Genomic DNA, 57671 nt, shown 5'->3' with positions numbered 1-57671 from the left:
TCATCATCGAGATCGAGTCGATGTCGAGGTCGTCGGTGAACGACTTCTCCATCGTGACCTCGGACGCGTCGATGCCCGTCTCGTCGGTGACAAGCTCAGCAAGGCCGGCGAGGACCTCGTCGTTGGTGAGAGCCATGGTGTTTCCTACTTTCTCGGAATGGGATGAACCGGTGAACAGTCTAGGGAAGGCGTGGGCCCGATCAGGGGAGCACGACCACCTGCGCGCCGAAGACCAGACCGGCGCCGAACCCGATCTGCAGTGCCAGACCGCCGCTCAGCTCCGGGTGCTCCTCGAGCAGGCGGTGCGTCGCGAGCGGGATCGAGGCGGCCGACGTGTTGCCGGTCGTCTCGATGTCGCGGGCGATGACGGTGGTCTCGGGCAGCTTCAGCTGCTTCGCGAACTCCTCGATGATGCGCAGGTTCGCCTGGTGCGGGATGAATGCCGCGAGGTCGGATGCCTCGATGCCGGCCCGCTCGAGCGCCTGTCGGGCGACCTTGGCCATCTCCCACACCGCCCAGCGGAAGACGCTCGGGCCCTCCTGGCGGAGGGTCGGCCAGGGCGCCTTGCCGTCGCGGAAGTCGGTGAGGGTGTGGTTCATGCCGACGAGGTCGGACTTCGAGCCGTCCGAGCCCCACACGGTCGCCGAGATGCCGGGCGTCTCGCTCGGGCCGATGACGACCGCCCCGGCGCCGTCACCGAGCAGGAAGGAGATGCTGCGGTCGGTCGGGTCGACGACGTCCGAGAGCTTCTCGGCGCCGATGACGACCGCGTGGCGGGCTGCTCCGGCGCGGATGAGCGCGTCTGCCTGCGCGACGGCGTACGCATATCCCGCGCATGCGGCGTTCATGTCGTACGCGGCGGCGGGAGTGGCGCCGATGCTGTCGGCGACGATAGCGGCGACGGACGGGGTCTGCTGCGGATTGCTGATCGTGGCGACGATGACGAGATCGATCTCGGCCGGATCGATGCCCGAACGCTCGACGGCCTCCTTCGCGGCGGCGGTGGAGAGGTCGACGGCGCTGGTCTCGGGAACCGCGCGGGTGCGGGTGATGATGCCGGTGCGCTGCCGGATCCACTCGTCGCTGGAGTCGATCGGGCCGATCAGGTCGTCGTTGGGGACGGCGTTCTCGCCGCGCGACGCGCCGACCGAGTAGATGCGCGTGTGCGCGGGGCCGGTGGCCTGCTTGAGGGTGCTCACGAGACTGCTCCGTTCTTCGATGACCCGCTCAGCAGCTCCACGGCTGCGTCGAGGTCGTCGGGGGTCTTCACTGCGACATTGGGGACGCCTCGCAGTCCGCGCTTCGCGAGACCGCTGAGCGCGCCGGCGGGGGCGACCTCGATGAACCCGGTGATGCCTGCAGCGGCGAAGGCCTCCATGCAGAGGTCCCAGCGCACCGGGGACGACACCTGGGTCACGATGCGGTCGAGGGCGTCCTGCCCGTCGCCCACGACGGCGCCATCCCGGTTCGACCAGAGCGTCACGGTCGGGTCGGTCGTCGAGATGTCCGACACGGCAGCACGCAGCGCATCGACGGCAGGAGCCATGTACGAGGTGTGGAACGCGCCGGCGACCTGCAGCGGCATGACCCGCACGCCTCGCGGAGCCCGCTCGGCGAGCTGCGCGAGCGCGGGCAGCGCACCTGCGGCGACGATCTGGCCGGCGACGTTGTAGTTCGCGGGGGTGAGCTCCAGCTCGTCGAGCAGCGCGAGCACCTCTTCGGCGTCGCCGCCGAGCACCGCGCTCATGCCCGTGGGCGTGTGAGCTGCGGCATCCGCCATCGCGCGTCCGCGCACACCGACCAGGCGCATCGCGTCGTCGGCAACGAGCACCTCGGCGCCGACCAGGGCGGCGAGCTCACCAACCGAGTGGCCGGCGACGCCGTCGGGGCGGCGTCCAGCGCGCCGGGTCAGCTGCTCGGCGGCGATCAGCGAGGCCGCGACGATGAGCGGCTGCGCGATGCGCGTGTCGCGGATGGTGTCGGCATCCGATTCGGTGCCGTGCGCGATCAGATCCACTTCGGCCGCCTCGGAGTACGCGGCGAGCTGCTCGGCGACGCCGTCCAGCTCGAGCCAGGGGGCGAGGAAGCCAGGAGTCTGAGAGCCCTGTCCGGGCGAGGCGACGACGATCACCACACTAGTCTGCCAACGATCGGCCGAGGGTGGTGGATGAAACATCACAACAATCGGCGAATCGATTGTGCGTGGCGCACATCTTCGGCGCCGGAGGGGCCGTGGCGTTGGCGCGACGGGTCAGCGACGGCGGGTCACGGCGCGTCGCCGTGCAGGCTCCGCGGTCCCGATCGATCCGAGGATCAGCGCCGTCTGCAGGATGAGCGCCTCCCGGGGGCCCGTCGCGTCCCAGCCGATCACCTCGGTCACGCGCTTGAGCCGGTATCGCACCGTGTTCGGATGCACGAACAGCTCGCGCGCCGTCGCCTCGAGTGATCGGCCGTTGTCGAGGTAGCTCCACAGCGTGGTCACCAGGTCGGTGGAATGCGCCTCGAGGGGGCGGAAGATGCGTTCGATCAGCGTCTGCTTCGCCAGAGTGTCGCCCGCCAGGGCGCGCTCCGGCAGCAGGTCGTCGGCCTCGACCGGCCGCGGTGCGCTTCGCCAGGCGCGGGCGACGGCGAAGCCCGCGAGCGCCGCGCGGGCACTCTGGCCGGCGTCGACGAGTGCGGTCACGGGCGGGCCGAGCACGACGTACCCGGGGCCGAAGGACGGCTCCAGGCGCTGTGCGATCTCGCTGAACGGCAGCTCCTCTGGTTCGTCATCCTTGCCTGCCACGCGGGCGCGCCCGATCACGAGCACGAGTCTCGATCCCTGTACGCCGATCAGCACGTCGACCGACATGCGCCGGGCGGTGCGTCTGACGAGGTCGACGTCGAACTGCGGGGGAGTGGTGCCGACGATGACGCTGACCTCGCCGTGGCCGTGCCACCCGAGGGCGGCGATCCGGCTGGGCAGCTCCTCGTCGGCCTCGCCCGTGAGGATCGAGTCCACGACGAGGGCTTCGAGCCGGGCATCCCACAGTCCCCGAGCCTCGGCGGCACGGGCGTACACGTCGGCCGACGCGAACGCGACGTCGCGCGAGTAGAGCAGGATCGCCTCGCGGAGATCCTCGCCGCGCCCCGCGACGCGCTCCTCGGTGACCTCGACCGTGACGCGGATCAGCTGGAGGGTCTGCTGCAGGCTGACGCTGCGCAGCAGCTCACGAGGGGCGGCCGCGAAGATGTCGGCGGCGATCCAGGGGGTCGACGTCGGATCCTCGTACCACTGGATGAACGACGTGATCCCGGCCTGGGCCACCAGCCCGACGGCGGAGCGTCGGGCCGGTGGCATGTCGGCGTACCAGGGCAGGGTGTCCTCGAGCCGCTTGATCGTCACCGTCGCGATGTCACCGGAGATCCGGCGCAGCCAGGCGAGCGTCGCGGCCTTGTCCATGGCCTGCTGGGAGGTACTGCTCACAGGTTCAGCTCTCGCCGCCTGCGTTCCCGCTGGTGCCGGCGTTCACATCGAACAGGCGGTACTTCTCGATCGCCTGGCCGATGACCGAGCGGTCGATCTTGCCCTCGTCCGCCAGCGCCTGCAGAGTGCGCACGACCATCGAGGGGCCGTCGATCTTGAAGAAGCGACGCGCGGCGGCACGGGTGTCCGAGAAGCCGAAGCCGTCTGCGCCCAGCGTGTAGTACGGGTTGGGCACCCACGGACGGATCTGGTCCTGCACGGCGTGCATGAAGTCGCTGACCGCGACGACCGGGCCCTCTGCTCCCTGCAGCTTCTGCGTGAGGTAGGCGGTCTGCGGCTCCTCCTCGGGGTGCAGGAAGTTGTGCTCGTCGACCGCGAGACCGTCGTGGCGCAGCTCGCTCCACGAGGTGACCGACCACACATCCGCGCTGACGCCCCAGTCCTGCTGGAGCAGCTCCTGGGCCTCCAGGGCCCACGGCACACCGACGCCGGAGGCGAACAGCTGCGCCTTGTGGCCCTCGCCCGTGCCGGGCTTGATGCGGTGGATGCCGCGGACGATGCCGTCGATGTCCGCATCCTCCGGCTCGGCCGGCTGCACGAGCGGCTCGTTGTAGACCGTGATGTAGTACATGACATCGGGGTGGGGGTGCGATCCGCCGTACATCCGCTCCAGACCCGAGCGCACGATGTGCGCGATCTCGTAGCCGTACGCGGGGTCGTACGAGACCGTCGCCGGGTTGGTGGATGCCAGCAGCGGCGAGTGTCCGTCGGCGTGCTGCAGGCCTTCGCCCGTGAGCGTCGTGCGTCCGGCCGTGGCGCCGATGATGAAGCCGCGTGCCATCTGGTCGCCGGCCGCCCACAGCGCATCTCCCGTGCGCTGGTACCCGAACATCGAGTAGAAGATGTAGATCGGGATGAGCGGCTCGCCCTGGGTGGAGTACGACGTGCCGGCGGCGGTGAACGCCGCCACGGCGCCGGCCTCGTTGATGCCGACGTGCACGATCTGGCCCTGCGGGCTCTCCTTGTAGGCGAGCAGCAGCTGCCGGTCGACGGAGGTGTAGTGCTGGCCGTTCGGGTTGTAGATCTTCGCCGTGGGGAAGTACGCGTCGATGCCGAACGTGCGCGCCTCGTCGGGGATGATCGGCACGATGCGGTTGCCGAAGTCCTTCGCCCGCAGCAGATCCTTGAGCAGGCGGACGAACGCCATCGTCGTGGCGATCTCCTGAGTGCCGGAGCCCTTGCGCGGCAGCGCGTAGGTCGACTCCTCGGGCAGCGTGATCGCGGTGTGCGCGGTGCGGCGCTCGGGGATCATGCCGCCCAGGTTGCGACGACGCTCCAGCATGTACTGGATGGTCTCGTCGTCCTTCCCAGGGTGGTAGTACGGAGGCAGGTACGGGTTCTCTTCCAGCTGGGCGTCCGTGATCGGGATCTGCATGGTGTCGCGGAACGTCTTGAGGTTGTCCAGCGTCATCTTCTTCATCTGGTGGGTTGCGTTGCGGCCCTCGAAGTGCGGTCCGAGACCGTAGCCCTTGACGGTCTTGGCGAGGATGACGGTCGGCTGGCCCTTGTGCTCCATCGCCGACTTGTAGGCCGCGTAGACCTTGCGGTAGTCGTGACCACCGCGGCGCAGGTGCCAGATCTCGTCGTCCGAGAGGTCCTTCACCAGGGCGGCGGCGCGCTCGTCGCGGCCGAAGAAGTTCTCCCGGATGTACGCGCCCGACTCGGCCTTGTACGTCTGGTAGTCGCCGTCCGGGGTGGCGTTCATGATGTTCAGCAGGGCGCCGTCGTCGTCGCGGGCGAGCAGGTCGTCCCACTCCCGGCCCCAGATGACCTTGATGACGTTCCATCCGGCGCCGCGGAAGAACGACTCGAGCTCCTGGATGATCTTGCCGTTGCCGCGCACCGGACCGTCGAGACGCTGCAGGTTGCAGTTGATCACGAAGGTGAGGTTGTCGAGGCCGTCGTTGGCGGCCACCTGCAGCTGCCCGCGGCTCTCGACCTCGTCCATCTCGCCGTCGCCCAGGAAGGCCCAGACGTGCTGGTCGCCGGTGTCCTTGATGCCGCGGTTGGTGAGGTACTTGTTCGACTGCGCCTGGTAGATGGCGTTGATCGGGCCGAGGCCCATCGAGACGGTCGGGAACTGCCAGTACTCGGGCATCGACCGCGGGTGCGGGTACGACGGAAGGGCGTGACCGGCGTGCGACTTCTCCTGCCGGAAGCCGTCCATGTCGGCCTCGCTCAGGCGCCCCTCGAGGAAGGAGCGGGCGTAGATGCCGGGGGAGGCGTGGCCCTGGATGAAGATCTGGTCGCCGCCGCTCGGGTGGTCCTGGCCACGGAAGAAGTGGTTGAAGCCGACCTCGTACAGCGACGCGGCGCCGGCGTAGGTGGAGATGTGCCCGCCGACCCCGATGCCGGGGCGCTGCGCGCGGTGCACCGTGATCGCCGCGTTCCAGCGGATCCAGTGGCGGTAGCGGCGCTCGATCTCCTCGTCGCCGGGGAACTCCGGCTCATTCGACGCGGCGATCGTGTTGATGTAGTCGGTGGTCGGCACCATCGGCACGCCGAGGTGACGCTCCTTCGAGCGCTTGAGGAGGCTGAGCATGATCTCCCGGCCGCGGCCGGGACCCTTCGCATCCACCAGCTCGTCGAGTGACTGCTGCCACTCGCCGGTCTCCTCTGGGTCGCTGTCCAGAGGTGCCTGGGAGTACGGATCCTGATCGTGGACGGTCACGTGGAGCCTTTCGTCAAGCTGGCAGGTCGTGCCAAGGAACGGGATGCGGCGCGGGCAGACCTTGTCGGCACCGCACAACGCGCGCTGTGCTCAGCCTATATCCGTTCCGAAGACCGGTTCCGCAAATTCCGCACCGTAGAATAGGGGTACCAGGGCCTTTAGCTCAGCTGGTAGAGCGCCACGTTTACACCGTGGATGTCGTCGGTTCGATCCCGGCAGGGCCCACCGTCACCCGTCGCAGCTCATTCGTCGTCACCGCCGTCCGCGGGCGCGCCGCGTCACTGCTCCGATCAGCACCACTGCTGCCACCCACGGACCCGCGACGATGAGCGGATCCATCCACGTGTGCCGCACATCCAGGCGTCCCGTTCCGAACCGCGAGCTCAGGGGATGACGGCGCCGCTCGGCGAGCACTCCGGTCTGGGTCACCGGATTGTCGGGATGCGCGCTCACGAAAGAGCGCAGATGCGCCCCCCACGCCTCCGCCCGATCGCCCAGCACGAGCAGCAGCCACCGCGTGTTCTTCGTCTCGCCCAGCCGGTCGTACGCGAAGCGCCGGATCCGCCCGGATATGCCGTGCAGCGGCTGCGCGGTGCCGAACACCGGCGGCAGCATCATGTGCTCTATCGAGCGCTCACGCCGCTCGCCGCCCGGCTGGCGCTCGGGAAGGCGCCAATGCGCGCCGGTGTCGCCGATGTCGTCTCTCTGCTGCCAGGTGCGACGATGCTCCGGATCGGAGTCGGCGCCCCAGCCGGGGATCCTTTCGCGCAGCTCTTCGGCGCTCGGGCTGCGGTTCGGCTTCGCGGCTTCGTACGGCATGGTCATTCCTCTCCGACGACGATGATGGGCTTGATGCAGCCGTCGAGCTTCGATGAGAAGACGTGATACGCCTCACCGATGTCCTCGAGGGGGAAGCGATGCGTCAGCAGCTCGCCGGGACGCAGGTGTCCGGAGCGGATGTGCTCCAGCAGCCGCGGCCATTGACGTGCCACGGGGGCCTGGTTGGCTCGCAGGGTGAGGCCCTTGTTGACCACGTCTCCGAATCGCACCGCAGACACCAGCGGCCCGTAGGCGCCGATCACCGATACCGTGCCGCCCTTGCGTGCTGAATCGATGGCCCAGTTCAGCGCGACGGGCGAGCCGCCCTGCAGCTTCAGCTTGGTGCCGGTGACGTGCTGCAGCACGCTCCCGTCGGCCTCTGCTCCGACGGCGTCGATGACGACGTCCGCACCGAGGCCGTCGGTGGCCCTCTTCAGCGCCAGCACGATGTCCTTGTGCTCGGCGAGGTGCATCGTCTCCGCATAGGCGAAGTCGCGCGCCTTCTCGAGGCGATGCTGGATGTGGTCGATGACGATCACCCGTCCGGCACCCAGGAACCACGCCGAGCGCGCTGCGGAGAGACCGACCGGCCCTGCGCCGAACACGACGACCGTGTCGCGCTCGGCGATGTCGCCGAGCTGCGCCCCGAAGTATCCGGTCGAGAACGCATCGGTGAGCATGAGGGCATCCTCGGCCGAGAGCCAGTCCGGGACCGGCTTGGGACCCACGTCCGCGAAGGGAACGCGGACGTACTCCGCCTGGCCGCCGTCGTATCCGCCGGCGGTGTGCGAGTAGCCGTAGATCCCGCCGACAGCGGTCGCGTTCGGGTTGACGTTGTGGCAGTTGGAGAACAGGCCGCGCGAGCAGAAGTAGCAGGACCCGCAGTAGATGTTGAACGGCACCATGACGCGGTCTCCCGGTGCGAGGTTCTGCACGCCGGAACCGACCTCGTGGACCACCCCGACGATCTCGTGACCGAACGTGTGACCGATGCGGGTGTCGGGGATCATGCCGTGGTAGAGGTGCAGATCCGAGCCGCAGACGCCGGCATGCGTGACCCGCACGATGGCGTCACCGGGATGCTCGAGCGCCGGAATCGGCTTGTCGGCGACCTGGATCTTGTACGGGCCTCGGTAGGTCATCGCGCGCATCGGTTCTCCTCCGTGCCCGAGGTGCCACCGAACCCTGTCGCGCCCGTATGTCGGACCCGATGCGGCGGCGACGAGCACGGGCAACGCTAGGCGGCTGGTTCACCACCCGGTGAGGGCGTTGACCGTGGCGTGCTGACGTTCTATGGTGCGGCGGCTGAGGTCAGTCCTTGAACGTCTGGCCGGGATATGCGTCGCGCAGCAGAGCGAGTGCGTCATCCTGCAGGGCCTGCGTGTCCGTACGCAGACGGGCCGCTTCCGCCTCGGCGAGCTCGAGCTCGGCCCGGCGGGCGTGGTGTTCGCCCCGGATGCGGTTCAGATCGTCATCGCGATATGCGATCGACTCCTCCCACGACATCGTGAGCGGTTCGCCGTTCGTCGGTGTGAGAGTGACCCGCCACCGCGCTCTCTCTTCCGGCGGCGTCGCATCGAACTCCGCCTGATCATCGGCGAATCGTGCGGCGGCTTCGGAGAGGGCACGGGTGTCGGCCTCCAGCTGAGCACGCGTCTGCGCGTTCGCCTGCTCGGCTGCCGCCAGCTCCTCCCACGCGCGGGCAACCGCCGCCCGCACGTCATCGAGCACAGCCACAGCTCGCCGGTGCGTTTCGACGAGTGCGGCGCGATCGGCGATCGTGCGCGCGTAGATCTCCTCCAGCTCGGTGGGGAACCCGGCGTTGGGGTGCACCTGCGAGCCGAGGTAGGCGAACTGCTCGGCCGCCCTCTTCTCCTCGTCGCCGTCCATGGAGGCGGCGATCTGGTCGTGAACGAGGTCGTCCGACGGGACGCGAGCTGTCGCGGACGCCACCAGCTCGGCGACGTGCGCCTTCTCCTCTGTGGACATGCGCGCGTGCACGGCGTGCAGCAGCTCATGGGCAGCCGTCGTGACCACCGATTGGGCGAGGCGCTCGTCGGCCGGGCGGTAGATGAAGATCCGATCCTGCGCGCGAGACTGCGCGAGACCGCTGAAACAGCCGAGTGTGGATTCCTCGCCGCGGTCGTGGGAATCGTCTCCGCAGAGCTCGGCGATCTCGTCGGCGTCGGCGTATCGCGGCTGCGTGAAGGCGAAGATCTCCCGACCCTCCGCTGTCAGCATCATGCGATCGGCGAGGTCGGCGAACTCGGCGGTCAACGGGGGAGCGGGGGCGGCGAGCGCCGGGAAGATCCGCGTGAGCAGCGGCTCGTCGGCGTTAGAGTCCTCCGACATCAGCCACAGGCCGCCCACGGTGACCAGCGCCAGCACGACGAGCACCGCTGCGGTGCTGATCAGCCCGACGACGGACCGCCGTCTGCCGAGCGCGCTGCCACGCACGGGCGGCTGCTCGAAGAACGTCATGTCCGCTTCGCCGAGGCGACTCGGCGCGGCAGCTCGAAGAGCGGGCTCACGGGCATCCCGATCTCACATCTCCTCGTGCGTGGCCGGGTCGGCGTCGAAGAGGCGACCGTCGGCACGACCGAGCCCGGTGATCGCGTCAACTTCGGCGGCGTCGAGCACGACCGATGCCGCCTCGAGGTTGGTGCGCTGATGCTCGGGCGAGGATGCCTTCGGAATCGACACGGTGCCGCGAGCGACATGCCAGGCGATGATGGTCTGCACGGGGGAGATGCCGTGTCGCTCGGCGATCTCGACGATGACCGGCTCGTCGAGAACCTGCTGCGCACGCCCGAGCGGCGACCACGCCTCGGTCAGGATGCCGCGGTCGGCATGGAACGCGAGCGCCTCCTCCTGAGGGAAGTACGGGTGCACCTCGATCTGATTCACGACCGGGCGGACGCCTGACGCCGACTCGATCCGCTCGAGGTGCTCGGGAAGGAAGTTGGACACGCCGATCTGGCGCACGGTTCCGCGCTGCTGCGCGTCGACAAGGCCCTGCCAGGCCTGCTCGTACCGGCCGGTGATCGGATTGGGCCAGTGGATGAGGTGCAGGTCGGTCACGTCCAGTCCGAGACGGAACCGGCTCTCCTCGATGCTGGTGCGCGCCTTGCCGGATTCGTGGTGCCTGCCGGGCAGCTTGGTGGTGACGATGAGATCGGAACGGTCGACTCCGGATGCGCGAACTCCGGCGCCCACGGCGCCCTCGTTCTCGTAGTTGAAGGCCGAGTCGATCAGGCGGTAGCCGAGCCCGATCGCCGAGGCGACCGACTGCGCACCGGCTTCCCCGTTCAGCCGGTAGGTGCCCAGCCCCACTGCGGGCAGCTGGAATCCGTTGTGGGCGGTGAAGACGGGAACAGTGGTCATGGTGGTCCTCCGGGTCGTCGGTCACGCCCAGCCTAGGGAAGAACACCTAGGGCCGGGCCTGCGCCGTGCTCGCGTGTCAGCATGGAGGCATGTCGACACCCGCGAGCGATCAGCGATGCCCCTGCACCAGCGGAGACGTGTTCGGCTCGTGCTGCGGCCCGGTGCTGGCATCCGGTTCGGCGCCGACCGCCGTGCGGCTGATGCGCTCCCGGTTCACGGCGTTCGCGATCGGCGACGACGCGCATCTGCTGCGCACCTGGCATCCGTCCACGCGTCCCGACCGGCTCGACCTCGATGACGGCATCCGGTGGCAGCGCCTCGACATCCTCGATCAGGAGGACGGCGGTCCGTTCGACGATCGCGGTGTGGTCGAGTTCGAGGCGTTCTACCGTGACGACAAGGGGCGCGGCACGCTGCACGAGCGCAGCCGCTTCGTGCGCGAGAACCGGCTCTGGCTCTACATCGACGGTGTCACCGGCAACGGCTAGATTTGAGGAGTGAAAGCCAGCCCCGAGCACCAGCGCCGCCTCCTCGACATCGCCGACCTCGATCGGAAGATCGCGCAGGCCGAGCGCGCCCGCACCACCCCCGCGCAGGGTGCCCGCATCAATGAGCTCGCGGCCCTGCGCCAGCAGCAGCTGGGCGAGCTGACCGGGCTCACCGGGGCGCTCGACGATGCGAACGCCGAGCTCGCGCGCCTGGAATCCGATGTCGCCCTCGCCGCGCACCGGCGCGACAGGGATGCGGAGCGGCTTGCCGCGGCGACCGATCCGAAGCAGGCGCAGGCGCTCGAGAACGAGATCGAGAGCCTCGGTCGGCGCATCAGCATGCTCGAGGATTCCGAGCTCGAGGTGATGGCGCGCGTCGAAGAGGCACAGGCGTCCGTCGACGCGCAGCAGGCGCTGCTCGACCAGACCCAGTCCGAGGGGGCGCAGCTGACCGCTGCCGCCAAGGCCGACATGGCTGCCGCAGCGACCGAGGGCGAGCACCTCGCCCGCGATCGTGCGGCTCTTGCCGCGAGCATCCCCGCGGAGCTGCTCGCCGAGTACACCCGCCGCGCCGCACGCGGTGGCATCGGCGTGGGTCTGCTGCGCCGCGGCATCTGCGAGGGCTGCCAGATGGTGCTGGCCGGCATCGAGCTGAATGCGGTGCGCAACGCCCCCGCCGATGAGGTGCTCTCGTGCCCCGAGTGCGGCGGCATCCTCGTGCGCACCGAGGAGTCCGGTCTGTGATGATCCTTCCCGGCCTCGGCGACGGAGCCGATGTCGGACGCGGGTGATAGACCGGATGCTGTGACTTCAGCTGCCGGGCCGCCGCATGCCCTGGTGGCGCGAGCACCGAGCGGCCGATGGGTCATCGCGCTGCACGCGGACGTCGATGCCGCTGCGGTGATCACCGAGGTCTCGGAGCGCGATCTCGTCCCGCAGATGCGCGAGCTCGAGCAGCGCCTCTCGCCGCGCTGGACGGTGCGGAGCCTGCGCACCTTCTACCCTCCGCTGCTCGCCGCAGGGGTGCGGGTGCGACGGGCGCACGACCTGCTGCTCTGTCATGCGATCCTGCGGGACACCGCATCGCTGTCGCATCCGCTGCCCCCATCGGGCCGCTGGCTGCGGGCCGATGGCATCGAGGACGCCTCCGCGCAGCCGAGTCTGTTCGACGCGAGCGCGGTGAGCGCCGAACGCGACGATGGCATCGATGAGGTGCGCGCGCAGTGGCGAGGCCAGCTGACCGCCTTGGCCTCCGCACCCGACTCCCGCCTCGCGCTGCTGTGCGCCGCTGAATCGACCGGAGCCCTCATCGCGGAGGAGATGACGGCCGCCGGTCTGCCCTGGAGCACGGCCAAGCACCACGGCATCCTCGAGCAGCAGCTCGGGCCCCGTCCGCTGCGCGGCGCGCGACCCGCGCGCATGGCGGTGCTCGCCGCCGAGATCGGGCGCTGTCTTGAGGACCCGACCCTGAACCCCGACAGCCCGCCCCGTCTGCTGCGGGCGCTGCACCGTGCCGGCGTGTTCGTCGACTCCACGTCGCGCTGGGAGCTGTCGCGCGTCGAGCATCCGGTGGTCGCACCGCTGCTGGAGTACAAGAAGCTCGCGCGGCTGTTCGCCGCGAACGGCTGGGCGTGGCTGGATGAATGGGTGCACGACGAGCGGTTCCGCCCGATCTACCTGACCGGCGGCGTGGTGACCGGGCGCTGGGCCTCGTCCGGTGGCGGAGCGCTGCAGATACCTCGCCAGCTGCGCGGCGCCGTCCGGGCCGACGCCGGCTGGACCCTCGTCGACGCGGACGTTGCTCAGCTCGAGCCGCGCATGCTCGCGGCCATGTCCCGCGACAGCGCGATGGTCGAGGCCGCGCGAGGGCGCGACCTGTACGAGGGCGTCGTGCGCTCCGGAGCGGTCGCAACGCGCGACGAGGCCAAGTACGCGGTTCTGGGAGCCATGTACGGCGCGACCACGGGCAAGAGCGGACAGCTCGTGCCGAGGCTGCGCACCGTGTATCCGCGTGCGATGGGGCTCGTCGACGCCGCCGCCCGAACCGGTGAGCAGGGCGGGGTGGTGAGCACGCTGCTCGGCCGCAGCTCGCCCCGGCCGGACGACGCGTGGCGCCTCGCCCAGACACGGGCCAGCGGACCCGACGCCGCGGGCGCCGAGGAGAGCCGGGCACGCAGCCGGGCACGAGATCGCGGCCGCTTCACCCGCAACTTCATCGTGCAGGGCACGGCCGCCGAGTGGGCGCTGCTGTGGCTCGCCGAGATCCGCCACCGCCTCATGGCGCTGCCACCGGCATCTGTGCCGGCGGCGGCATCCGGTCCGGTCTTCCGTGACCGCGCGCATCTCGCGTTCTTCCTGCACGATGAGGTGATCGTGCACGCCCCGATTGAACAGGCGGAGGCGGTCGCGGGCATCCTGCGAGATGCCGCGGATGCCGCCACCGCGCGGCTCTTCCCCGGATTCGCCATCGACGTCCCGCTCGACGTGCACATCGCGGAGGACGCGGCAAAGGGCGCGTAGAATCAAGGGGCGAGTGGGTCGGCCGGACGGCCGCGTGGCGCGTGAGCGCACCGAGGAACGTCCGGGCTCCACAGGGCAGGGCGGTGGGTAACACCCACCCGGAGTGATCCGCGAGACAGTGCCACAGAGAGAAGACCGCCCGTCCGACACCTGGGTCCCTGAGCTTGCCGAAGGGTCGCAGGGCGGATGGGTAAGGGTGAAAGGGTGGTGTAAGAGACCACCGGGGAGCGCGGTGACGCGCTCCGCCAGGTAAACCTCGCCCGGAGCAAGACCAGACAGAGGACGTCGACGCGGCTCGCCGAGTCCTCGGGTAGGTCGCTGGAACGGCACGGCAACGTGTCGTCGAGAGAGATGGCCGTCAAGGGAGCGAAGAACTCCTGAACAGAACCCGGCGTACAGGCCGGCCCACTCGCCCCGAACACGCAGGAAGGCCCGGTCGATGACCGGGCCTTCCTGGCATGTGCTGGTCAGCCTGCGGCGAGTGCGGCAGCGCCGATGATGCCGGACGCGTTGCGGTGCACGGCCGACACGATCGGGGTCCTCAGATCGAGCAGCGGCAGGAACTTCTCGGGGTGCTTCGACACGCCGCCGCCGACGACGAACAGGTCGGGGCTGAAGAGGAACTCGACGTGCGAGTAGAACTCCTGCAGACGCGCCGACCACTCCTCCCACGACAGGTTCTCGCGCTCCATCGCCGAGTACGCGGTCCAGCGCTCGATCGACTCGCCGTCACGGTTGAGATGCCCGAGCTCGGTGTTCGGGATCAGCTCGCCGTCGTAGAGGAATGCCGATCCGATGCCGGTGCCGAGGGTCGTCATGATCGTGAGACCGCGGGCATCGCGCGCCGCGCCGTGACGGACCTCTGCGACGCCGGCTGCGTCAGCATCGTTGACGAACGTGATGCTGCGGCCCAGTCCCTCTTCGAAGAACTTCTCGGCCTCGAAGCCGACCCACTCCTTCGAGACGTTGGCGGCCGAGAGCGTCCTGCCGTACTTGACGATGGCGGGGAACGCGACGCCGAGCGGCAGCGTGGAATCGGCGACGCCCAGGGTGCCGAGCACCTCGCGCACCGTCTCGACGACGTCGGCGGGGTGGGCGCCCTCGGGCGTGGGGACACGCACCCGGTCCGATTCCAGAGTGCCTGTTTCGAGGTTGACGATGCCCGCCTTGATGCCCGTTCCGCCGATGTCGACGCCGATTGCCTGTGCCATGGCGAATAGCCTAGCCATGCGCGACCCAGCGATTAGGATCGTGACGAGATCCCGACGAAGGAGCTGACATGTCCGACGGCGACGAGAAGTACTGGTACAACCTCAGCACGGGCGAGGTCGAGTTCGGCATGCAGTCCGCATCCGTCGACCGGGTGGGTCCGTTCGACACCAGGGAGGACGCGGCCCGTGCCCCCGAGACCATGCGCGAGCGCTCTCGTGCCTGGGCGGAGGAGGATGCGGCCGACGACGGGTGGGGCTCCAGCTCTCTCGAGTCGGACCGGTGAGGGTGGACAAGCAGCGCGACTTCGTGCTGCGCACCATCGAGGAGCGCGGCGTCAAGTTCGTGCGCCTCTGGTTCACCGATGTCATCGGCACGCTCAAGTCGGTGGCCATCGCCCCCGCTGAGGTCGAGGGCGCATTCGCCGAGGGCATCGGCTTCGACGGCTCGGCCATCGAGGGGCTGACCCGCACCTACGAGTCCGACCTGCTCGCGCAGCCGGATCCGACGACATTCCAGATCCTGCCCTGGCGCGGCGAGGTCGACCCGACGGCCCGCATGTTCTGCGACCTCACGACGCCGGACGGCCGTCCCGCGGTCTCCGACCCGCGCAACGTGCTGCGACGCGCGCTCGCGAAGGCGGCAGACGCCGGGTTCACGTTCTACACGCATCCCGAGATCGAGTTCTACCTGCTGAAGTCCTCGCAGCTCGGCCCGGAGGGGCCGGTTCCCGCCGACAGCGCCGGCTACTTCGACAACGTCCCCGGCGGCACCGCGCACGACTTCCGCCGCAGTGCCGTGCGGATGCTCGAGGACCTGGGCATCTCGGTGGAGTACAGCCATCACGAGGGCGGGCCGGGCCAGAACGAGATCGATCTGCGATACGCCGATGCGCTCACGACGGCGGACAACATCATGACCTTCCGCACCGTGGTCAAGGAGGTCGCGATCGAGCAGGGCGTCTACGCGACGTTCATGCCGAAGCCCCTGAACGACCACCCCGGCAGCGGCATGCACACGCACATGTCGCTGTTCGAAGGCGACGTCAACGCGTTCTACGAGGCCGGCGCCGAGTACCAGCTCTCGCTCACCGGTCGCCGGTTCATCGCGGGTCTGCTGCGCCACGCGAACGAGATCGCCGCGGTCACCAACCAGTTCGTGAACTCGTACAAGCGCCTGTGGGGCGGCGACGAGGCACCGAGCTTCGTCACCTGGGGCCACGCCAACCGCTCTGCCCTGATCCGCGTGCCGATGTACAAGCCCAACAAGGGCCAGTCCACGCGCATCGAGTACCGCGCGCTCGATTCGGCGGCGAACCCGTATCTCGCGTATGCGCTGATGCTCGCCGCCGGCCTCAAGGGCATCGAGGAGGAGTACGACCTGCCGCCCGAGGCGGAGGACAACGTATGGTCGCTCAGCGACTCCGAGCGCCGGGCTCTCGGGTACGCGCCGCTGCCGGCGAGTCTCGACCACGCCCTGGAGTACATGCGCGACTCCGAGCTCGTCGCCGAGACGCTCGGCGAGCAGGTGTTCAACTACGTTCTGCTGAACAAGCAGAAGGAGTGGGAGGCCTACCGCGGACAGGTGACGCCGTTCGAGCTCAAGAACAACCTCGGGCTGCTCTGAGGCGGCGATGGCGCGTCCTGATGCGTCCGTATCGCTGTCGGCACTGGCGCGGCTCGGCTTCGTCGAGCTGACCTCGGCGTCAGCCGACCTCAGCGAGCTCGCCGAGCTCACCGGCCTCGAGCGGGTCGAGCTCGCCGACGGCATGGTCGCCGCTGATCCGGATGCCGCGGTGCGCGGCCTCGTCGCCGTGGCGCGACGCGACGCCGCGCAGGTCGCCGCGGTGCTCTCCGACCCCATGGCGCGGAAGGCGGCATGGCGGCTGTTCGGGGTGTCGCGGGCACTCGGCGCGTTCTTCGAAAGGCATCCCGGGCGCCTGCACGCCGACGTGCTGCTGCGCCCCGACCTCCCGGATGCCGCGGAGCTGACCGCGCGGATGCTCGCGGCCGTCGACGCGGACGAGGGCTTCGCCTGCGCCGCCGACCCGGTGACGGCGCTGCGGGTCGAGTATCGGAGCTGTCTGAGCGAGATCGCGGCCGTCGACCTGGCCGCGGAGTCGGCGACCGCCGCGATCGCCGGCGTCTCGGCCGCACTCGCAGATGCCGCCGCGGCGGCGCTGGAGGCAGGGCTGGCGGTGGCGCGCACGGTGGTCGAGCGCTCGGGTCGCGCGGGCACCCGCGACGAGATCGCGGCGACACGGCTGGCGATCATCGGCATGGGCAAGGCGGGTGCACGCGAGCTGAACTACCTCAGCGATGTCGACGTCATCTTCGTCGCGGGAACGGTCGACGACAGCGTCGTCAGCGAGGCGAGGGCGATCGACATCGCCACGCGCCTGGCACGCGAGACCATGACCGCGCTGAACGGCCTCGAGATCGAGCCGCCGCTGTGGGAGGTCGATGCCGCCCTTCGCCCGGAGGGGAAACAGGGTGCGCTGGTGCGCTCGCTGGCATCCCACCTCGCCTACTACGACCGCTGGGCGAAGAGCTGGGAGTTCCAGGCGCTGCTCAAGGCGCGCCCGCTCGCGGGCGACGCCGAGCTCGGCGCGGAGTACATCGCCGCGGTCCAGCCGAAGGTCTGGACGAGCGCGGAACGCGAGGACTTCGTCGAGAGCGTGCAGCGCATGCGCGAGCGCGTCACCGACCACATCCCTGCCGAGGACATGCCGTACCAGATCAAGCTCGGCCCTGGCGGTCTGCGCGACATCGAGTTCACCGTGCAGCTGCTGCAGCTCGTGCACGGACTCAGCGACGAGGGCATCCGCACGCGCGGCACGCTGGAGTCGCTCGACGCGCTCGTCGAGGGCGGCTACATCGGGCGCGCGGAGGCGAGCGCCTTCGGCGAGCAGTACCGCATCCTGCGGCTGCTCGAGCACCGGCTGCAGCTGCACGACCTCACGCGGACGCACCTCATGCCGCGCGACGACGAGGGCATGCGACGCCTTGCCCGAGCGACCGCTCTGGCCGACAGCGCGTCCGGGCTGCAGACGATATGGGACGAGGTGCGGCGGGCGGTGCGCGATCAGCACGTCCGCCTCTTCTACCGGCCGCTGCTCTCGGCTGTCGCCTCGCTGCCCGCCGAGGAACGCGCGCTCTCCACCGCGCAGGCGGGCTCGCGTCTCGCGGCGATCGGGTTCCGCGATCCGGCCGGCGCCCTGCGGCACATCGCCGCTCTCACATCGGGGCTGAGCCGCAAGGCCACGATCCAGAAGCACCTCATGCCGGTGATGCTGCGCTGGTTCGCCGACGGCACCGACCCGGACTACGGACTCCTCGCGTTCCGGCGCATCAGCGAGCGACTCGGTGACACGCACTGGTTCCTGCGCATGCTGCGCGACTCGTCCGGCGCGGCCGAGCGGCTGACGCGGCTGCTCTCGAGCTCTCGCTACGTCGGCGAGCTGATGGAGTGGATCCCCGAGTCGGTGGCCTGGCTCGACACGCCTGCCGCCCTGCGTCCGCGCGGTGGGCCCGCGCTCGATGACGAGGCTCGAGCGATCCAGACCCGGCATGCGACGACGCAGGCCGCGCTGCGGGCCGTGCGAGCGCTCCGCCGACGCGAGCTGCTGCGCACAGCCATGGGGGCGGTGCTCGATCAGGTCGGCGTCGATGAGATGGCGAGGGCGCTCACCGAGATCACCGAGGCCGCGATCCAGGCGGCGCTGCGCGCCGTGCGGCGCGAGATCGTGCCGCCGGAAGACGACGCGATGGACTTCTCGATCATCGCGATGGGTCGGTTCGGGGGCGCTGAACTCGGCTTCGGCTCCGACGCCGACGTGCTGTTCATCTACGACCCGAACGGCGTGGATCCGCAGCGTGCCCAGCAGCACGCCGCCAAGATCGTGGCAGGTCTGCGCGAGCATCTGGCCGACCAGCGCGTGCCGCTGGAGCTCGACGCCGACCTGCGCCCCGAGGGCCGCAACGGGCCCATCGTCCGCACCATCGAGGCGTACACGCAGTACTACCGCCGCTGGTCGCTGTCCTGGGAGGCGCAGGCGCTGCTGCGCGCGCGGGGGATCGCCGGCAGCATGAAGCTGATCGCGCGGTTCACCGAGCTCGCCGACAGCATCCGGTACCCGGAGAGCGTGTCGCTGCAGGACGTGCGCGAGATCAAGCGCATCAAGGCGCGTGTGGAGGGGGAGCGCCTGCCGCAGGGAGCCGACCCTCGACGGCATCTCAAGCTCGGGCCCGGCACGCTGAGCGACGTCGAGTGGATGGTGCAGGTGCTGCAGCTGCAGCACGGTCACCGGGTCCCCGACCTGCGCACGACGTCCACCCTGCAGGCGCTGGATGCGGCGGTGCTCGCCGATCTCCTTCCCGCCGACGATGCCGAGCGACTGCGAGAGGCATGGGTTCTCGCCAGTCGGCTGCGTTCGGCCATGACGCTGCTCACCGGCCAGACGAAGGACGTGCTGCCGGTCGAGATCCGCGAGCTCGACGGGGTAGGCCGTCTTCTGGGATATCCTGACCGCGCCGCCACCGTGCTTGAGGAGGACTACCTCCGGGTCACGCGCCGGGCGCGGCGAGTCTTCGAGAAGCAGTTCTACGGCTGACACTCAGCCGTGATGAAGGGGGAGCGGATGGCACAGCGTTTCGGGATCATCTGGAATCCGACCAAGATCGAGGGTGACGCGCTTCGGGATGCCGTGGCGGCTGCCGTCCCGGCGGACACCGAGCTCATGTGGTGGGAGACCGCCGCCGACGACCCCGGTCGCGCGATGACGGCCGAGGCCGTGCACGCCGGCTGCGACGTCGTCATCGCCGTGGGCGGCGACGGCACGGTGCGCACGGTCGCCGAGGTCCTCGCCTCGGTGGAAGACGCTCCGGCGCTCGGGATCGTGCCGCAGGGCACCGGAAACCTGCTGGCCCGCAACCTCGGCATCCCGGTCGGCAGCATCCCCAAGGCGATGGACGTCATCGCGACCGGCAACGAGCGTCGCATCGACATGGGCTGGACCAGGACCGACGACGCCGAGGTCGAGACCGGGTTCCTGGTGATGGTCGGCTTCGGTCTCGACGCGCACATGCTCGCCGAGACCGATGACGACCTGAAGGGCAAGGCCGGCTGGCTCGCCTACGTGGCGGCGATGGGACGCGCGGTGACCGCCTCCGAGACCGTCGACTTCCAGATCACCCTCGACAGCGGCGAGAAGCAGACGTTCAGCGGTCACACGCTGCTCATCGGCAACTGCGGCGACATCCAGGGAGGGTTCACCCTGCTGCCGGACGCGGTGGTCGATGACGGACGCCTCGACCTGCTGGTGATCAGCGCTGAGAACGTCGTGCAGTGGCTGCAGACCTTGCGCACGGTGGTCTGGGACAACGGCATCCGGCGCCTGCTCGGCGGTGGCGAGGAGACCGTGAGCACCGACGTCACGCAGCACCTGACCGGCGAGGCGATCGCCGTCGCGCTGTCGGGACCGGTGCCCTTCGAGATCGACGGCGAAGAGGCGGGCGACATCTCCAAGCTCGCCGTGCGCGTGCAGCCCGGTGCGCTGCGCGTGCTCTGCTGAGCGCCCTGCGCGGTGCGGATGGTCTGCCGACCTCCCCTAAGCTCGGGGGGAAAGGACGGTGCATGACCACCCTCGACTCACCGCTTCCCGCCGCTCGCATCGTGATCCCGTGGCGTCCCGCACCCTCGCGCATGGACGCCTACCAGCGCGTGATCGCGTGGTACCGCCAGACGCTGCCGGAGGTTCCGCTCGAGACCGTCGACACGGGGGATGTGCCGTTCGTCCTCGCCGCATGCCGGAACAGCGCCATGCGCGACGCGGCCCAGGATGAGGTCGTCGTCGTGGGCGATGCCGACACCATCCCCGAGCGCGAGCCGCTGATCGCCGCGATCCGAGCGGCCGCTGAAAGCCGCTTCGTCCACCTGCCCTATGACGAGTACCGCTGGCTCGGACGCACCGGCTCGGTCGATCACGCCGCCGGTGTGCCGCTGGCGGACTGCGCCGTCGAGCAGTACGTCGAGGGCGCCTGCTCGGGCGTGTACGTGGCGACGCCGCGGACCTGGGAGAGTCACGGGGGACAGGACGAGGGATTCCGCGGGTGGGGCTTCGAGGATGCGGCGTGGTTCCTCGCGCACTCGACGATCCTCGGGGCACCGCCCGTACGGCATCCGGGCCGGGTGTACGCGCTGCACCACGTCGGCGAGGTGCGCGCGGGCGCCGCGTACGATGCGAACGCGGCGCGCATGGAGCAGTACCGTGCGGCTGCCGGCGACCCGCCGGCGATGGCGCGGCTGGTAGGCGCGGTGCGCCTTCCCGGCGCCGTCATCTGACCTGCCCGCCGCCTCCCGCTCACGGGGCCGGCGACGCCGCGGCGACCTGCGGTGGAGCGGAGGATCCCGACACCGTCGCGTAGGCGATCGACGGACCCGGATGCGTCGCCTGCGCTGCAGCGGCCGCCTGGAGCATCGAGCGTCCGGCGAACGCCGGATCCGCGATCTCCCGCAGTGCCGTGGCGAGCTCGTCGACCGATGCCGCGTTCGGATCGAGCGCTCGGCCCGTCCCGGTGCGCTCGATGGCGGCTGCGCCCGCGAACTGGTCCGTCGAGAAGGGCAGCACGAGCAACGGCACCCCGTGCCCGACGGCCTCCGTCACGGAGTTGTTGCCCCCGTGCGTCACGGCCGCCGCGGCCGACGTGAGCAGTCGCACCTGCGGTAGGTACTCCGCGACGAGCCAGTCGTCGGGGATCGGGCCGAGCGCAGCGGCATCCGTCGTACCCGTCGCGATCGCCGCGCGCAGGCCGGTCGCGCGCAGCGCGGCGGCGACCCGGGCGAGCACGTCTCCGCGAACGGACAGGAAGCTGCCGAAGCTCACGTACACGTAGGGCTCGCCCGCCGCGATCCAGCCGTCGACGTCCGACGCCGCGGCCTCCTCGCGCGGCGTCGATCCGAGGAACCGGTGCGCTGGAAGCACTCTCCCGTCGCCGGTGGCGAGCTCGGCAGGATAGTTGTAGAGCACGGTGTCGCCGTGCAGCGCGAAGGCGTCTTCGACGGGCTGGGCCTGCGCGTCGAGCGCGGCGGCCGCCTCATTCCACTGGGCCGTGAAGCGCCGCGACACCTCCTCGCACAGCCTCCGCAGCTGGCTCAGCTCCGTCTGCCCCGGGCTGAAGGCGGCCGGCCATGCCGGCGGGTAGCCGTAGACCTCACCCGAGACCGGCAGCGCACTCGGATGGCCGAGCACGACGTCGCCGTACCGGATGCGGCAGGTGTGCAGTGCCAGACGGGCGCTGTAGGCGAGATGGTCGACGAGGATCGCGTCGGGCGCGACCTCGTCGATCACCCGCAGCGTCGCTCGGGCCCGGTCGACCGGCTCCCACATCAGGTCTGTGAGGCGCTCGCGCGCCTGATAGGCGAGGGTCGGGACCATGCCCGTGCGCGTTGAGGCGAAGAATCCCTCGAGCGATGCGGCCTCCTCGGCCTGCTGCTCGGAGCTGCGGATGACGCCCGCGTTCGCTCCTCGACCGAGGGGCAGGTGCACTCGGCGGTAGCCGAAGTCGGCGACGATGCCGGCCGTCGCAGGACCTGTCGCCACGACGACCTCGTCACCCGCGTCACGCCAGGCCGTGCCGAGAGCCGCCAGCGGCAGCAGGTGCGAGGCATAGTCGGGACTGATGATCAGCAGGGTCATACGAGCAGCTCCGCAGCGCGCTGCAGCTCGGCTTCGCTGTGCGCGACCGACTCGTACACCGGAGCGAGCTTGGCGGCCATGCCCTGGATGGTGAAGCGCTCAGCCACAAGGTCGCGCGCTCGTGCGGGTGCGCCGTCTCCGGCCGCGGCGCGCGCAAGCGCGCACTCGATCGCAGCGACGAGCTTGCCCGGGTCGGCGGTCTCGGTGAGGAAGCCCGTGTCGCCGTGCTCGACGTAGGTGGCTGGGCCGCCGCTATCGGGCGCGACCACGAGCAGGCCGGTGGCCATCGCCTCGAGGATCGCCAGGCCGAACTCCTCCTTCAGGCTCGCGCAGACGTACACGCCGTCCGGCGCCGCACGGCCGGGAAGCCCGAAGCGGGCGGCCGCGAGCCACTCCGCGGCGACGTCGTTGGACCGATGGCCGGTCAGCAGCAGTCCGCGCGTCGCATGCTGCGCGGGAGGGAGGGTGGCCTGGATGCGATCGAGCTGCTCGCGTTCGTCCACCGAAGGATGTGCGAGGTCGCCGCCGATTACCAGGAGGTTGGCGGCGTCGGTCAGCGGGCTCTCCGCCCATGCCCGAACCAGGGTGGCCATGCCCTTGATGCGGTGCATCCGTCCCACCGTGACCAGCAGTGGCAGGTGTCGTCGCTCTTCGGGCAGAGCGTCGAGCAGCGCGGCGAGCTCGGCGAGAGCGCCGGTCGGCTCGACGCCGCCGGCTACCTGACGGGCACGCGCGACGGCGCGATCCACCACCTCGAGGTCGACGCCCTCGGCGACCACGGTGTGGCGTTCTGGCCGCGACGACATGTCGATGCCGATGAGCGCACGCATGTCGCGCTCGAGCTCCGGCCGGGGGAAGAACACGGAGTGCGCGGCAGACGCGGCCAGGCTCTGCACCAGGTGCGTGCGGAACCAGAAGTGCTCGGCGAGATCTGCCGCGCCGAAGTCCTCGCGGGTGAGGGTGCCGGAGCGCTCGAGCGACGCGATGACGCTGTGCGGGTCGGGCGCGACGGTGAACACCGTGGGGATTCCGAGCTCACGCGCGACGTCGGCGGCAGCCAGGCTGCCGACGTCCGCCATGCGGAGGTGGAGCACGTCGACGCGCCCCGCCGCGCGCAGCAGGCGCCGGATGCCCCGGCGCACGCTCACCCGCAGCGGCCACGCCGCCGCTGAGCTCACCGGCGGCGCGCTGAGCGGGATGTGGCCGTAGAGGTGGCCGGTCTCGCCGCCAGCGACCTGCAGCAGGTCGGGACCGGCCTGCGCGGCCGTGCCGCGCGACAGGGTCAGCACGCGCTGCACGGCTGCGGGCTCGGTGACGAGGGCATCACCCAGTCGCACCAGCAGCGTGGCGATGCCGCCGTTGTCGCCGGCGCCGGCCGCCGAGAGCGCCGAGTCGACGTCGGCGTGCAGGAACAGCTGGGCGACCGTGAGCCCTTCGCCGCTCTCACGCGCGATCGGCGCGGGCTCTGCGTCGATGAGGGCGAGGCGAGCGAGATCGCCGAGCTCGCCACCCTCGACGACGATGCCTTCGAGGGTCGAGATCGCGCCGGGTTCACGGCGCTGACCGAGGGCGGCGACCGCCGCCTCTCGAACGGTCGGCGGGGCGGAGACATCGGTCGCCCAGACTCGCAGTGGACGGACAGCGAGCGGATGGCGCACGAGCCCCATCGTCTCGACCAAGCGGGCCCGCGCGTCGTGGGGGAGCGTGCCCGTGCACGCCGCCTCCAGGGCGACCGCGAGCAGCTCGGCGGCGCCCGTCGACCACTTCTCCAGCGTGTGCTGAGCGAGCATGCCGGCGAAGCCGCCCTCGGCGACGAGGCGCACCAGACGCCCGACTGCCTCGGGGCGTGCCGGACGGCGGCCGAGGGCGTCGGCGGCATGCTCGACGATGTACGGCCGCGGTGACGACAGCAGGCTCGACAGCAGTCGTGCGGCCTCCTCGTCGTTCATCTCGGCCAGGGCGTGGACCGCCGCGATCCCGGCGAGATCGTCATCGGCCGAGAGAGCGGCCGTCAGCACGCGCAGCGTGCGCACGCCCGGATCGCGACCGGCTTCGAACGCGAGATCGTCGGCGGCCCGCATCGCCTCGATGATCGATGTGGATCCGGTGATGCGATCCATCGCCGTCTGAATACCCATGCTGCCCTCCGAACGGGCACCGACACAGGCACCGAGTGGAATCGTACTGCGGCGAGGAGAATAGAGTTTACGGTTGACAAGGCGCCGATCGTCGGCCCGGGTTCCGAGCGAAGGACAGGCGTGAGCGTTCTCACCATCGGCGACATCGGTGTGCTGTCGGGCATGATCCACATCGGCGACGAGGCGATGTTCGAGGCCGCGCGCGACGAGCTGGCTGCCCGTGATCTCGGGGTCGTGGGAGTGTCGTCGGCGCCGGAGGAATCCGCTGTTCGCTACGGCGTGCCCAGCGTTCCGCGGCTCGGCTTCGTCGGTCTCGATCGCGATGCCGCGGCTCGCCGCAGCGCGCTTCTCGTGGATGCTGCGGCGGGACGCACCGCACTCGACGCCGGCGACCCGGCCGGCCCGGTCCTCGATGCGATCGGTGACGCGTCGGGTGTGCTCATCGCGGGCGGCGGCAACCTCGCGTCGCGCTGGCCGGTGCACGTGTACGAGCGCACCACGCTCGCCGCGATGGCACGGGCTCGCGGTCTACCTGTCGTGGTGTCGGGGCAGACCTTCGGACCAGATCTGGAGGATGCCGATGCCGAACGTGTCGCCGCGATGGCACGTGCGGCCGCGCTGACCGGCGTCCGCGAGCACGCCTCGGCAGAACTCGCCCGCACCTGGGGCGCGGATGTGCGCGCCGGCGTCGACGACGCCTCGTTCCTCGGCGGCGGACCGATGGGCGATGACGGAGCCGGCGCGTCCGATCGCGTTCTCGTCAGCTTGTCGGGGTGGTTCGCCGGACGCCCCGCCGACGAGGTCGAGCGCGGCATCGCCGCGCTGCTCGATCACGCTGCGGACACCGTGGGACCCGTCGTCTTCCACGCGCATTTCGGACCTGAGACCGCGGGCTCCGAGCCCGCCGGCGACGCGGCGCTGCATGAGCGGGTGCGCGCCCGGATGCGACGCCCGAGCGACGTGCTGCCCAGCGGTGATTCGCTGACCGCCGCGCGACTGGCCCGCACATCGCGACTGCTGGTGACCAGTCGCTACCACCCTGCCGTGTTCGCCGCACCGGCCGGGAGCCCGATCCTGGCGCTGGCCGTCGACGAGTACACGCGCATCAAGCTCAGCGGCGCACTCGGCCACTGGGGGCAGGACGGCGTCGTCGACCTCGATGGGCTCGCGGATGCTCCCGCCCGCCTCACGGAGATCGCCGCGTCGGCGCGCGCCACGACAGACGCCGCCGCGGAGCGCATCGACGAGCACCGCGCGGCCGCGGCGGGCTGGTGGGACATCGCCGTCGACGCGCTGCGCTGACGGGGCCGGCGGGGCCGGTCAGCGCACGGCGCCGCGGGGCCCTCAGACGCGAGAAACCACTTCCCGCGTGAGACACACGCTCACACGTGGTGTCTCGGGCAGGAAGTGGTTTCTCAGCGGGCTGGCGCTTCAGACGACCCGAAGCTCAGCATCCGTAGTACAGCTCGAACTCATACGGGTGCGGGCGCTGCGCCATCGGCAGGATCTCCTGCTCGTACTTGTAGGTGATCCACGTGTCGATGAGCTCCTGCGTGAACACGCCGCCCTCGAGCAGGAAGTCGTGGTCCTTGCGGAGTGCCTCGAGCGAGTCCAGCAGCGAGTTCGGCACCTGCGGGATGTTCGCGGCCTCCTCCGGGGGCAGCTCGTACAGGTCCTTGTCGATCGGCTCCATCGGCTCGATGCGGTTCTTGATGCCGTCGAGGCCTGCCATCAGCTGCGCGGCGAACGCGAGGTACGGGTTCGACGAGGCATCCGGAACGCGGAACTCGATGCGCTTCGCCTTCGGGTTCGAGCCGGTGAGCGGGATGCGGATCGCGGCCGAGCGGTTGCCGGCGGAGTAGGCCAGGTTCACCGGCGCCTCGAAGTGCTTCACCAGGCGGTGGTAGCTGTTCAGCGTCGGGTTCGTGAACGCGAGCACGGCGTGCGCGTGCTTGAGCAGACCGCCGATGTACCAGCGAGCGATGTCGCTGAGCTGGCCGTAGCCGGCCTCGTCGAAGAACAGCGGCTTGCCGTCGAGCCACAGCGACTGATGCGTGTGCATGCCCGAGCCGTTGTCGCCGAACAGCGGCTTCGGCATGAAGGTGACGGTCTTGCCCCACTCCTCGGCGGTGTTCTTGATGATGTACTTGAACTTCAGGATGTCGTCGGCTGAGCTGACCATCGTGTCGAAGCGGTAGTTGATCTCCTGCTGACCGGCGGTTCCGACCTCGTGGTGCGAGCGCTCGAGGTGGAAGCCGGAGTCGATCAGGCGCAGGGTCATGTCGTCGCGGATGTCCGCGGTCTTGTCGACGGGGGCGACGGGGAAGTAGCCGCCCTTGAACGGCGTCTTGTTGGCGAGGTTGCCGCCCTCCTCCTCACGACCGGAGTTCCATGCGGCCTCCTCGGAATCGATCCTGTAGAAGCTCTCGCCTCCGGTCACCGAGTAGCGCACGTCGTCGAAGATGTAGAACTCGGCCTCGGGGGCGAAGAACGCCGTGTCGGCGATGCCGGTCGAGGCCAGGTACTTCTCGGCCTTCTTGGCGACCTGGCGTGGGTCCTTGCTGTAGATCTCGCCGGTGCGGGGGTTGTGGATGTCGAAGACCATCACCAGGGTCTTCGCGGCCCGGAAGGGGTCGACGTACGCGGTCGTGACGTCGGGGATCAGCTGCATGTCCGACTCGTGGATGCTCGCGAAGCCGCGGATCGACGACCCGTCGAAGAGCTGCCCGTCGCGGAAGAAGTCGTCGTCGACCGTGGAGGCGGGGATGTTGAAGTGCTGCTGGACCCCGGGAAGGTCGGTGAATCGGATGTCGAGGAACTTGACGTCGTTCTCCTCGATGTAGCGGATGACCTCAGCGGGCTCTGTGAACATGTACGACTCCTGATCGGGTATCGGTTGCATCAACCTTACGCAGGTTATGCGCATGGAGTTTCTCAGCCGTGTCCGCTGTGTTTCGGGCATGTTACGGCCGCTCGATAGGCTGGACGGGTGAGTGACTACCCCGGCGAACGCCTCGGAATGCCCGTTTCAGGACCGGGGAGCATCGCCCGTCCCGGACGCCGGATCGCCGCCCTGCTGATCGACTACTTCGCCGCCACGGTCATCGCGATCGGCTTCCTCGGCTACGACCCGCTCGAGCTGCCCGCCGAAGCGGGCTGGCGCCAGTTCGCGCCCATGATGGTCTTCGCCGTGCTGCAGATCGTCTTCCTCCCGACGGCGAACGGAAGCCCCGGGCACCGGATGCTGGGCATGCGCGTGCTGCGCGTGGACGGTGCGTGGGTGGGGCTGTGGCGTCCGATCGTGCGGACGCTGCTGCTGGTGTTCGTGATCCCGGCGGTGATCTGGGATGCCGATCAGCGGGGCCTGCACGACAAGATCGCCGGCACGGTGCTGATTCGCGGCTGAGACTCATCCTGGGCCCCTGAGCCTGCCGAAGGGCACTGAGCCTTATCATGGGCCCCTGAGCCTGCCGAAGGGCACTGAGCCTTATCATGGGCCCCTGAGCCTGCCGAAGGGCGCTGAGCCTGCCGAAGCGTCAGCGGCCGCGGTTGCGGTTGCGCATCTCGCGCGGCGCGCGGCCGCCGAGGAACGAGCCTGCCGGGTCCACGAGGAATCCCTGACGCAGAGCCTCGCGACCGATCAGCATCCGGAAGCCCATCTCATCCCGATTGGTGAGGGTGACCTCCGCATCCACCTCTCTGCCGACCAGCCGCACCCGCATCGTCACCACGATGCGGTGCTCGGTGTGACCCGACGAGCTGCGCACGGCGCGGCGGTCGTGCACCCGCGTCTCGTGCACGACGGCGTCGGCGATGCTGTCCTGCCAGGGATGCACGGCGAAGCGCACCCAGTCCTCGCCGTCGCGCTCGAACTCGGTGACATCGAAGGCGTGCAGCGAGGACGTGCGCGCGCCCGTGTCGATCTTGGCCTTGAGCCAGTCGATCCCGAGATCCGGCAGGCCGACCCACTCCCGCCAACCGGTGGACGTGTTTGAATGAGAGGACCGTGTCACTCGTACATCCTGGCAGGAAACCTCTGTGAAGATCGCTGTTCTCTCGCGCGCCCCGCACTCGTACTCGACGCAGCGTCTTCGGGCCGCCGCGCAGCAGCGCGGACACAACGTCAAGGTGCTGAACACGCTGCGTTTCGCGATCGACCTCACCGCTGACGCACCCGACCTGTTCTTCCGGGGCAAGCAGCTCAGCGAGTACGACGCCATCCTGCCGCGCATCGGCAACTCGATCACCTACTTCGGCACGGCCGTGGTGCGTCAGTTCGAGCAGATGGACGTCTACACCCCGAACACGGCCAACGGCATCTCGAGCGCCCGCGACAAGCTCCGCGCCAACCAGATCCTGTCCCGGCACAACATCGCGATGCCCCCGACCGCGTTCGTGCGCAACCGCGCCGATGTGCGCCCCGCGATCGAGCGGGTGGGTGGCGCTCCCGTCGTCATCAAGCTGCTCGAGGGCACGCAGGGGATCGGCGTGATCCTCGCCCCGCAGGTCAAGGTCGCCGAGGCGATCATCGAGACCCTGCACTCGACCAAGCAGAACGTGCTCATCCAGAAGTTCATCGCGGAGAGCCGTGGCCGCGACATCCGCGCGCTCGTGGTGGGCGATCGCGTCGTCGCCGCCATGCGCCGCGTCGCCGACGGCGACGAGTTCCGCTCGAACGTGCACCGCGGCGGTCGGGTGGAGCCGGTCACCCTCGACCCGGTGTACGAGCAGACGGCGGTGCGCTCGGCTCAGATCATGGGTCTGCGCGTCGCGGGAGTCGACATGCTCGAGAGCGATGACGGCCCCCTGGTCATGGAGGTCAACTCCTCACCGGGCCTGCAGGGCATCGAGACTGCGACGAAGCTCGACGTCGCCGGCGCGATCATCGACTACATCGCCAACCAGGTGGCGTTCCCCGACATCGACGTCCGTCAGCGGCTGAGCGTGTCGACCGGCTACGGCGTGGCCGAGCTGCTCATCCACTCCGGCGCGGAGCAGGTGGGCATGAAGCTCGGGGATCTCGGGCTGTGGGATCGCGACATCACGGTGCTGACGCTGCACCGCGGCGTCAGCGTGATCCCCAACCCGCGCAAGCACGTCGAGCTCGAGGCCGAGGATCGTCTGCTGTGCTTCGGCAAGCTCGAGGAGATGCGCTCGATGATCCCCGAGAAGCGGCGCCGTCGTCCCCGCGTGCGCCGGCTGCCCAAGGAGCCGCTGGGCGAGTGAGACATGCAGAACGGCGCCTCTCGATCGAGAGGAGCCGTTCTGCGTTTCCAGCGCTGTCCGCGGATCAGCGCGGGCGCTGCGAGCGCACGCGGGTGGGGTCGATGCCCTTCGGGATGGGCAGCGAAGACAGCGACTGCGACACCGACTCGATGCGGCGGATGACCGCGGCCATCGTGGCCTTGTCGATCGCCTTCGGGAGCTTCTTGATGGTCTTCGACAGGTCGGCGATCGCGACATCGTCGTCGCCGTGACCGACGTAGAGCACCGTGACGGGCACGCCGTGCGCGACGCGCTGCGCCTTCTGGCGCTCTTCGTTGATCAGGCGGGTGAGACGGCCACGGGCGCCCTCGCCGACGATGACGATGCCGCCGCGACCGACCACGCGGTACACGGCCTCCTGGGTCTTGGGGTTGACGCCGACGGGGGTGTCCGAGGCGGACCAGCTGCGGCCGAGGCTGGTGCTGAGGACGTGGCCGCTCGCGCCGGGCATCCCGTCGATCTTCGCGTACATCGCCGTCGTGGACAGGCGCGTCATGAGGAACATGGCGCCGAGGATTCCGAACAGCAGACCGGTGAAGCCCCAGAGGATCAGGCCGAGCACGGAGGTGCCGCTGATGAGGAAGCCGATGATCAGACCGATCAGCACTCCGGCGACGAGGATGGCGATCTGCGCCCACGGAAGCCAGCCGTACACGTCCCGCGTGAAACGGAACAGGGAACGGATCTGCGAGAAGAAGCCGGGCCGCTTCTCGGTGACGGGAGCACTCTTTGCCATGCGTACAGCCTACCGATTCCGGGATGCACGTTCTTCCTGCACAGCCGGCGAGATCGGGTCGATCGTCCCCCGTTCCGCTGTTCGCGGCCGCGCTGCATGGCGCCGCGCGCTGAGATGGTGGGATGGATGAGACGGCAGCTCTGACACCGGGCGCGCATCGCTCGATCCGGATGCTGGATGCGCAGGAATCCGCCTATCCCGGTGAGCTGATCACGGATGGTGAGCGACGCGGTGTGCGCGTGGACGTCGAGGCCGTACCCGAGCCGCTGTGGCTGCACGCCGGCGCCGAGCATGTCGCCGGCGTGCGCGACCTGCTGCGCAGGCCGGACGGACACGACGCGGTGCTGCCGTGGTGCGCGGATCGCATCGAGGTGTTCCTCGGACGCCGCGCGGCGGCGGAGAGCGCGCTGTCGGCGGGGGAGACGGTGACGCTCGTCGGCAGCCTGCTGCGCGGGATCGTGGAGGTCGGCGATCGGAGCGTCACCGGGCAGTGGTGGCTCACCGATGAGGCGCGGCCGGTGTTCGCGCCGGGTGAGGGCGTGGCCTGCACCGCGTCGGCTGTCGCGCTCATCGCTCGTCTGCGGGAGGGGTGTCCGGATCGCGCGCTGAACCGGCTGCTCGGCGAGATCGAGACGGCGGCGGGCGATCAGCGCATGGTCCGCCGGTCCATCGAGCGGTGGGAGCGCGAGCTGACCGAGCTCGCCGCTCCCCGCGCTCTGGTGCGAGAGGTGTTCGCGCCGGGGCGAGTGGTCGCGATCGATGCGCACGCTGTGCGTCTGGATCAGGATGCCGACCTGCTGGCCGCTGAGCCGGGAGCGCTGCGCCGCGTGCAGGACCGCCTGATCGAGGCGGGACAGGACATGGCGCGCCAGCTGAGGACCGGCCTCAGGCGTGATCGACGAGCGGTCGTGAGGTCGAGGCGCGCGGGGGAGCCGGCCGCACGCGCCCCTCGCGGTCGCATGCTGATCGTCGGCGGAGCGGCGGCCGCGCTGGTGCTGGTCGGCGGTCTGATGTGGCCGACAGGGGAGGAGGACTCTGCGGCGACCGAGCGAGTGGGGGAGGTGATCCCGGCGGTGACGCCGACCTCGGCCCCGGATGCCGCCCCGGAACGGGACGTGGAGACGTCTGAGGCGCCGGATGTCATGATCGACGGCTCGGCGGAGCAGCGCGCTGCGGCGCTGCTGACGACCGTGCTGGAGTGCGGGCGGAGAGGTGATGCGGTGTGCGCCGACGCGGTCGTCGACGGCGCAGGTGCGGCGGTGCAGGAGCGCCTCGCGGGAACCGAAGCGAAGCGGACGATCGCCGCGGTCGAGGACTACGGCGATGTGGGCGTGCTGCGCCTCGGGGAGTCGGGGCAGCGCGGGGAGCAGATGCTCGTGCTCGTCATGCAGAAAGACCGATGGCTGGTCCGCGACGTGTACGACGTCGCGAACCAGCCATCCGGTCAGGGCTGAGCGCGCTCAGATCCCGAGGTTCGCCGCGAACTCCGCCGACTCGAGGCGGCTCTTGATCGCGCCGAGGAAGCGGGCTGCATCCGCTCCGTCGATCGTGCGGTGATCGTACGAGATCGCCAGGTAGACGTACGAGCGGACCGCGATGGCATCCACTCCGTCGACCGTGACCACGCCGGGGCGCTTGAACACGACGCCGGTGCCGAGGATCGCCGACTGCGGCAGGAACACCAGGGGCGTGTCGAACAGCGCGCCGCGCGAGCCGGTGTTGGTCACCGTGAAGGTGCCGCCGGCGAGCTCGTCGGGCTTCAGCTTGTTGTCGCGGGTGCGGGCCGCCAGGTCGGCGATCTCCTGCGCGAGCTGGGCGAGGTTCTTCGTGCCCGCATCCCGGACGACCGGGGTGAGCAGGCCGCGCTCGGTGTCGACCGCGATCGAGATGTTCTCGCTCGCCGGGTAGACGATCGAGTCGCCGTCGACGGTCGAGTTGATGATCGGGAAGGCCTGCAGGGCCTCAGCGGCGGCGAGCGTGAAGAACGGCAGGAACGACAGCTTCGCACCGGTCTTCTGGTTGAACTCGTCCTTCTTCGCGTTGCGGAACGCCGCGAGCTTGGTGACGTCCACCTCGACGAAGGTGGTCAGCTGTGCGGTCTGCTGCATCGAGGCCACCGCACGCTCGGCGACGACCTTGCGCAGGCGCGACATCTTCTGCGTCGTGCCGCGCAGCGGCGAGACCTCGAGCGCGGGTGCCGCCGGAGCTGCGGCCTCGGTGGCCGGTGCCTGCGACTTCGACTCGGCGGCCTTGAGGACATCCTCCTTGCGGATGCGTCCTCCCACGCCGGTTCCGGTGACCGTCGACAGGTCGATGCCCTGCTGGCTGGCCAGGCGGCGCACCAGCGGGGTCACGTAGAGCGAGTCGGAATCGGAGTCAGCAGGTGCCTGCTGAGCGGGTGCCTGCTGAGCCGGTGCCTGCTGCGCGGGTGCCTGCTGTGCGGGTGCCTGCTGCGCGGGTGCCTGCTGAGCGGGTGCTTCCTGGGCGGGTGCTTCCTGGGCGGGTGCCTCCTGAGCGGGTGCCTCCTGAGCGGGGGCCTCCTGAGCGGGGGCCTCCTGCGCCGGAGCCTGGGCTGCGGGCGCACCCGAGCCGATGCGGGCGAGAACAGCGCCGACCTCGACGGTCTCGTCTTCGCCGGCCAGGATCTCCTGGAGGGTTCCCGCGACGGGCGACGGGATCTCGGTGTCGACCTTGTCGGTCGAGATCTCCAGCAGCGCCTCATCCACGGCGACGTCGTCGCCGACCTGCTTCAGCCAGCGGGTGACGGTGCCCTCGGTGACGCTCTCGCCGAGTTCCGGCAGAACCACATCGGTGGCGTCGCTCGACGCTGCGGGCGCGGGCGAGTCGCTCTGCGCCTGCTGCTGCGCGGCCTCGACCTCGTTCTCGGCCGGCGCTGCCGTCGACTGCGCCTGCTCGGCCGGCGCCTGCTGCTGCTCAGCCGGTGCCTCCTCGGCCGGCGCGTCGCCGCCGGATGCCGCTCCGCTGCCGTCGCCGATGCGTGCGAGCAGCGCGCCGACCTCGACGGTCTCATCCTCTGCGACGAGGATCTCCTCGATCACACCGCTGACGGGGGACGGGATCTCGGTGTCGACCTTGTCGGTCGAGATCTCCAGCAGGCCTTCATCAGCCTGCACGGTGTCGCCGACCTGCTTCAGCCAGCGAGTGACCGTGCCCTCGGTGACGCTCTCCCCGAGTGCGGGGAGGACCACGGCTGTGCTCATGTCGAGTCTCCTTCGGAAAATTGTGATGCCCCAAGCTTAGTGACCTGGGAGTCTATGGATATTGGTGCGTTCCTACAGGGCGTGCAGCGGTTTTCCGGCGAGTGCGAGGAAAGCCTCTCCGAGTGCCTCGCTCTGCGTGGGATGCGCGTGGATGAGCGGCGCGATGTCCTCCGGGTGCGCCTCCCAGGCTACGGCGAGCTGGCCCTCGGTGATGAGCTCGCCGACGCGGTCGCCGAGCAGGTGCACGCCGAGGACAGGACCGTCCTTGCGGCGGACGACCTTCACCAGGCCGGCCGTGCCGATGATCTCGCTCTTGCCGTTGCCGGCGAGGTTGTACTCGTACGAGACGACGCCGTCGGCGCCGTGCGCGGCCACCGCCGCCTCCTCGGTGATGCCGACCGATGCCACTTCGGGGCTGCTGTACGTCACCCGTGGGATCTGCGACTCCGGCGGAGTCGGCACGTCCAGCCCGGCGATGCGCTCGGCGACGGCGATGCCCTGCAGGAAGCTGCGGTGCGCGAGCTGCAGGCCCGGCACGATGTCGCCGACCGCCCAGACGCCGGGCACGGTCGTGCGCAGCTGCTCATCGACCGTCACGAACCCGCGCTCGAGAGCGACACCGGCCTCCTCGAACCCGAGCCCTTCGGTCACAGGTCCGCGCCCGACGGCGACGAGGAGATAGTCGGCGGTGACGCTCTTGCCGTCCTCGAGCGTCACGGTGACCTGCGCGTCGTCCTGCTCGGCCTTCGCGAAGCGGGTGCCCAGCGAATACTTGATGCCACGACGGCGGAACGCGCGCTCGAGTCCCTTGCTCATCGCGATGTCCTCGTTCGGAACGAGGTGCGGCAGCGCCTCGACGATCGTGACCTCTGCTCCGAACGACTTCCACACGCTGGCGAACTCCACGCCGATGACGCCGCCACCCAGGATGATCACGCTGCCGGGCACCTCGTCGAGCGCGAGAGCGTGCTCACTGGTGAGGATCCGCCCGCCGATCTCGAGTCCCGGCAGCGAGCGGCTGTACGAGCCGGTGGCGAGGACCACGTCCGTGCCCACGTAGCGGTCTTCTCCGACGACGACCGCGCGGTCGGCGGCCAGACGCCCCTCTCCGTCCACGGTGGTGATGCCGCGCGCCTTGATGAGCCCTTCCAGGCCCTTGAACTTCTTGGCGACGATGCCCTCGCGGTACGCGCGCACCCCTGCGGCGTCGACCGCCTCCAAGGTCGCCGTCACTCCGACGGATGCCGCGGACCGGACGTGGTCGGCGACCTCCGCCGCATGCAGCAGAGCCTTGGTGGGTATGCACCCCCTGTGCAGGCAGGTGCCGCCCACCTTGTCCTTCTCGATCAGCGCGACCTTCTTGCCCAGCTCGCTGGCGCGCAGCGCGACCGCGTAGCCGCCGCTGCCGCCGCCGAGGATCACCAGGTCGAACTCGTGCGTGGCCATCAGGACTCCTTCGCCGATGCTCGTACGAACGCGATGAGGGAGCGCACGGCTGCGCCGGTCGGCCCCTTCTCCGTGAAGCCGTACGGCGCGCCCTTGTGCTCGCCCGAACCGGCGATGTCGAGGTGCACCCACGGGATGCGCGGCGCGTCCTCGGCATCCGAGGTCCGGCCGATGAAGCGGCGCAGGAACAGTCCGGCGAAGAGCGATCCGCCGGAGCGGTCGGCCATGTTCGCGTTCACCATGTCGGCGATCTGCGAGTCGAGGCTCTCCTCCATGAACTCGGGAAGCGGCAGCGGCCAGGCATCCTCGCCGACCGACTCGGCTGCGGCGAGATACTCGGCGACGGCGTCGTCGTCACCCATCACGCCCGTGTGGCGCATGCCCAGCGCGACGATGATGGCACCGGTGAGCGTCGCGACGTCGATGATCACGTCGGGGTTCTCCCGGCTGGCGGCGACGAGACCGTCCGCCATGACCAGACGGCCCTCCGCATCGGTGTTCATCACCTCGACGGTCTGGCCATCGAGCATCCGCAGCACGTCGCCCGGACGGGTCGCCCGACCCGACGGCATGTTGTCGGCGATGCACAGGAAGGCGGTGACCTGCACGGGCAGGCCGAGAGCGGCGACGGCGCGGATCGCTGCGAGCGAGGTGGCGGCGCCCGCCATGTCGAACTTCATCCCGACCATGCCGGCCGCGGGCTTGAGCGAGAGACCACCCGTGTCGAACGTGATGCCCTTGCCGACCAGCGCGATGTGACGAGCGGCCTCGGCGGGGGAGTACGACAGACGCACCAGTCGCGGCGGGCGGTCGGATCCGCGGCCGACGCCGAGGATGCCGCCGTAGCCCTGCTCTTCGAGCTGCTTCTCATCCAGCACCTCGACCTCGATCGGCAGATCGGCGACGGCCTTGGCGGCCTCGTCAGCGAGCTGAGCGGGGCTCTGCCACTCGGCAGGAACCGAGACGAGATCCTTCACGAGGGCGACGGCCTCGGCCACCGCGCGGGCATGCTCGAGCGCCTCGTCGCCGATCGATGCGGCGTGCAGCACGATGGTCTCAGCGCGAGAGAGCTTCTTCTCCGAGCGGTAGTCGTCGAAGCGGTAGCCGCCGAGCAGGGCGCCCTCCGCCGCTGCGTCGGCGTGCTGCTCGAGGTCGCCGGCGAACCCGATCGAGACCGTCGCGAAGCCGGTCAGCGAGCGCACGGCCGTCGCCACTGCGTCGCGCACGGCGGCGGCATCCGGCTGCGATCCGGCGCTGACGACCGCGAGGGGCAGCGACGTCACCGTCGGCACGTGCACGCGAGCGTAGGCGGAAGCCGTTCCCTTGTATCCGATGCCTGCCAGGGTGTCGGCAAGACCCTCGTACCCGCTCAGCGCGTCGGCTGCGGAGGAGAGATCGGGGATGACGAGCACGGCGGCGTCTGCGGTGCCTCCGGGGAACGGATCGGTCGTGTGGGTGATCACGGGAAGCGTCATGGCTCCATCCTATGGACGGCCTCTCTCGCCCAGCCGAGGCGCTGCGGCCGTGTTCGCTGTCAGCATGCATGGCGCCGCCCGGGCTCGGGATGCGACTCGTAGCATGGACATATGCCGTCACCTGCTGACCTCTTCGAGTCGGTTCCCGGGGCTCCGGACGTGCCGACGGGCCTGCCCCTGGTCATCCTGCTCACGGGCTTCACCGATGCCGGCAGCGCCGTCGCGGGTCTCATCGAGCACCTCAATGCGACGACGGACCCGAAGCCGCTCGCCGTCTTCGATGACGACGTGCTGCTGGACTACCGGGCGCGGCGCCCAATCGTGCTCTTCGATCAGGACCACCTCACCGAGTACCGCCCGGCGCGGCTCGAGCTCTCCCTGGCGCACGACGCCCTCGGCCAGTCGTTCCTGCTGCTCTCCGGCTACGAGCCCGATTTCGCGTGGAATGCCTTCGCGCGCGCCGTGGTCGACTTCGTCGACGCGTTCCAGGTCTCGACGGTCACGTGGGTGCACTCGATCGCCATGCCCGTTCCGCACACCCGGCCGCTGGGCGTCACGGTCAGCGGCAACAGACGCGACCTCACGGCCGTGCACTCGGTATGGCGGCCGCGCACGCAGGTGCCGGCCACCGCGGCCCACCTGCTCGAGTTCCGCCTGGCCGAGAACGACGTGCGCGTGGCGGGATTCGTCCTCCTCGTCCCGCACTACCTCGCCGACACCGACTACCCCGACACGGTGGTCGCGGCGGCCGACAAGCTGATGGCGGGCACGGGGCTGGTCCTGCGGATGGATGCCGTGCACGAGCGCAGCGAGGAGTTCCACGCACGCGTCGCCGAACAGGTGCAGGGCAGCGATGAGCTGGTGCAGATGCTGCGCGGACTCGAGCAGCGCTATGACGCGTACATGGCCGGCCGGGATGACACGGGCGACGAGGGCGGCTTCGACGAGCGCGACCTGCCGAGCGCCGACGAGCTCGCCGCCGAACTCGAGCGGTACCTCGCCACGCGCCGTCCAGGAGACGACGACAAGCAGCGCTGAGAGCGGCGGATTCCCGGAATCGGAGAAAGCCGGCGCGGTCGTGTGTGATAATGGATGCTCGACCCGTTGTCAACAGATTCCTCACGGATGCACTTGACAAGGGTCTTACTAGTGTCCGAAACGGCTCGGAGCGCGTGCACCGCTCCGTGAAAGGCGAAACGTGACTCCTGCCACGAGCAAGAACTCCCGGACGACCAAGAAGACCGCTGCCGAGACCGCCGCCGTCGAGGCGGAGGTGCTGGAAGCCGCTGAGCCGGCGCCCAAGAAGGCGACGAAGGCCGCCGCCGCCAAGGCGCCCGCCAAGAAGGCCCCCGCCCGTCGCACGGCGAAGAAGAAGGATGACGAGGCCGCGGAGGTCGACGAGGCCGTCGAGACCGAGGATGGCGACGAGGAGGAGGGCGACAAGAAGCCCGCCTTCACCGAGCCGCTGCCCACCGGCGCGATCGTCCTGACGTCGAAGGACGAGGACGACGTCCCCGTCTACTCCACGCAGATCACCGGCGCGACCGCCGACCCCGTGAAGGACTACCTGAAGCAGATCGGAAAGGTCGCGCTGCTGAACGCGGCCGAAGAGGTCGAGCTCGCCATGCGCATCGAGGCCGGTCTGTTCGCCGAGGAGAAGCTGTCGACGATGTCGGCGGCCGAGAAGTCCAGCCAGCTCGGGCTCGACCTGCAGTGGGTCGCTCGCGACGGCCAGCGCGCGAAGAGCCACCTGCTGGGCGCCAACCTGCGCCTCGTCGTCTCGCTCGCCAAGCGCTACACCGGTCGCGGCATGCAGTTCCTGGATCTGATCCAGGAGGGCAACCTCGGCCTGATCCGCGCGGTCGAGAAGTTCGACTACACCAAGGGCTTCAAGTTCTCGACCTACGCGACGTGGTGGATCCGCCAGGCGATCACCCGTGCCATGGCCGACCAGGCGCGCACCATCCGCATCCCGGTGCACATGGTCGAGGTCATCAACAAGCTCGCTCGCGTGCAGCGTCAGATGCTGCAGGACCTGGGCCGCGAGCCCACGCCCGAGGAGCTCTCGCGCGAGCTCGACATGACTCCCGAGAAGGTCGTGGAGGTGCAGAAGTACGGCCGCGAGCCGATCTCGCTGCACACCCCGCTCGGCGAGGACGGCGACAGCGAGTTCGGTGACCTCATCGAGGACACCGAGGCCGTCGTCCCCGCGGACGCGGTCGGGTTCACCATGCTGCAGCGTCAGCTCGAGCAGCTGCTCGACTCCCTGTCCGAGCGCGAGGCCGGCGTGATCCGGATGCGCTTCGGTCTCGGCGACGGTCAGCCGAAGACCCTCGACCAGATCGGCGACACCTTCGGCGTGACGCGCGAGCGCATCCGTCAGATCGAGTCGAAGACGATGGCCAAGCTGCGGCACCCGAGCCGGTCGCAGTCGCTGCGGGACTACCTCGAATGATGCCGGCGACACCTCAGGCGCGCTCAGCCGGCCTGCGGTACGTCTTCCCCGTGCTGGCGGGCAAGCTCGCGCGCTTCGCGACCCGTCTGCGCGGGGGAGGCTCTGCTTTCCCCGGTTACCTCACCAACCGTCTCGCTCCGACGCTGCTGCCGACGCTCGCCGACCAGTTCCGCTACGGCGTGGTCTTCGTGCTCGGATCGAACGGCAAGACCACGACGACGCACATGATCAGCGAGGTGCTGCGTGCGCACGGGCTGAAGGTGTTCACCAACCCGACCGGCGCCAACCTGCCGCAGGGAGTCACCAGCGCGCTGCTCGCCGACGCGACCCTCACCGGTCGCATCCGGGCCGACGTCGCCGTGCTCGAGATCGACGAGGGCTTCGCCGCTGATCTGGCCGACCGCCTCTCGCCGTCGGTCATCCTGTCGCTGAACGTGCAGGTCGATCAGCTGTACCGGTTCTACGAGACCGAGCGCGTGGCGGACATGATGCTCGAGGCCTCGAAGCGCGCCTCGGCGCACGTCGTGATCAACCGCGACGACCCGTACCTTTCGAAGATCGACGTCGACGCGATGCGCGCCCCCGTGACCTTCTTCGGAGTCGCGTCCGACATCGTCGCCTCCGCCGCGCACGGCCTCGCCAACGCGGTCGACACGCGAAGCGGCACGGCGGGGATCATCGACCGGGAGGCGTTCTCCGAGGTCCGCGAGGTCGCCGGCCGCGATGTGGTCGTGAATGTCGGGGGAGCGGATGCCCGCATCACCCTGCCTGCCCGCGGGCTGCACTACGCCGCCGACGCCGCCGCTGCCCTTGCGGTGGCATCCGGAGTGCTCGGAGCCGAGTTCGACACCGAGCGCGCGGCCACGGGCTTCGCGAGCATGGCACCGGCTTACGGCCGTGGTGAGGTCATCCCGCTGCGCCGCGACCCCTCGGGCGAGCAGGTCGAATTCGTCATGTTCAAGAATGCTCCGAGCATCCAGATGAACCTGGATGCCCTCGATGGCACTCCGGAACGCGCCCTGATCGCGATCGATGAGGGGACCCCCGACGTGTCGTGGCTGTACGACGTCGACTTCACGGCGCTGCCGCGCGTCGACGTGGTGACCGGCGACAAGGCCCACCAGCTGGCTCTCGCCCTGGCGCACGCAGGTGTGGAGATCGGCGCCGTGGAGCCCGACATGGAGAAGGCTGTCGCGATCATGCGCTCGTTCCCCGAGACCACGGCAGGCAAGCAGACCTGGTTCGTCAACTACGAGCTGATGATGATCGGTCGCCGCATCCTCGGGTACGGCGATCAGGAGGTGGCGCGCCGATGACGCAGATCAGCATCGTCCAGCTGTATCCCGCCGAGCTCGGGATCACGGGTGACCGCGGCAACGTCCGCGCCCTCGAGCAGCGCCTTCGCGCAAGGGGCGTCGAGTCGACCACCGCGCATGTCGGCGTGGGCGAGCGGATGCCCGATGACGCCGACATCGTCGTGATCGGCAACGGTCCGCTCTCTGCGCTGCGCGGCGTGCATGCCGATTTCGTCGCCCGGGCCGAGGAGCTGCGCTCCTTCATCGCGGATGACCGCACGCTGTTCGCCGTCGGCGGTTCGGCCGAGCTGCTCGGCGAGCGCATCGATCTCACCGACGGCGACAGCGTCGCGGGTCTCGGCGTCATGCCGTACCGGGTCGCTCGCACACGTGACCGCCGCGTCGGGTACATCACCGTCCGCACGCCGGACGCCGCGGTCGTCGGCTTCGAAGACCACGCCTCCGAGTGGGCGCTCACCGACGCGACCACCGGATACGGCACGGTCGTCGCCGGTCGCGGAAGCTACGCGCGCGGCGAGAGCCGCGGAGAGTTCGTCCGCCACCGCAACGCCGTCACCGGCAACGTGCAGGGCCCCGTGCTGCCGCTGAACCCCGCGCTGGCCGATGTGCTCGTCTCGGCGGTGGCCGCTCGCCGCGGGCTCGACCTGCCCGGCGCGACGCCCAGCGCATTCGACGAGTACGCGAAGGGCGCACGCGATGCGATCGAGCGCTTCATCCACGACAAGGGCTTCAAGACCATCCAGCTCTGAGAGCGGGAGATCGTCATGACTGTCAGCAGCGCGCTGCCACGGGTGCTCCTCTCACGAGGAGCGCTCGATCGAGCGGCGCGTGCGCATGTCGGGCCCGGTGCGCTGGTCGACCTCCGGCACGACGGGTACGGGCACGGTGCGGCTGAGGTCGCCCGAGTCCTCGCCGATGCCGGGGCCACCGACGTGATCGTCGACCCCGAGCACGTCGAAGTGGTCTCCTCCCGCTCGGGGCTGCGCGTGCGCACCGAGGGTGCGCCCGACGTCGGCCCGGTCGCTCTGCTCGGGATCCCGGATGCCACCGGGTCTGGGCCTCTCGACCCGGTGATGGGCCTGCAGGGCCGCGTGCTCTCCACCAAGCCCCTGCGAGCCGGGGAGGCCGTCTCGTACGGCTACACTCACCGCGCCGCCGAGGACACCCGCGTCGCGCTGGTCACCGGCGGCTACGCGCAGGGCATCCCCCGGGTGCTCGGAAACAGGGTGCGGGTTCAGATCCACGATCGGATGCTCCCCATCGTGGGGCGCATCGCCATGGACGTGTGCGTGGTCGACCTGGAGGGCGGCGATGTCGACGACGGCACGTCCGTCGTCTACTTCGGCGGCGCCGATGGCGCCCGCGACGCGCTCGCACAGTGGTCGGCGGTGAGCGGGCTCACACCGCTGGAGATGGCCGTCGTCATCGGGCGGCACGGCCAGGGGGAGTGGATCGCATGACAGGACCCGTGCTCGAGATCTCGCGCGGCGCGTTCCGGCGCAACATCGCCGCGGTGCAGCGGCGCCTGTCGCCGTCGGACCTGCTGCTCGTGATGAAGGACGACGCGTACGGCCTCGGCATCGACTGGGCGGTGCGGGAGGCGTCCGCGGTCGGAGTGACCTGGTTCGGTGGCTACGACATCCCCACGGCGCTGCGCATCCGCGCGCTCACCGAGCAGCGCGTGTACGCGTGGGCGACGTCATCGCGGGGGGAGATCGCCCAGGCGATCGCGGCGGACATCGACCTCGGCGTCGGGTCGGCGGCCTATCTCGACGATGTGATCACCGAGGCCGAGACCGCAGGCGCACGGGTGCGCGTGCACCTGAAGATCGACACCGGTCTGCACCGCAACGGCTTCCGTCCCGAGCAGTGGCAGGACGCCATCGCCACCGCAGTCGCTGCCGAACGTCGCGGGAGCGTCACCGTGTCGGGCGTGTGGAGCCACCTCTCCGAGGCCAGCGACGCCGAGGACGACGCCGCGCAGCGGGTGTTCCTGGATGCGGTCGCACAGCTCGTCGCCGCCGGCGGGGAGCCCGAGGTGCTGCACCTCACCGCGTCCGCTGCGGCATGGTGGCGCCCGGAGCTGCGCGGCTCGCTGAGCCGCATCGGAGCCTTCTGCTACGGCATCCGGTCGGCCGACGGCCCCGCGCTCGAGGGTCTCAGCCTGATCGCCCGGCTCACTGCGCCCGTGGAGCAGGTCGGTGCCGACGCCATCCGGGTGGGCATCGGGGCCTTCCACGGTCTGCCGTCGATCCTGCGTGGCGCGCAGATCGCGACACCGGGAGGACTGCGCCGCATCATCGACATCAGCGGCAGCACCCTGACGGTCGAGCCGTGGGCCGGAGCGACCGCGGGTCAGCGCGTGGTGCTCTTCGGGCCGGGTGCGGCGGGCGAGCCGGATGCGACCGCCCTCGCCGAGCACGTGGACACGGTCGGCGAGGAGATCATCACCAGGCTCACTCCCGCGGTACGTCGACTGGTGGTCGACTGATCGCCTCAGGCCTCGATGAGACGGGCGGTCTCATCGTGCCAGGAGGTGGCGATCGCGCGCAGCTTCTCCTCGTACTTGCGTCCGTGGTGTGCGCAGAACAGCATCTCGGTGCCGTTGACCTCGGCGGCGATGTACGCCTGCGCTCCGCAGGAGTCGCAGCGGTCCATCGCGGTGAGGCGGTACTCGGCAGTCTCGCGCTCAGTCGTGGCGTTCATCTCGGTGCCTCCTCAGCGGTTCGGATCCTTTGAGATCGTGCTCAATACAACCACGCGCCACACGTATGCATGCCCGGATCGCGGCGTGTTTCGCTGTGCGCGTACGCGGGGCCGTCGGCCTTGCCCGGCGGGGAGTGTCGCGGTCCGGCCCCTGCTCGTCCGGAAATAGAATCGATGACTGTGACTGCCGAGTATTCCGCCCACCATCTCCAGGTTCTCGAGGGCCTCGAGGCCGTGCGCAAGCGCCCCGGCATGTACATCGGCTCGAACGGGTCGCCGGGTCTCATGCACTGCCTGTGGGAGATCATCGACAACTCCGTCGACGAGGCCGTCGCCGGCAACGGCTCGAAGATCGACATCACGCTGCACGCTGACGGCAGCGTCGAGGTCGCCGACCGCGGGCGCGGCGTTCCTGTCGACGTCGAGCCGCGCACGGGGCTCACCGGCGTCGAGGTCGTGTACACCAAGCTGCACGCCGGCGGAAAGTTCGGCGGCGGCTCGTATGCGGCATCCGGTGGTCTTCACGGTGTCGGCGCCTCGGTCGTGAACGCGCTCTCGGAGCGCCTCGACGTCGAGGTCGATCGCGGCGGCAAGACCTATGCGATGTCGTTCCACCGCGGCGAGCCCGGCTTCTTCGCCGACGACGGCGAGCCGCGCCCCGACGCCCCCTTCACGCCGTTCGAGCAGCAGAGCGAGCTGCGCGTGATCGGCAAGGTGGCCAAGGGCGTCACCGGCACCAGGGTGCGCTACTGGGCCGACCGGCAGATCTTCACGAAGGACGCCGCCTTCCAGCTCCCCGAGCTCGAGACGCGCGCGCGTCAGACGGCGTTCCTCGTGCCGGGTCTCGAGCTCGAGGTCCGCGACGAGCGCCCTTCGACAGGCTCAGGGCCCCATGCGGGACTCGGGCCCGAAGGCGACGCGCCGGCGCAGCCGCGCCTGACGTCCTACCTGTACGAGGGCGGGATCTCCGAGTTCGTCGAGTTCCTGGCATCCGATGCGCCGGTCACCGACACGTGGCGCATCCAGGGCAGCGGACGCTTCACCGAGACGGTGCCCGTGCTCCAGGCCGATGGGCACATGAAGGCCACCGAGGTGGAGCGCGAGTGCGAGGTCGACCTCGCCCTGCGGTGGGGCACCGGCTACGACACCACCATCCGCTCGTTCGTGAACATCATCGCCACCCCCAAGGGCGGCACGCACCAGCAGGGTTTCGAGCAGGAGCTGCTGAAGACCCTGCGCAGCCAGGTCGAGCAGAACGCGCGGCGCCTGAAGGTCGGAAACGACAAGCTCGAGAAGGACGACGTGCTTGCGGGCCTCACGGCGGTGCTCACCGTCACGGTGCCCGAGCCGCAGTTCGAGGGGCAGACCAAAGAGGTGCTGGGCACCCCGGCCGTGCGCACGATCGTCGCTCAGGTGGTGCGCACGCAGCTCGCCGAGCGCTTCGCGTCGACCAAGCGCGACGACAAGAACCAGGCGTCGATGCTGCTCGACAAGATCGTCTCCGAGATGAAGGCCCGTGTCTCGGCGCGAGCGCACAAGGAGACCCAGCGGCGCAAGACGGCGCTGGAGTCGTCGTCGCTGCCCGCGAAGCTCGTCGACTGCCGGTCTAAGGACTTCGAGCAGAGCGAGCTGTTCATCGTCGAGGGCGACTCCGCGCTCGGCACCGCCCGGAACGCCCGCAACAGCGAGTTCCAGGCGCTGCTGCCGATCCGCGGCAAGATCCTCAACGTGCAGAAGGCGTCGATCAGCGACATGCTGAGCAACGCCGAGTGCGCGGCGATCATCACGACGATCGGCGCCGGCTCCGGCCGCTCCTTCGACCTCAGCGCCGCGCGCTACGGCAAGGTGATCCTGATGAGCGACGCCGACGTCGACGGCGCGCACATCCGCACGCTGCTGCTCACCCTCTTCTTCCGCTACATGCGTCCGCTCGTGGAGGCGGGCCGCGTATACTCCGCCGTCCCGCCGCTGCACCGGGTGATCGTCATGAACCCCGGCTCCAAACCGAACGAGACGATCTACACCTATTCCGAGGCCGAGCTGCACGCCCTGCTCGCGAAGCTGCAGAAGGCCGGCAAGCGCTGGCAGGACCCGATCCAGCGGTACAAGGGCCTGGGCGAGATGGATGCCGATCAGCTGGCCAACACCACAATGGAGAAGTCCGGCCGTCTGCTGCGTCGCGTGACGATCGAGGACGCGGAGTCGGCGGATGCCGCGGTGCGCACCTTCGAGCTGCTGATGGGCAGCGAGGTGGCCCCGCGCCGCGAGTTCATCATGAGCTCGAGCGACCGGCTCAGCCGCGAGGCGATCGACGCCTGACCCCGTCGGCAGGTCTCCGACCCTTCCATGGCTTCTTGAGCCTCCCTTGGGTCCCTGAGCCTGCCGAAGGGCCCTGACCTCCCATGGGTCCCTGAGCCTGTCGAAGGGCCCTGACCCTCCCATGGGTCCCTGAGCCTGCCGAAGGGCCCTGACCTCCCATGGGTCCCTGAGCCTGTCGAAGGGTCAGCCGATCGCGGTGCCGACCGAGCCGATCACGGCATCCAGCGGCTGCCCGGAGCCGTCGCGCTTGGCGCCCGACGGCGGCAGGACGCGAGCCGCCCCATCGGTCCCGACCGGGCGCGGATCGACTCCCACCCAGGCGAGGCGCAGTCCGTCCTCGCCCTTCAGCAGCGCGTGCGCGCGCACCCCTCCGGTCGCCCGGCCCTTCGCAGGGAACTCGGCGAACGACGAGACCTTTGCCCGGCCGGCGTCAGCGCCGGCGAGAGTGCCCTCCGACCCCGAGACGGTCACCACCACGGCGTCCTCGACCGAGGTCACCACGGTGAACGAGATGACCTGGCTCTTCGCGCCGAGCTTCATTCCCGCCATTCCTCCGGCCGGCGCTCCCTGGGGGCGCACGCTCGACGCGGAGAAGTGCAGCAGTTGGGCATCCGAGGTCACGAAGACCAGCTCGGCGTCATCCGGAGCCGGCGCCGCACCGACGACGACATCCTTCGGCTTCAGTCCGATGATCTCCAGCTCGGGTCGCACTGTGAGGGTCGAGGGGACGACGCGCTTGACCACGCCGTCCCTGGTGCCCAGGGCGAGCGGCGTGTCGTCGTCGAAGCGGATGAGCGCGATGACCCGTTCGCTGCGGTCCGTCAGCCCGAGGTAGTCCGAGATGCGCACCCCGGCGCCGAGCCCGACCGATGAGGCGGGGACGGCGGGGATGTCGAGGGGAGTGAACCGCACGACGCGTCCGGCGGTCGTGACCGCTCCGATCTCGCTGCGCGTGGTCGTCTCCAGCCGGGCCTGGATCGCGTCGTGCTTGCTGCGACGCGGGGGCGTGGTGATCACCGCGCCCGGTTCGAGGTCGACGCGCACGGCGCGACCGGTGGTCGACAGCAGCAGCGTCGTGGGGGCATCCGCGATCTGCAGCTCCGCAGCCGACTTGGTCGTGCGCGCCTTGGGCGGCGCGGCGTTGAGCAGCAGGGTCCGCCGGTGGGTGCCGAACTGCTCGGCCACGGCATCCAGCTCCCGCGCGACCTGAGCGCGGACGAGGGCCGGATCGGCGAGCAGGGTCTCGAGCTCGGCGATCTCGGCGAGCAGCTTGTCGCGCTCCGCCTCGAGCTCGAGACGCGAGAACTTCGTCAGGCGGCGCAGGCGCAGCTCGAGGATGTACTCGGCCTGCACCTCGTCGAGCTCGAAGACCTGCTGCAGGCGGGAGCGGGCGGTCTCGGAGTCGTCGGACGAGCGGATGACCTGGATGACCTCGTCGATGTCGAGGATGGCCACCAGCAGACCGCGCACGAGATGCAGCCGCTCGTTGCGCCGCGCCAGGCGGTAGCGGCTGCGCCGCGTGACGACCTCGACGCGGTGCTGCAGATACACCCACAGCAGCTCCTTGAGGCCCAGGGTGCGCGGCTGACCGTCGACGAGCGCGACGTTGTTGATCGAGAAGGACTCCTCGAGCGGGGTGAAGCGGAACAGCTGCTCGAGCACCGCCGCCGGGTCGAAGCCGGTCTTGACGGTGATGACCAGCCGCAGGCCGTTCTTGCGATCGGTCAGGTCCTGCACATCGCTGATGCCCTGCAGCTTCTTCGCGGTGACCGCGTCCTTGAGCTTCTCGATGACGCGCTCGGGTCCGACCTGGTACGGCAGCTCGGTGATGACGATGCCCGTCTTGCGCGGCCCGAGCGGCTCGATCGAGGTCTTGGCACGCAGCCGGAAGGCGCCGCGACCGGACTCGTACGCGTCTCTGACCCCGTCGAGGCCCATCAGGATGCCGCCGGAGGGGAAGTCCGGACCGGGTACGAACTCCATCAGCTCGGCGGTGGTCGCCTCGGGGTTCTCGAGCAGGTGCGTGGCTGCCGCGACGACCTCGATGAGGTTGTGCGGCGCCATGTTCGTCGCCATGCCGACAGCGATGCCGCTGGCGCCGTTGACGAGCAGGTTGGGGAAGGCGGCCGAGAGCACGGCGGGCTGCTGGAACTGGCCGTCGTAGTTGGGCACGAAGTCGACGACGTCCTCGTCGAGGCTCTCGGTCATGGCCAGGGCGGATGCCGCCAGACGCGCCTCGGTGTACCGGGAGGCGGCCGGTCCGTCATCGAGGGAGCCGAAGTTGCCGTGCCCGTCGACCAGCGGCACGCGCAGCGCGAAGTCCTGGGCGAGGCGCACCAGCGCGTCGTAGATCGCGGAGTCGCCGTGCGGGTGCAGCTTTCCCATCACCTCGCCGACGACGCGCGCGCTCTTGACGTGGCCGCGGTCGGGGCGCAGCCCCATCTCGGCCATCTGGTACAGGATGCGCCGCTGCACGGGCTTCAGGCCGTCGCGTGCGTCGGGCAGCGCGCGCGAGTAGATCACCGAGTAGGCGTACTCGAGGAACGAGCCCTGCATCTCCTGCGAGAGGTCGATGTCCTGGATGCGCTCCTGAATGGGCTCGGATGACGAGGGCTTTGGCATGGACTTCCTGCTGGTCGCTCGGTGCGGGACTCGCGACGGCGCTCGGGCGCGGTGCGTCGGGTCACCTGTGCGAGACTGACCCGGATGCCTCTCATCCTACCGACCAGCCTTGATTCGACGCGGAACATCAGCGGGGTGGCGTCGCAGCTGCTCACGTCGCTGCGAGGCGGATCCGCCGAGCCCACCGCCGTCCGCTCGGCTGTGCTGGTGGTCGTGGATGGACTGGGCGTCCTGCCGCTGCGCGCGCATGCCGGGCACGCGCGCACGCTGTCATCGGCCATGGCGAAGAAGGACGTCGCGGGGTCGGTGTTCCCGACCACGACGGTTGCCGCACTGACCAGTCTGCTCACGGGAACCGCCCCCGGAACGCACGGCCTGGTCGGCTACCGTGTGCGCGACTCCGAGTCCGATGCCCTGGTGAACCTGCTCAGCGGGTGGGACGCGGGAGGCATCGACCCGCTGGAGTGGCAGAGCAGCCCCACGCTCTTCGAGCAGGCCGCAGCGGCCGGGCATCCCGCCTTCGCCGTCGGCATCCCGGCCTATGCCGGCAGCGGATTCTCCGGGGCGACGCTGCGCGGTGCCGACTTCCGCTCGGCGCGCAGCGCGGCCGAGCGGGTGGAGCTCGCGTGGGAGCTCGCGGATGCCCACGACGGAGCCCTCGTCTACTGCTACCTGCCCGAGGTCGACAAAGCGGGGCACCGCCACGGCGTCGACTCGGCCGAGTGGGTCGCCGCCCTGGAGGATGTCGACGCCGCGCTCTCGCGACCCGTTCCGGATGGGGTGGGAGTGCTCGTCACCGCCGATCACGGGATGATCGACGTGCCGCACCACCGTCAGCTCGTGCTGGATGCGGCGAGCGGCTGGCACGACGGCATCCGCCACATCGGCGGCGAGCCGCGGATGCTGCACGTCTACGCCGAGCCCGATGCCGACCAGGCGGGTCTGCTGACGCGCTGGCGGCGGGACCTGGAGGGCTCGGCCGAGGTGGTCAGCCGCGCCGATGCGATCGCTGCGGGCCTGTTCGGCCCGGTGGTCCCGGATGCCGTGCGCGAGCGCATCGGCGACCTGCTGGTGATCGCGCGAGGCAACGTCGCCCTCTACGACGCCGAGGCCGAGGATCAGCGCGGCCGCGGCATGGTGGGACAGCACGGTGCGCTGACACCCGAGGAATGGCGGGTGCCCTTCATCCGACTCGGCGCCTTCCGGCGCTGAGGCGGTTGGGTCCCTGAGCCTGTCGAAGGGTCACTCGTCGGTGCGCGCTCCGAACACGATCTCGTCCCAGGAGGGCATCGCGTTGCGACGTTTCCGCCGTCCGCTGGGCTGCTCGGCGGCGGGCTCGGGAGCGGCCTTCGTGTCGTCGGGCTTCGCCTCGGCGGGCTCTTCGTCGGGTTCGTCGAGTGCGTCGAACAGCGCGATCGGCGATGCCTCGTCGTCGTGCCCCTCGTCGAACAGCGGTGCCGATTCGCGCTGACCCCGACGGCGACGCAGCGCCTCGAGCAGGTCCGCGGTCTCCGAGCTCGTGCGGTGCTCGTCCGGGGCGCGGCGGGCGGCGGCGTCCTGAACCGCGGCGCTGGAGTGCTCGGCCACAGGGGCATCCTCGCCCTCCTCCGGCTGCGGAAGCAGCCGCGGGCCGAACGCACCCGAATCGAAACGGCTGTCGTCCTTGTACGGCGAGACGCGCTCCCCGTCCACGGCTCGCAGCCGCGGGATGAGCCCCTCGGGAAGCGAGCCCTGCCGGGAGAGCTGGGCGGCATCGGCGTTCATCGGAGACAGCGTGCTGCGGCGCGGGTCGAACGTCCAGCGAGCGTCGTGGGCCACCTCGTTCGCCGTGAACTCGAGCTTCACCGTCCAGCCGGACTCGTCCTTCCAGCTGGCCCAGCGCTCGTCGGACGCGGCGAGGTCGGCCAGCTTGGCGCGCACGGCCGTGCCGAAGGTGGGCTGCGCGTCGGGCTCGACCTCGCTGCCGATCAGCACCGGCACCGCGAGTGCCTGGTTGACGATGTGCTCGCGCTCGGCGAGCACCGGTCCCTCGAAGCGCGCCACATCGGACTCGCTCACACCGAGCAGCGCGGCGACCTCGGCGGCAGACAGCCCGGCGCGGATCTGCGCCTGGATGTCGCGCGGGCTCGCGGCCAGCCGTGCCGGTGCGGGCTCCGCCTCGCGGGTCGCTCGACGCACCTCGCGATGCAGGACGTCGTCGATGGGGAGCGCGAAGCGCTGCCCGGACTCGGTCGCGAGGACGAGGACTCCCGCTTCCGTTCCGACGATGGTGACGTTTTCCATGCCAATGCCCCTCTGATGGGTGTGCGTTCATGGTGTCACGCGCACCCTGCTCGCACGGGGAATATCGCGGGCGTGCCGCGAGTTTTCCCGACCGGGCCGACCGGCATTTGCTAAATGGTGCGCAGTCGTGCAAACTATGGCCCGCCGATCACCCGAAATCGGATCCCCCCACCCCACGATCACACGCACCACGGAAGTGGAGAATCACCGCATGGCAACCGATTACGACGCCCCTCGCAAGAGCGAAGACGACTCAGAGTCGATCGAAGCCCTCAAGGAGCGCGTGCCGAGCACCCAGTCCGGCGCCGGCGATGTCGAGGACTCGGACAACCCCACGGGGTTCGAGCTTCCCGGCGCCGACCTCTCCGACATGGAACTCGATGTCGTCGTGCTGCCCGCGCAGCAGGACGAGTTCACCTGCATGAGCTGCTTCCTCGTGAAGCACCGCTCGCAGCTCGACCACGACGGCGCGGACGGCCCGATCTGCAAGGAATGCGCCGCCTGACCACCGACACGCACGCGCCCCGGCCTCATGGCTCGGGGCGCGTTCTGCGTTCCGGCTCGTCAGCGGCGCTGCGCGCGCGCCGCCCTGATCGCCGCCGCGAGACGGTCGGGCGTGCGCGAGGAGATCGTCCAGCTGTTCACCGGGTCGTCCGGATCGGTGACAGGTACGACGACGACGCCGTCGATGCCGCCTCGGAGCAGGTTCCAGCCGTCCCTGGCGATCTGGTGCGTGCGCCGGGCCCTGGCATCCTCGCCGGAGAACTCGAGGGGCTCGCCCAGCCAGACCGCGTCGACGTGCGCACGCCCCGCATGCAGCACGCCGTCGATCACGCGGATCGTGGGGGAGAGGGCGATGCTCAGCGTGACCAGCACGAGCGAGACGACCGCCCCGACCATCAGCGCGAGACTCGCATCGAGCGGTGTCAGCACGAGCGACACCATCGGGCCGGCGAGGGCGATGGTGACCAGCAGCCACAGGCCGGGGGCCAGTCGCTCACGATAGGTCTCGCGCGTGTCGGGGTGGATGTTCTGCATTAGCCTCATGGGGTGACTCATTCCGTTGCCGTCCCCATTATCTCGGCGAACGTCCCGTTCTACGCGCACCCCGGAGATGCCGGGGCCGATCTCGTGTCGACCGAGGCGGTTCGGCTCGAGCCGGGTGAGCGGGCGCTGATCGGCACGGGCGTGCGCATCGCGCTGCCCGAGGGGTATGCGGCTTTCGTCGTTCCGCGCAGCGGACTCGCCGCCAAGCACGGCATCACCGTGGTCAACTCGCCCGGCACCGTCGACGCGGGCTATCGGGGCGAGATCAGGGTCAGCCTGCTGAACACCGACAGTAGGGAAGCGTACGATGTGGCGGTCGGCGACCGGATCGCCCAGCTGATCGTGATGCCCGTCGTGCAGGCGCGTTTCGAGCCCGTCGACGAACTGCCCGACAGCGTCCGCGGCGACGGCGGATTCGGGTCGACCGGCTACACCCAGGGAAAGAGCGAATGACTGAAGAGATCGAACCCACGCTGAAGTCCGCACCGGCCGACCGGGCGACCGCGGGCCCGTTCGATGACAGCGAGGCCAACCCCGTTCGCCCGTACATCGACCTCGGCGGCATCAAGGTGCTGCCGAGGGAGGGCTTGAATCTGCGCCTCGAGGTCGAGGAGCAGAGCAAGAGGATCGTGGCCGTGGGCCTCGACTACGCCGGCTCGTCGCTGCAGGTGCAGCCGTTCGCCGCCCCGCGCTCGCGCGGACTGTGGGATGAGACGCGCGTGCAGCTGCGCGACCAGATCCGCACGCAGGGCGGTCGGGTCGAAGAGCGCGAGGGGACGCTGGGCAAGGAGCTGCTCGCGGAGGTGCCGGCGACGGCTGCCGAAGGGTCGGGCATGCGCCTGGCGAGGTTCGTCGGCGTCGACGGCCCGCGGTGGTTCCTGCGTGGCGTCATCGGCGGCGACGCGGCCTCCGACCCCGCAGCTGCCGAGCAGGTCGAGGACCTGTTCCGCTCGATCGTCGTCGTGCGAGGCGCGACCCCCATGCCGCCGCGCGACCTGATCCCGCTGAAGATGCCCTCCACGCCGGGATCGGCGTGACGCAGACAGACGATCGAGACGACACGCCCACGCCGTCGCGCCCGGCGTCGGAGCCGGCCGGCTCCGCGGAGCCGTCGGCGTCGGAGGTCTTCGGCGCCGCACTCGGCGGTGCCGCCCGCCGCGCCGGCCTGAGCTCGGAGACAGAAGAGAGCACCCAGCGGATCGTCTGGAGTGCGATGGGCGGCTGGCGCGGGATCATCGAGTCGGTGCTCCCCAGCCTCGCATTCGTGATCCTCTTCACTCTCCGCCCCGACCCCCTGCTGCTGTCCCTCGGGGTGTCGGTCGGGATCGCCGCGGTGTTCACCATCATCCGTCTCGTGCAGAAGTCGCCGCCCGCTGCGGCCGTCGGCGGTCTGCTCGCCGCGGGCGCAGCGGCAGGCCTGGCGCTGTGGACGGGGCGCGGGGCCGACAACTTCGTCCCCGGTCTGATCACGAACGCCCTCTACGGCACGGCGATGGTCGTCGCCGCCCTCATCGGCTGGTCGATCATCGGACTGGCGGTCGGCTTCCTGATGGGCGAGGGCACCGCATGGCGTGAGGACCGCCGCAAGCGCCGCGCCTTCTTCTGGCTGGGGCTCGCCTGGGGCGCGCTCTTCCTGCTGCGCCTGTCGGTGCAGCTCCCGCTGTACCTGACCGATCAGGTGACGCTGCTCGGCACGCTCAAGCTGGTCATGGGATTGCCTCTCTTCGCGCCCATGGTCGCGGTCACCTGGCTCGTCGTCCGCGCCCTGTACCGGCGCGCCGAGTAGCCGCCGACAGACACCCGGTCTGGTAGATTTATCTTGACGTCAAGATAAATTGCTCATTCCGTCGAGCGGTCGTCCGGCGCAGACTGGTAAGGCAGGCCTTGCTAGCCGTGGCGCTCACTCGGCGAGCAAGATGGAAGCGCCTGTCGCTCCCATCCGATTCAGAAGGAGACGGATTCGTGTCCACGGTGAACAGCTTCGGTGCCAAGAGCACCCTGACAGTCGGCAGCACCGACTACGAGATCTTCCGCATCGACTCGGTCCCGGGTCACGAGAAGCTCCCCTTCGCTCTGAAGGTGCTCCTCGAGAACCAGCTGCGCACGGAGGACGGCGCCAACGTCACCAGGTCGCAGATCGAGGCGCTCGGATCGTGGGACCCCACTGCGGAGCCCGACACCGAGATCCAGTTCACGCCAGCTCGCGTGGTCATGCAGGACTTCACCGGCGTGCCCTGCATCGTCGACCTCGCCACCATGCGCGAGGCCGTGACCGCCCTCGGCGGTGACCCGAACAAGATCAACCCGCTCTCGCCCGCTGAGATGGTCATCGACCACTCCGTGATCGCCGACCTGTTCGGCCGCCCGGACGCGATCGAGCGCAACGTCGAGATCGAGTACCAGCGCAACGGCGAGCGGTACCAGTTCCTGCGCTGGGGCCAGACGGCGTTCGACGACTTCAAGGTCGTGCCCCCGGGAACGGGCATCGTGCACCAGGTCAACATCGAGCACCTCGCCAAGGTCATCTACGACCGCACCGTCGACGGCGTGCTGCGTGCCTACCCCGACACGTGCGTCGGCACCGACTCGCACACCACCATGGTCAACGGCCTTGGTGTGCTCGGCTGGGGCGTCGGCGGCATCGAGGCCGAGGCCGCGATGCTCGGTCAGCCGGTCTCGATGCTCATCCCGCGCGTCGTCGGCTTCAAGCTCACCGGCGAGATCCCCGCCGGCGTCACCGCCACCGACGTGGTGCTCACGATCACGGACATGCTGCGCAAGCACGGCGTGGTCGGCAAGTTCGTCGAGTTCTACGGCGCCGGCGTCGCGTCCGTCCCGCTGGCGAACCGCGCCACGATCGGCAACATGTCGCCGGAGTTCGGGTCGACCGCCGCGATGTTCCCCATCGACGACGTGACCCTCGACTACCTGCGCCTCACGGGACGTGACGAGCAGGCTGTCGAGCTCGTCGAGCAGTACGCCAAGACCCAGGGGCTGTGGCACGACGCCGACAAGGAGCCCGCGTACTCCGAGTACATGGAGCTCGACCTGTCGACGGTCGTCCCCTCGATCGCCGGACCCAAGCGTCCGCAGGACCGCATCCTGCTCGCCGAGGCGAAGAGCCAGTTCGAGAAGGACATCCTGAACTACACCTCCGCGAACGAGGCCACGGTCGAGGTCGAGGGCACGTTCCCGGCATCCGACCCGGGCAACGCACCCGGCGTCGAGCGCGAGCACGTGTCGGAGGAGGGCGTCTCGTACCAGCACGAGAGCGCGCACCAGCACTCGATGCTCGCCTCGAGCGGCGACCACGGCGCATCCAACCCGGTCAAGGTGACGACTCCCGAGGGGCAGGACTACATCCTCGACAACGGCGCGGTCACCCTCGCCGCCATCACGTCGTGCACCAACACGTCGAACCCGTCGGTGATGATCGCCGCCGGTCTTCTCGCTCGCAAGGCCCGCGAGAAGGGCCTGAAGCAGAAGCCGTGGGTCAAGACGACTCTCGGCCCCGGTTCGAAGGTCGTCACCGACTACTACGAGAAGTCCGGCCTCGACAAGGACCTCGAGGGTCTGGGCTTCTACACGGTCGGCTACGGCTGCACGATCTGCATCGGAAACTCCGGCCCGCTGATCGAAGAGGTGTCCGAGGCGATCAACGAGCACGACCTCGCCGTCACCGCAGTGCTCTCGGGCAACCGCAACTTCGAGGGCCGTATCAGCCCTGACGTGAAGATGAACTACCTGGCCAGCCCGCCGCTGGTCGTGGCGTACGCCCTCGCAGGCTCCATGCACTTCGACTTCGAGACCGACCCGCTCGGTCAGGACGAGGCCGGCAACGACGTCTTCCTGAAGGACATCTGGCCGGACACCGAAGAGGTGCAGCAGATCATCGACTCGTCGATCTCGCGTGACCAGTTCATCAAGCAGTACGCGACCGTGTTCGACGGCGACGAGCGCTGGAAGAACCTGCCCACGCCGACCGGCCCGATCTTCGAGTGGGACGACGCGTCGACCTACGTGCGCAAGGCTCCGTACTTCGACGGCATGGAGCTGACCCCGGCTCCTGTCACTGACATCACCGGGGCTCGCGTGCTGGCGACGCTGGGCGACTCGGTCACCACCGACCACATCTCGCCCGCCGGCAACATCAAGGCCGGCACCCCGGCCGCGCAGTACCTCACCGAGCACGGCGTCGAGCAGCGCGACTTCAACTCGTACGGCTCGCGCCGAGGCAACCACGAGGTGATGATCCGCGGGACGTTCGCGAACATCCGCCTGAAGAACGCGCTGGTCAAGGCCGTCAACGACGGGCAGCAGATCGAGGGCGGCTTCACGCGTGACTTCACCCAGGAGGGCGGTCCGCAGGCGTACATCTACGACGCGTCGCAAAACTACCAGGACCAGGGCACTCCGCTGGTGATCTTCGGCGGCAAGGAGTACGGCTCGGGCTCGTCGCGCGACTGGGCGGCGAAGGGCACCAACCTGCTCGGCGTCAAGGCGGTCATCACCGAGAGCTTCGAGCGCATCCACCGCTCCAACCTCATCGGCATGGGGGTCGTCCCGCTGCAGTTCCCGGCGGGCGAGACCTGGGAGTCCCTCGGCCTCGACGGCACCGAGGTCATCTCGATCGAGGGCCTGACGGCACTCAACGAGGGCACCACGCCGAAGACGGTCAAGGTCACGGCCACTCCGAGCGAGTTCTCGGCAGAGGGCCGCGAGCCCATCACCTTCGACGCGGTGGTCCGCATCGACACCCCCGGTGAGGCCGACTACTACCGCAACGGCGGCATCCTGCAGTACGTGCTTCGTTCGCTGGTCTGACCCGAGTCGACAGGGGCCCGGATGCTTCGGCATCCGGGCCCCTGTCGCATCCCGCGTCAGCTCTCGATGCGCGGGCCACCGAGCCTCTCGAGCATCGCGAGATAGAATGTTCCGATGCGCGCGCCTTCTCCGGCGGGCGATCAACGTCGCGGAAGGACGTCCATGCCGATCCTGCCGAGCATCACCGGCCCCCGAGATCTCGATCGACTCTCCAGCGGGGAACTGGTCGAGCTGGCGGCCGAGGTCCGGGCATTCCTGGTCGAGAACGTCGCTCGCACCGGCGGGCACCTCGGCCCGAATCTGGGCGTGGTGGAGCTCACGATCGCTCTGCACCGGGTGTTCTCCTCACCCGATGACCCGATCATCTTCGACACCGGACACCAGTCGTACGTCCACAAGCTGCTCACCGGTCGTCAGGACTTCATGAAGCTCCGCTCGCGCGGCGGGCTCGCCGGCTACCCGCAGCGGTCCGAGAGCGTCCACGACGTGGTGGAGTCCTCGCATGCGTCGAGCTCGCTGAGCTGGGCCGACGGCATCTCGCGGGCTCTCACGGCGACCGGCCGCGGGGACCGACACGTGATCGCGGTCGTCGGAGACGGTGCCCTCACCGGCGGGATGACCTGGGAGGCGCTGAACAACATCAGCGACGACAACGAGCGCAACCTCGTCATCGTCGTGAACGACAACGGCCGTTCCTACGCGCCCACGATCGGCGGCATGTCCCGCTATCTCAACCGCGTGCGCACCGCAGGCATGTACCGCGAGATGCACCGCAAATCCGACCGGCTGTTCCGCGCCTTCGGTCCGCTCGGGCGTGCCGTGTTCCGCGGCGTGCGCGGCGGCACGCACGGCTTCCTCTCCCGCTTCGCGAACAACGTCGCCCTGTACTCCAACCTCGACATCAAGTACCTCGGTCCGGTCGACGGTCACGACGTGAACGCGCTCATCGAGACGCTGCGCTACGCCAAGGACTACGGCGCCCCGGTCATCGTGCACGCGATCACCGAGAAGGGCCGCGGCTACCAGCCCGCCCTCGACGATGTCGCCGACCAGTTCCATGCCGTGGGCCGGATCGATCCGAAGACGGGCGGCGCGCTGTCGTCCTCGTCGGGCACCTCGTGGACCTCGATCTTCTCCGATGCGCTCGTCGAGATCGGGGGTCGCGACGACCGCGTCATCGCGATGACCGCGGCCATGCTGCGCCCGACCGGACTCGCCGCCTTCGCCGAGCGGTTCCCCGACCGCGTGTACGACGTCGGCATCGCCGAGCAGCATGCCGTCGCCTCCGCCGCAGGACTCGCATTCGGAGGCCTGCACCCCGTGGTGGCGATCTACGCCACCTTCATGAACCGCGCTTTCGATCAGGTGCTGATGGATGTCGCCCTGCACCGCGCCGGTGTGACCTTCGTGCTCGACCGCGCCGGCGTGACCGGCCCGGATGGTCCGAGCCACAACGGCGTGTGGGATCTCGCGATGCTGCAGATGGTGCCTGGCATCCGGATCGC

The 57671-nt window shown here is 69.7% G+C and carries 48 protein-coding genes, 1 tRNA gene and 1 other RNA gene (2 of these 50 only partly in view); 28 read left to right on the top strand and 22 right to left on the bottom strand.

Translation table 11 applies throughout. The features are described from left to right. The 5 genes from ACIPV2_RS06285 to aceE all read right to left on the bottom strand — a co-directional run. Window positions 1–136, bottom strand: partial view of an acyl carrier protein gene (locus ACIPV2_RS06285; RefSeq protein WP_071641880.1) — the 5' portion only. It extends 113 nt beyond the left edge of the window; only the first 136 of its 249 coding nucleotides appear in the window; the start codon lies at window positions 134–136; the stop codon falls past the left edge of the window. 64 nt (window positions 137–200) lie between these two features. Beyond that, window positions 201–1199 carry a beta-ketoacyl-ACP synthase III gene (locus ACIPV2_RS06280; RefSeq protein ID WP_400839433.1) on the bottom strand — a complete coding sequence of 333 codons (999 nt, stop codon included), beginning with the start codon at window positions 1197–1199 and terminating at the stop codon, window positions 201–203. Continuing rightward, on the bottom strand, window positions 1196–2131 hold the full coding sequence (locus tag ACIPV2_RS06275) for an ACP S-malonyltransferase (protein ID WP_400839431.1): 936 nt from the start codon (window positions 2129–2131) through the stop codon (window positions 1196–1198). Before ACIPV2_RS06275 ends, ACIPV2_RS06280 begins: the two co-directional genes overlap by 4 nt. Before the next feature lie 120 nt (window positions 2132–2251). Continuing rightward, complete coding sequence (locus tag ACIPV2_RS06270) at window positions 2252–3442, bottom strand: PucR family transcriptional regulator (RefSeq protein ID WP_400839942.1); 1191 nt, start codon at window positions 3440–3442, stop codon at window positions 2252–2254. 28 nt (window positions 3443–3470) lie between these two features. Then, a complete protein-coding gene (aceE, locus tag ACIPV2_RS06265) occupies window positions 3471–6197 on the bottom strand; it encodes a pyruvate dehydrogenase (acetyl-transferring), homodimeric type (protein WP_400839429.1) in 2727 nt (908 codons plus the stop codon). 152 nt (window positions 6198–6349) lie between these two features. Here aceE and ACIPV2_RS06260 point away from each other — a divergent pair. Then, a tRNA-Val gene (locus tag ACIPV2_RS06260) sits at window positions 6350–6422 on the top strand. A gap of 27 nt (window positions 6423–6449) precedes the next feature. Here the strand turns inward: ACIPV2_RS06260 and ACIPV2_RS06255 are convergent. The 4 genes from ACIPV2_RS06255 to ACIPV2_RS06240 all read right to left on the bottom strand — a co-directional run bounded on the left by ACIPV2_RS06255 (window position 6450) and on the right by ACIPV2_RS06240 (window position 10400). Beyond that, the gene (locus ACIPV2_RS06255) at window positions 6450–7016 is read right to left on the bottom strand and encodes a hypothetical protein (RefSeq protein ID WP_400839427.1); all 567 of its coding nucleotides are present in this window, start codon (window positions 7014–7016) and stop codon (window positions 6450–6452) included. A 2-nt stretch (window positions 7017–7018) separates the two neighbouring features. Continuing rightward, on the bottom strand, window positions 7019–8167 hold the full coding sequence (locus tag ACIPV2_RS06250) for a zinc-dependent alcohol dehydrogenase (protein WP_400839425.1): 1149 nt from the start codon (window positions 8165–8167) through the stop codon (window positions 7019–7021). A 160-nt stretch (window positions 8168–8327) separates the two neighbouring features. After that, complete coding sequence (locus ACIPV2_RS06245) at window positions 8328–9497, bottom strand: hypothetical protein (protein WP_400839423.1); 1170 nt, start codon at window positions 9495–9497, stop codon at window positions 8328–8330. 63 nt (window positions 9498–9560) lie between these two features. After that, window positions 9561–10400 carry an aldo/keto reductase gene (locus ACIPV2_RS06240; RefSeq protein WP_400839421.1) on the bottom strand — a complete coding sequence of 280 codons (840 nt, stop codon included), beginning with the start codon at window positions 10398–10400 and terminating at the stop codon, window positions 9561–9563. Window positions 10401–10489: 89 nt separating this feature from the next. On the opposite strand from ACIPV2_RS06240, the gene ACIPV2_RS06235 reads away from it, so the two are divergent. The 4 genes from ACIPV2_RS06235 (at window position 10490) to rnpB (ending at window position 13820) form a co-directional block, all read left to right on the top strand. Continuing rightward, window positions 10490–10888, top strand: a complete 399-nt coding sequence (locus ACIPV2_RS06235) for a YchJ family protein (RefSeq protein WP_400839419.1) — start codon at window positions 10490–10492, stop codon at window positions 10886–10888. Between the two features lie 9 nt (window positions 10889–10897). Next, window positions 10898–11632 carry a zinc ribbon domain-containing protein gene (locus ACIPV2_RS06230; protein WP_400839417.1) on the top strand — a complete coding sequence of 245 codons (735 nt, stop codon included), beginning with the start codon at window positions 10898–10900 and terminating at the stop codon, window positions 11630–11632. Between the two features lie 30 nt (window positions 11633–11662). Beyond that, window positions 11663–13408 (top strand): bifunctional 3'-5' exonuclease/DNA polymerase, encoded by a 1746-nt coding sequence (locus ACIPV2_RS06225; RefSeq protein ID WP_400839415.1) that lies wholly within the window; start codon window positions 11663–11665, stop codon window positions 13406–13408. A gap of 14 nt (window positions 13409–13422) precedes the next feature. After that, an RNA gene (gene rnpB / locus ACIPV2_RS06220) (RNase P RNA component class A) lies at window positions 13423–13820 on the top strand. 55 nt (window positions 13821–13875) lie between these two features. On the opposite strand, the gene ppgK is transcribed toward rnpB, so the two are convergent. Further along, the gene (gene ppgK, locus ACIPV2_RS06215; RefSeq protein WP_400839413.1) at window positions 13876–14619 is read right to left on the bottom strand and encodes a polyphosphate--glucose phosphotransferase; all 744 of its coding nucleotides are present in this window, start codon (window positions 14617–14619) and stop codon (window positions 13876–13878) included. A 68-nt stretch (window positions 14620–14687) separates the two neighbouring features. Between ppgK and ACIPV2_RS06210 the strand changes: the two genes are divergently transcribed. The 5 genes from ACIPV2_RS06210 to ACIPV2_RS06190 all read left to right on the top strand — a co-directional run bounded on the left by ACIPV2_RS06210 (window position 14688) and on the right by ACIPV2_RS06190 (window position 20959). After that, complete coding sequence (locus tag ACIPV2_RS06210) at window positions 14688–14903, top strand: hypothetical protein (RefSeq protein ID WP_101186683.1); 216 nt, start codon at window positions 14688–14690, stop codon at window positions 14901–14903. Window positions 14904–14905: 2 nt separating this feature from the next. Next, complete coding sequence (locus ACIPV2_RS06205; RefSeq protein ID WP_101186682.1) at window positions 14906–16243, top strand: glutamine synthetase family protein; 1338 nt, start codon at window positions 14906–14908, stop codon at window positions 16241–16243. A gap of 7 nt (window positions 16244–16250) precedes the next feature. Then, window positions 16251–19229, top strand: coding sequence for a bifunctional [glutamine synthetase] adenylyltransferase/[glutamine synthetase]-adenylyl-L-tyrosine phosphorylase (locus ACIPV2_RS06200; RefSeq protein WP_400839411.1), 2979 nt, complete (start codon window positions 16251–16253; stop codon window positions 19227–19229). A gap of 27 nt (window positions 19230–19256) precedes the next feature. After that, complete coding sequence (locus tag ACIPV2_RS06195) at window positions 19257–20189, top strand: diacylglycerol/lipid kinase family protein (RefSeq protein ID WP_400839409.1); 933 nt, start codon at window positions 19257–19259, stop codon at window positions 20187–20189. A 62-nt stretch (window positions 20190–20251) separates the two neighbouring features. Beyond that, window positions 20252–20959, top strand: coding sequence for a hypothetical protein (locus ACIPV2_RS06190; protein ID WP_400839407.1), 708 nt, complete (start codon window positions 20252–20254; stop codon window positions 20957–20959). 19 nt (window positions 20960–20978) lie between these two features. On the opposite strand, the gene ACIPV2_RS06185 is transcribed toward ACIPV2_RS06190, so the two are convergent. After that, window positions 20979–22313, bottom strand: a complete 1335-nt coding sequence (locus ACIPV2_RS06185; RefSeq protein ID WP_400839405.1) for a nucleotide disphospho-sugar-binding domain-containing protein — start codon at window positions 22311–22313, stop codon at window positions 20979–20981. Continuing rightward, on the bottom strand, window positions 22310–24451 hold the full coding sequence (locus ACIPV2_RS06180) for a glycosyltransferase (RefSeq protein WP_400839403.1): 2142 nt from the start codon (window positions 24449–24451) through the stop codon (window positions 22310–22312). The genes ACIPV2_RS06185 and ACIPV2_RS06180 overlap by 4 nt, the downstream gene beginning before the upstream one ends. 120 nt (window positions 24452–24571) lie before the next feature. Between ACIPV2_RS06180 and ACIPV2_RS06175 the strand changes: the two genes are divergently transcribed. Next, window positions 24572–25753 carry a polysaccharide pyruvyl transferase family protein gene (locus ACIPV2_RS06175; protein WP_400839402.1) on the top strand — a complete coding sequence of 394 codons (1182 nt, stop codon included), beginning with the start codon at window positions 24572–24574 and terminating at the stop codon, window positions 25751–25753. A 145-nt stretch (window positions 25754–25898) separates the two neighbouring features. On the opposite strand, the gene glnA is transcribed toward ACIPV2_RS06175, so the two are convergent. Then, a complete protein-coding gene (glnA, locus tag ACIPV2_RS06170) occupies window positions 25899–27323 on the bottom strand; it encodes a type I glutamate--ammonia ligase (RefSeq protein ID WP_101186679.1) in 1425 nt (474 codons plus the stop codon). Between the two features lie 147 nt (window positions 27324–27470). Between glnA and ACIPV2_RS06165 the strand changes: the two genes are divergently transcribed. After that, window positions 27471–27857 (top strand): RDD family protein, encoded by a 387-nt coding sequence (locus ACIPV2_RS06165; protein ID WP_101186974.1) that lies wholly within the window; start codon window positions 27471–27473, stop codon window positions 27855–27857. 130 nt (window positions 27858–27987) lie between these two features. Here the strand turns inward: ACIPV2_RS06165 and ACIPV2_RS06160 are convergent, their stop codons facing one another. After that, on the bottom strand, window positions 27988–28464 hold the full coding sequence (locus ACIPV2_RS06160) for an ATP-dependent zinc protease (RefSeq protein ID WP_400839399.1): 477 nt from the start codon (window positions 28462–28464) through the stop codon (window positions 27988–27990). A gap of 25 nt (window positions 28465–28489) precedes the next feature. On the opposite strand from ACIPV2_RS06160, the gene ACIPV2_RS06155 reads away from it, so the two are divergent. Next, entirely contained in the window at window positions 28490–29677 is a 1188-nt protein-coding gene (locus ACIPV2_RS06155; RefSeq protein ID WP_101186677.1) for a RimK family alpha-L-glutamate ligase, read from the top strand. A 64-nt stretch (window positions 29678–29741) separates the two neighbouring features. Here the strand turns inward: ACIPV2_RS06155 and ACIPV2_RS06150 are convergent, their stop codons facing one another. Further along, the gene (locus tag ACIPV2_RS06150) at window positions 29742–30452 is read right to left on the bottom strand and encodes a DUF4191 domain-containing protein (protein WP_101186676.1); all 711 of its coding nucleotides are present in this window, start codon (window positions 30450–30452) and stop codon (window positions 29742–29744) included. 122 nt (window positions 30453–30574) lie between these two features. Between ACIPV2_RS06150 and ACIPV2_RS06145 the strand changes: the two genes are divergently transcribed. Next, complete coding sequence (locus ACIPV2_RS06145) at window positions 30575–31906, top strand: hypothetical protein (RefSeq protein ID WP_400839396.1); 1332 nt, start codon at window positions 30575–30577, stop codon at window positions 31904–31906. Window positions 31907–31912: 6 nt separating this feature from the next. Here ACIPV2_RS06145 and sucB read toward each other — a convergent pair whose 3' ends face one another. From sucB to ACIPV2_RS06130, 3 genes are all read right to left on the bottom strand, one after another. Next, window positions 31913–33673 carry a 2-oxoglutarate dehydrogenase, E2 component, dihydrolipoamide succinyltransferase gene (sucB, locus tag ACIPV2_RS06140; protein ID WP_400839395.1) on the bottom strand — a complete coding sequence of 587 codons (1761 nt, stop codon included), beginning with the start codon at window positions 33671–33673 and terminating at the stop codon, window positions 31913–31915. Between the two features lie 72 nt (window positions 33674–33745). Beyond that, a complete protein-coding gene (gene lpdA, locus ACIPV2_RS06135; protein ID WP_400839393.1) occupies window positions 33746–35119 on the bottom strand; it encodes a dihydrolipoyl dehydrogenase in 1374 nt (457 codons plus the stop codon). Continuing rightward, window positions 35119–36594, bottom strand: a complete 1476-nt coding sequence (locus tag ACIPV2_RS06130) for a leucyl aminopeptidase (RefSeq protein WP_400839391.1) — start codon at window positions 36592–36594, stop codon at window positions 35119–35121. Before ACIPV2_RS06130 ends, lpdA begins: the two co-directional genes overlap by 1 nt. 111 nt (window positions 36595–36705) lie before the next feature. Between ACIPV2_RS06130 and ACIPV2_RS06125 the strand changes: the two genes are divergently transcribed. The 6 genes from ACIPV2_RS06125 to ACIPV2_RS06100 all read left to right on the top strand — a co-directional run bounded on the left by ACIPV2_RS06125 (window position 36706) and on the right by ACIPV2_RS06100 (window position 42856). Next, window positions 36706–37632, top strand: coding sequence for a proteasome assembly chaperone family protein (locus ACIPV2_RS06125; RefSeq protein WP_101186671.1), 927 nt, complete (start codon window positions 36706–36708; stop codon window positions 37630–37632). A 160-nt stretch (window positions 37633–37792) separates the two neighbouring features. After that, complete coding sequence (locus tag ACIPV2_RS06120) at window positions 37793–39049, top strand: RNA polymerase sigma factor (protein WP_101186670.1); 1257 nt, start codon at window positions 37793–37795, stop codon at window positions 39047–39049. Beyond that, on the top strand, window positions 39049–40365 hold the full coding sequence (locus tag ACIPV2_RS06115) for a MurT ligase domain-containing protein (protein ID WP_400839388.1): 1317 nt from the start codon (window positions 39049–39051) through the stop codon (window positions 40363–40365). Before ACIPV2_RS06120 ends, ACIPV2_RS06115 begins: the two co-directional genes overlap by 1 nt. Further along, window positions 40362–41114 carry a glutamine amidotransferase gene (locus tag ACIPV2_RS06110; RefSeq protein ID WP_400839386.1) on the top strand — a complete coding sequence of 251 codons (753 nt, stop codon included), beginning with the start codon at window positions 40362–40364 and terminating at the stop codon, window positions 41112–41114. The genes ACIPV2_RS06115 and ACIPV2_RS06110 overlap by 4 nt, the downstream gene beginning before the upstream one ends. A gap of 15 nt (window positions 41115–41129) precedes the next feature. Continuing rightward, window positions 41130–41825: an alanine racemase C-terminal domain-containing protein gene (locus ACIPV2_RS06105; RefSeq protein WP_400839384.1), complete on the top strand. Its 696-nt coding sequence runs from the start codon at window positions 41130–41132 to the stop codon at window positions 41823–41825. Further along, a complete protein-coding gene (locus ACIPV2_RS06100) occupies window positions 41822–42856 on the top strand; it encodes an alanine racemase (protein ID WP_400839383.1) in 1035 nt (344 codons plus the stop codon). The genes ACIPV2_RS06105 and ACIPV2_RS06100 overlap by 4 nt, the downstream gene beginning before the upstream one ends. 5 nt (window positions 42857–42861) lie before the next feature. Here ACIPV2_RS06100 and ACIPV2_RS06095 read toward each other — a convergent pair whose 3' ends face one another. Next, window positions 42862–43071 carry a hypothetical protein gene (locus ACIPV2_RS06095; RefSeq protein ID WP_101186665.1) on the bottom strand — a complete coding sequence of 70 codons (210 nt, stop codon included), beginning with the start codon at window positions 43069–43071 and terminating at the stop codon, window positions 42862–42864. Window positions 43072–43245: 174 nt separating this feature from the next. Here ACIPV2_RS06095 and ACIPV2_RS06090 point away from each other — a divergent pair, with 174 nt between their 5' ends. Continuing rightward, window positions 43246–45390: a type IIA DNA topoisomerase subunit B gene (locus tag ACIPV2_RS06090; protein ID WP_400839382.1), complete on the top strand. Its 2145-nt coding sequence runs from the start codon at window positions 43246–43248 to the stop codon at window positions 45388–45390. A gap of 183 nt (window positions 45391–45573) precedes the next feature. On the opposite strand, the gene ACIPV2_RS06085 is transcribed toward ACIPV2_RS06090, so the two are convergent. Next, entirely contained in the window at window positions 45574–48012 is a 2439-nt protein-coding gene (locus tag ACIPV2_RS06085; protein WP_400839380.1) for a DNA topoisomerase (ATP-hydrolyzing) subunit A, read from the bottom strand. Between the two features lie 84 nt (window positions 48013–48096). On the opposite strand from ACIPV2_RS06085, the gene ACIPV2_RS06080 reads away from it, so the two are divergent. Then, window positions 48097–49224 (top strand): alkaline phosphatase family protein, encoded by a 1128-nt coding sequence (locus ACIPV2_RS06080; protein WP_400839378.1) that lies wholly within the window; start codon window positions 48097–48099, stop codon window positions 49222–49224. A gap of 30 nt (window positions 49225–49254) precedes the next feature. On the opposite strand, the gene sepH is transcribed toward ACIPV2_RS06080, so the two are convergent. Continuing rightward, on the bottom strand, window positions 49255–50295 hold the full coding sequence (sepH, locus tag ACIPV2_RS06075; RefSeq protein WP_400839376.1) for a septation protein SepH: 1041 nt from the start codon (window positions 50293–50295) through the stop codon (window positions 49255–49257). 211 nt (window positions 50296–50506) lie between these two features. On the opposite strand from sepH, the gene ACIPV2_RS06070 reads away from it, so the two are divergent. Beyond that, window positions 50507–50800 carry a DUF4193 domain-containing protein gene (locus ACIPV2_RS06070; RefSeq protein ID WP_071640407.1) on the top strand — a complete coding sequence of 98 codons (294 nt, stop codon included), beginning with the start codon at window positions 50507–50509 and terminating at the stop codon, window positions 50798–50800. 59 nt (window positions 50801–50859) lie between these two features. Here ACIPV2_RS06070 and ACIPV2_RS06065 read toward each other — a convergent pair whose 3' ends face one another. Next, a complete protein-coding gene (locus ACIPV2_RS06065) occupies window positions 50860–51342 on the bottom strand; it encodes a DUF3093 family protein (RefSeq protein ID WP_400839373.1) in 483 nt (160 codons plus the stop codon). A 3-nt stretch (window positions 51343–51345) separates the two neighbouring features. Here ACIPV2_RS06065 and dut point away from each other — a divergent pair, with 3 nt between their 5' ends. From dut to dxs, 5 genes are all read left to right on the top strand, one after another. Then, on the top strand, window positions 51346–51795 hold the full coding sequence (dut, locus tag ACIPV2_RS06060; RefSeq protein ID WP_101186660.1) for a dUTP diphosphatase: 450 nt from the start codon (window positions 51346–51348) through the stop codon (window positions 51793–51795). Beyond that, a complete protein-coding gene (locus ACIPV2_RS06055; RefSeq protein WP_071640401.1) occupies window positions 51792–52379 on the top strand; it encodes a DUF3710 domain-containing protein in 588 nt (195 codons plus the stop codon). Before dut ends, ACIPV2_RS06055 begins: the two co-directional genes overlap by 4 nt. Then, complete coding sequence (locus ACIPV2_RS06050; RefSeq protein ID WP_400839371.1) at window positions 52376–53128, top strand: DUF3159 domain-containing protein; 753 nt, start codon at window positions 52376–52378, stop codon at window positions 53126–53128. Before ACIPV2_RS06055 ends, ACIPV2_RS06050 begins: the two co-directional genes overlap by 4 nt. Window positions 53129–53304: 176 nt before the next feature. Next, on the top strand, window positions 53305–56166 hold the full coding sequence (locus tag ACIPV2_RS06045; protein WP_400839369.1) for an aconitate hydratase: 2862 nt from the start codon (window positions 53305–53307) through the stop codon (window positions 56164–56166). 162 nt (window positions 56167–56328) lie between these two features. After that, window positions 56329–57671: the 5' portion of a 1-deoxy-D-xylulose-5-phosphate synthase gene (gene dxs, locus ACIPV2_RS06040; protein WP_400839367.1), read on the top strand. It continues 601 nt past the right edge of the window; 1343 of the gene's 1944 nt are visible here — the first part of the coding sequence; it begins with the start codon at window positions 56329–56331; the stop codon falls past the right edge of the window.

This window comes from Microbacterium sp. NPDC089987, assembly GCF_044748505.1.
Classification (GTDB): domain Bacteria; phylum Actinomycetota; class Actinomycetes; order Actinomycetales; family Microbacteriaceae; genus Microbacterium.
This window is presented reverse-complemented; position numbering and strand designations above follow the sequence as displayed.

Coding starts and splice junctions, on each gene's coding strand:
- ACIPV2_RS06270 (WP_400839942.1), bottom strand. CDS start 3,442: ATGGACAAGGCCGCGACGCTCGCCTGGCTGCGCCGGATCTCCGGTGAC.
- ACIPV2_RS06255 (WP_400839427.1), bottom strand. CDS start 7,016: ATGCCGTACGAAGCCGCGAAGCCGAACCGCAGCCCGAGCGCCGAAGAG.
- ACIPV2_RS06250 (WP_400839425.1), bottom strand. CDS start 8,167: ATGCGCGCGATGACCTACCGAGGCCCGTACAAGATCCAGGTCGCCGAC.
- ACIPV2_RS06245 (WP_400839423.1), bottom strand. CDS start 9,497: ATGACGTTCTTCGAGCAGCCGCCCGTGCGTGGCAGCGCGCTCGGCAGA.
- ACIPV2_RS06240 (WP_400839421.1), bottom strand. CDS start 10,400: ATGACCACTGTTCCCGTCTTCACCGCCCACAACGGATTCCAGCTGCCC.
- ACIPV2_RS06235 (WP_400839419.1), top strand. CDS start 10,490: ATGTCGACACCCGCGAGCGATCAGCGATGCCCCTGCACCAGCGGAGAC.
- ACIPV2_RS06225 (WP_400839415.1), top strand. CDS start 11,663: ATGTCGGACGCGGGTGATAGACCGGATGCTGTGACTTCAGCTGCCGGG.
- ppgK (WP_400839413.1), bottom strand. CDS start 14,619: ATGGCACAGGCAATCGGCGTCGACATCGGCGGAACGGGCATCAAGGCG.
- ACIPV2_RS06210 (WP_101186683.1), top strand. CDS start 14,688: ATGTCCGACGGCGACGAGAAGTACTGGTACAACCTCAGCACGGGCGAG.
- ACIPV2_RS06200 (WP_400839411.1), top strand. CDS start 16,251: ATGGCGCGTCCTGATGCGTCCGTATCGCTGTCGGCACTGGCGCGGCTC.
- ACIPV2_RS06195 (WP_400839409.1), top strand. CDS start 19,257: ATGGCACAGCGTTTCGGGATCATCTGGAATCCGACCAAGATCGAGGGT.
- ACIPV2_RS06190 (WP_400839407.1), top strand. CDS start 20,252: ATGACCACCCTCGACTCACCGCTTCCCGCCGCTCGCATCGTGATCCCG.
- ACIPV2_RS06185 (WP_400839405.1), bottom strand. CDS start 22,313: ATGACCCTGCTGATCATCAGTCCCGACTATGCCTCGCACCTGCTGCCG.
- ACIPV2_RS06180 (WP_400839403.1), bottom strand. CDS start 24,451: ATGGGTATTCAGACGGCGATGGATCGCATCACCGGATCCACATCGATC.
- glnA (WP_101186679.1), bottom strand. CDS start 27,323: ATGTTCACAGAGCCCGCTGAGGTCATCCGCTACATCGAGGAGAACGAC.
- ACIPV2_RS06165 (WP_101186974.1), top strand. CDS start 27,471: ATGCCCGTTTCAGGACCGGGGAGCATCGCCCGTCCCGGACGCCGGATC.
- ACIPV2_RS06150 (WP_101186676.1), bottom strand. CDS start 30,452: ATGGCAAAGAGTGCTCCCGTCACCGAGAAGCGGCCCGGCTTCTTCTCG.
- ACIPV2_RS06145 (WP_400839396.1), top strand. CDS start 30,575: ATGGATGAGACGGCAGCTCTGACACCGGGCGCGCATCGCTCGATCCGG.
- sucB (WP_400839395.1), bottom strand. CDS start 33,673: ATGAGCACAGCCGTGGTCCTCCCCGCACTCGGGGAGAGCGTCACCGAG.
- lpdA (WP_400839393.1), bottom strand. CDS start 35,119: ATGGCCACGCACGAGTTCGACCTGGTGATCCTCGGCGGCGGCAGCGGC.
- ACIPV2_RS06130 (WP_400839391.1), bottom strand. CDS start 36,594: ATGACGCTTCCCGTGATCACCCACACGACCGATCCGTTCCCCGGAGGC.
- ACIPV2_RS06125 (WP_101186671.1), top strand. CDS start 36,706: ATGCCGTCACCTGCTGACCTCTTCGAGTCGGTTCCCGGGGCTCCGGAC.
- ACIPV2_RS06115 (WP_400839388.1), top strand. CDS start 39,049: ATGCCGGCGACACCTCAGGCGCGCTCAGCCGGCCTGCGGTACGTCTTC.
- ACIPV2_RS06110 (WP_400839386.1), top strand. CDS start 40,362: ATGACGCAGATCAGCATCGTCCAGCTGTATCCCGCCGAGCTCGGGATC.
- ACIPV2_RS06105 (WP_400839384.1), top strand. CDS start 41,130: ATGACTGTCAGCAGCGCGCTGCCACGGGTGCTCCTCTCACGAGGAGCG.
- ACIPV2_RS06100 (WP_400839383.1), top strand. CDS start 41,822: ATGACAGGACCCGTGCTCGAGATCTCGCGCGGCGCGTTCCGGCGCAAC.
- ACIPV2_RS06095 (WP_101186665.1), bottom strand. CDS start 43,071: ATGAACGCCACGACTGAGCGCGAGACTGCCGAGTACCGCCTCACCGCG.
- ACIPV2_RS06090 (WP_400839382.1), top strand. CDS start 43,246: ATGACTGTGACTGCCGAGTATTCCGCCCACCATCTCCAGGTTCTCGAG.
- ACIPV2_RS06085 (WP_400839380.1), bottom strand. CDS start 48,012: ATGCCAAAGCCCTCGTCATCCGAGCCCATTCAGGAGCGCATCCAGGAC.
- ACIPV2_RS06080 (WP_400839378.1), top strand. CDS start 48,097: ATGCCTCTCATCCTACCGACCAGCCTTGATTCGACGCGGAACATCAGC.
- sepH (WP_400839376.1), bottom strand. CDS start 50,295: ATGGAAAACGTCACCATCGTCGGAACGGAAGCGGGAGTCCTCGTCCTC.
- ACIPV2_RS06070 (WP_071640407.1), top strand. CDS start 50,507: ATGGCAACCGATTACGACGCCCCTCGCAAGAGCGAAGACGACTCAGAG.
- ACIPV2_RS06065 (WP_400839373.1), bottom strand. CDS start 51,342: ATGAGGCTAATGCAGAACATCCACCCCGACACGCGCGAGACCTATCGT.
- ACIPV2_RS06055 (WP_071640401.1), top strand. CDS start 51,792: ATGACTGAAGAGATCGAACCCACGCTGAAGTCCGCACCGGCCGACCGG.